The following is a 57,671-nucleotide window of genomic DNA, read 5'->3' as shown; positions in this document are numbered from 1 at the left end:
GGGTTCCTTGCACTGCCGGAAGAAGTTCTTGAAGAAGTTGTCCAGCACGTCGCCGTGTCGGTCGAATTGCAGGAAACTCTGCGCGTTTTCCGCTTTCGCGGGGGTGCGCTTGGGTGTGCCGTCCGCGTTCAGCCCGGCAACCACGCTGATCTCGCCCGTCTTCTCGTCACGGACCACCAGCACGTCCTTTTCGTCTTTTTTCTTTGCCATCTGAAAAATGTTTTAATGGGTTATTTATGAAAGAAATTATGGATACGAGCCTTGTAGAAGGCTATATCTTCCTTTTTGAAGTCCTTGATATGGTTGGAAAGGAATGTCAGCACGTCCTCCTCGCTGTAATAGGTTTTCTTGCCCAGTGTCTTGTAGGGCAATGCGCCGACACTGCGGTAGCGTTGCAGGGTGCGCTTGCTTATCTGAAGCAGCATGCACAAGTCCTGATTGTCGAAAAGGCGGATGCTTTCCGTGATAGTAGGCTGTTTCCCCTCAGCCTTCATCGCCAGCAGCAGTTCGTCCTGACGGTCGAGCCGTTCCATCAACTTCTGCATCCAGCCTTCGAAGTTGTTTCGTGTGAGCAGTTCCATGACCTATGTCCTCCTTCCTTTGGGGTTGCCGCCCGTGCGCAACGTGTGGTTGCGTTTCAGTTCCTGCGGTGTCGCCGCGTCCTCGTTGACGGTACTCTCATCAAGCAGGCGGTCGATTTCCGACTGCCGGTAGCGGCATTTGCCGCGAAGCACGACATAGCCGATGCGTTGCTCGCTGCGCATACGCTGGAGGGTGCGGGTACTCACGTTAAGCAGGTGCGCCGCCTCGCGTGTGGTGAGCAACCTGTCGGGCGATGCCGCTCTCTTGTCACCGGAGACGGCACGGACGTGTGCCGCAATCTCCGCTATCTGTTCCGTCAATGACCGGAAGACGGAACTTTCCATTGTTATCACTTTCATATTCAGTCCTTTCTTTTTGTATCTGCGGCAAAATTCGGCAATAAACAAAAGGGGCTTTAACAACTCACTACGTGACTCACGTAAGATTTTTACGGAAGATGGCTCCGTAACCCGGTCAAACGGCGCAACAGGCAGCCTTTCAGTGGAAAACGGCACGTGTCCGGGAGTGTATCGTTACCTTTGCGGGCAAACCGATAATTGCATGAATATGGAAATAGTATCAATTGAGAAAAAGACTTTCGAGATGATGGTGGCGACATTCGGCGCACTCTCGGAGAAGGTCGCCGCACTGAGGCGCAAAAGCGACACGGGGCGCATGGAAAGATGGCTCACGGGCGAGGAGGTCTGCGGGCAGTTGAGAATAAGCCCGCGCACGTTGCAGACGTTGCGCGACAAGCGGCTTATCGGCTACTCGCAGATAAACCGCAGGTTCTATTACAAGCCGGAAGAAGTTAGGAGGCTGATTCCGCTTATCGGTACGCTCTATCCCGGCGGCAGGTAATCTTATTATTCACCCACTGAATCCAAAGTTATGATGAACGAGAACAACGATGTTTTTACACTGGAGGACGAGCCGCTTGCCACCGTGGTGCAGAATATGCGCAAAGGCTCTAAATGGCTCTCTGCATTTTTGGAAAACTACCGTCCACCGCTGGACGGGGAACGTTACCTGACGGACAGGGAGGTGGCGGAGTTGCTCCGTGTGAGCCGCCGTACCTTGCAGGAATACCGTAACAACAGAGTGTTGCCCTTTATCCTTTTAGGCGGGAAGGTGCTTTACCCCGAATCGGGATTGCGTGAACTGCTGGAGGCGAATTACCGCAAACCGATGGAGTAATGTCCTGACATTCCGGAATAAAATGCGTACCTTTGTGGTTAAAACGAATACCATTATGCTTCGGAGTGAATTTGCAAAATTGTTAGAATCCACAATAATTCCTGAAGGAATTGAGCAAGAGGACATAAAATCCCGAATCTATCCTATAAGTGCAGCATTGATGTCAATGTTGCCACAAAAACTGTATAGATATAGGAGTTGTTCAACATTAAACCTTGATGCTTTTGACAAGGATCTGGTTTATGCTGTTACTGCTGATAAGTTTAATGACCCCTATGACACTCTTGTTTATTATAGTTTGGATAATATTCAAGAGCAAATGAGAGCTTGTTGTACAGAAGAATTTCTTGAACAATTCAAACAGATACTTGAAACTAAAGATTTCGAATTTCCTCCAAGTGTAATCCAATTTTTCGGAAGAAACAATTTGACAGGTTTAAAAAAACAGGTAATATCGTGTAACGGCATAAATCCATTGACATTAGCTCTTTTTAGTGTTGTAATGGAAAACATATTGAAAGAAATCCTATTAAAAATGGGGGATACATTAAAGGTCGTATCTACAATAGCATGTTTAAGTGAAAGCATAGATTCTGTTATAATGTGGAGTCACTATGCCCAAAATCATGAAGGGTTTGCATTGGAATATGATTTAAGGTTCTTATTAGAACAAGGAGAAATGAATTGTTGTATCTTGCCTGTTATATATGATAATAACCGCTTTGATGCAAATAGTTTTATTCAATGGTATATAGCAAAGAGCTTGGGGCTGGATGTTAAAAATATAGATTCACTATCGCATTTGAAAATGGCTATTCACAAATCCACACAGTGGGAATATGAAAATGAATGGCGTATTATTCATTCAGAGAAACAACCTGCCGCACATTCTCGTGCAACAAGCCTGAAAATTGTTCCTAAAGCAATCTATTATGGAGAGAGAATTTCAAACATCCACAAGAAAACTTTGCATTATATAGCACAAGAAAAAGGAATTGCGGAATATGATATGTACATTGATTGTGGCTCGTTAAAGTATGAGATGTTATATAAGCCATCTCAATTTTGATACCTCATATTCTTTAGCACATAATTTGTATATTCAAAATTGACTATTTTAAAGTTAAAACGGACAGCTTGATGGTTGTCCGTTTTTAATTGATTTTCATCGTCTTTTCAGCAGTAACCGCCTTTTCCGCTATGTACGAATAACATGTAGGCGGTATGCTTGTCTTTTGCAAGTGCCTTGTCCATCAGCCAGCGGCGGAAAAGATGGGCATGGTATGTGCTCAGCCGAAAGGTGACGGGGATGATTATCTCAAGCGAGTAAACATCCGCATACAGACCGTTTTCAAGTTGGATGTAGCGGCATGCCTCGTAGTCGTTCAGCACGTCCGTTTTGAGGATGGCTTTGATGGCGGCGTTCACTGCCGGGACACCCGTGTGGAACAGTCTGGCGATTTCTCCGGCGGTCATCCATACATCGTTACCGGTTACGCTGACCGCCTTGTCCTCAATGATGATTATGTCACGTTTCATGGCTTCTCTGTTTTAGATGGTACGACCTGCAAATTCTTCGATTTGGTTCAATCTCGCGGCAAGGTTCTCCATGTCTTGATTGAGCTTCTCTTTGGTTATTTTCGCGTATATCTGCGTTGTCTTTATGCTTTTGTGTCCCAGCATGGAACTGACCGTTTCGATGGGTACGCCGTTGGAGAGGAACACCGTCGTGGCGGCCGTGTGGCGGCTTTGATGCCATGTAATATGCTTGGTGATACCGCAACGCTTGGCGACGGCACGGATTCCGGCAAGGCACGTGTTATAGTGGGGTACGGGGAATATCCTGCCGTCCCCACACAGCCCACGGTATTTGTCGATGATGCGCTTCGCTATGTCGAGCATACGGATGTTGGACACCACACCCGTCTTCTGGCGGTTGATGTTTATCCACTCGTGTTCGTCAAAGTAGGTGCGGATATTCTCTTCCGTCAGGTTGCGCATATCGGCGAACGACAAGCCCGTGAAGGCGCAGAACAGGTATAAATCACGATACAGTTCTTGCTTCGCATTCTTCAGCTTACCTTCCATCAGCAGGCGGATTTCATCTTTCGTCAGAAAGCTGCGGGTCGTTTCCTCCTTCTTGATTTCATACTCGCGGAACGGGTCGCGCGTGAGCCACTCATTGTTGATGGCGATGAACACCATCGTCCGAAGCGGGCAGACATACAGCCACACGGTGTTGGTGCAGCAGTGTTTGTCCGTGCGCAGGAACATTTCAAAATCGGAAATGAAAGCGGGGGTAAGCTCTTTCAGGGCGATGTCCTTCACGTGGTAGCGGATGGTGAGGAACTCTTGCAGGTGCTTGTAAACGATCTTGTATTTGTCAAACGTGCCTTTGGCTTTCATGCCTGCCTCCACCTGCTTGGCATAGTCCTCGTTGTGTTGCCGGAACACCTGCAATAGCGTGTGGTAGCGGTGTTCCAGTCCAAGAAAGGCGTTTTTCACCTTTTCCGCAGTGACGAAGTTGTCACGCTCCATGATTTCCTGATAGTGCTTGTTGATGCGTACGCGCATCTTGTCGAGCATACGGTTCGTTTCGAGTGCAGCCGTGCTTCTGCCCGTGACACGTCCTCCTTTGGTGTCCCACAGCTTAGGATCGACGGTCAGTTTGCAGCTGAACTGTGTTTGGCTGCCGTCCACCGTGATACGTCCCATGACGGGTACTGTCCCGTCCTTTTTCACTACCTGACGTTTGAGGTAGTAGATAACTGAAAATGTACTCTTCATCGTCCTTAATTTTTTTAGGTTCAAAATTAGTCGGTGAAGAATCCTTCGTCGGTACGCAAAACACGGAGGAACGACGCAATCTTTTTCCGTAACTGGATTTGTCGCGTGAGTTGTTAGTAACTCACTATATCACAACGCCTTGTTTTGCCATTCGTGCCAATTTCGTCACCTATATGGTGTGGTTACGAACAAGTAACGTTGCGACGTCTTGACTTGGCTTCGGCAAGGATTGTGGTGGCGTTGGAGATAATCGGCTGCTTAAATGAAACCTCTGTAAATCAATTCTATTACTTCATTCTTCTGTATTCCACTTTTTTGTAGTATCTTTGTGCAACAAAAATACGAAAAATAATAGAAATGACAAACGTATACCGGGGGATTAGTGCCCCCGGGAGTAAGAGTAAGGCAGATCCGTCTTCAGGGTGCCACGGCGGAGATCGGGCACACTATCCATGGATAATACCAGTTCTCCTCCGGAAGTAAGTTCACAGTGAGTCAGGAAATTACGGGTAAACTCGCTGCCATTGAGCAAGGCTTTGCCGATATAGCAGTTTGCGGGACTGTTTCCCTCTGCCTTCACAATGAAATTTTTTCCATGGGGCAAGTGTAGCGTCAGTTTAGGGAAAAGCGGACTCCCCATCGCATATTCCGGCACACCGGGACAAACAGGATAGAATCCCATGGCCGAGAAGACATACCAGGCAGAAGTCTGTCCGTTATCCTCATCACCACAGTAGCCTTTGCTGCCGGAGTTATAGAGTTTCCCCATCACTTCGCGAACATGTTGCTGGGTCTTCCAGGGCCTGCCGATATAATCGTATAAATAAATGGCATGTTGCACCGGCTGGTTGCCATGTGCATATTGTCCCATATCGAGGGCTACCATCTCGGCTATCTCGTGGATAACAAAACCATAGGTGCCGTAATTGTAGGTGTTGGGAGCTGTAAACATGGAATCGAGGCGGGTTGCCATCGATGCGTGCCCTCCCATCAGTTGCGACAGCCCTTCGGGATCGTGAAGAACGCTCCAGGTCCAGTGCCAGGAACTTCCTTCTGTGAAGGGACCTCCCCATTCTGTTGCATCAAAGCGGTCCCTCCACCGCCCTTGGGCATCTTTCACCCACATAAAGCCATGTTCGGGATAATAAAGATTCCGGTAATTCAAGGACTTGCGATAATAACTGTCGGCAATCTCCTTCTTCCCGATGGAAGCGGCAAAGCGCGCTACACACCAGTCGGCATACGCATATTCAAGGGTTTTAGCGGTAGCCTCATGCACTTCGGGATAAGGAACATAACCTAAACGATCATAATATTCAAATCCGTCACGGCCCACCGAACTGATCTCCGGATGCACGGCCCCGGTCTGATGGATCATCGCTTCAAGAGCTTTCTCCGGATTAATGGTACGAATCCCTTTTGCCCAGGCGTCTGTCAACAAAGAGATGGAGTTATTGCCAATCATACATCCACGGTGGCCGGGACTTGCCCACTCGGGCATAAAACCACTTTCATCGTAAGCATTGAGAATGGACTGGGTAACCCTTTCGGAAACCTCCGGATATAATAAGGTGAACAAGGGATGGACTGCACGGAACGTATCCCAAAAGCCATTGTCTGTATACATGTAGCCATCGTGTATTTTTCCGTTATAAGGACTGTAATAAACCGGTTTCCCCTGAGCATCGAACTCATAGAACTCACGGGGGAAGAGCAATGTCCGGTAAAGACAGGAATAGAAGGTGCGTAGCTGCTCTTCACTGCCGCCTTCCGCTTCAATTCGTCCCAGATAGCTGTTCCACTGTTTTCGTGCTTCTTCCTTCACCTGGGCAAGGCTCTTTCCTCCCACTTCCCGGCTGAAGTTGATAAGTGCCTGTGAGGGACTTATAAAAGAAGATGCCGTACGGACGGTCAGCCTTTCCCCCGCCGGAACGTTAAACTTGAGGTAAGCACAGGTATAATCACCCTCTACCGTCTGTTGGTGATGCATCAGCGTATCCCCGTCGTATACTCCTTCTTCTGTAATGGGATGGCTGAACTCTATCCGGAAATAGTTGGCAAAATTATCGGGTACTCCGCCATTATGATTACGTGCCACACCGGTTACACACCGATTCTCCTTGTCAATCGCCAGAGCACTTCCACCATCATAAGCATCTACCACAATATATTGGGCGGACTTCTCCGGGAAAGAAACTTCAAATACCGCTCCGCGCGAAGTCGCGGAAAGTTCCGTCCGGGTACCATCCGCAAACGTGACACCATAACTATAAGGAGTCGCTTTCTCCTGAGTGTGCGAGAAAGGCACGGCCCGTTCGTTATGATTCAGCTTCAGTTCGCCGGACAACGGCATGATAGAGAAAGTTCCGTAATCGTTTATCCACGGACTGGGTTGGTGGGTCTGGCGGAATCCCCGTATCAGGCTGTCGGTGTACATATACATCCAGCCACTTCGATTCTCCCCGGTTTGCGGACTCCAGAAATTCATTCCCCAGGGAACTGCTACGGCAGGATAGGTGTTCCCATGCGAAAAGGCATAAGTAGACTCTGTCCCCATCAGGGGATTTACATAATCGACAGGGCTGAAAGGTACTTTTTGTTGTGTACACGAAGCCAGCAAAAGGGCTGCACTAACGATAAGGGTAATCGAAATATTCTTCCTCATAGCTCAGAAATTGAATTTTAAACAGGGTAAAGGCTTATTTACCCTTTGCATTTAATTTATGCTGCGAAGCTAATGAGGAAGGGTTAGAAGGAGGGTTAATTCCCGGTTAACCCTCCGGAGAAAAGTCATTAACCGGGATTATTTTCTTCTTACAACCTGCAAATTGGATTGCCGTGCATAACCGATCCGGAAGTTCAGGGGCTTGGGATCACCCAACTGATAAGCATCTCGCAACTCCGGCTGAGAATATTGCGAGAAAGCTGAAATGGGTTTATAAAAGGTACCGTACAAAGTAACCGTCCACATCTCCGGATCGAAACAGGACAACGGGATGGAAGAGTCGTCTTGTATTACGGCAGATGATTTCCTGAGAATCGTTTCACGTATACGGGAAAAAGAAGGCTCATGCATCAGGTACGAAGCCGACTTGACGAATGTTGCGGTAGCCTCCGTATCAAAACGGTCCATAAATGCCTGTAAAGGCTTATTGGCTTGCAACCCCTCGTTACTGATATCGGTACAGAAATAATAAAGAGTCTGTAACCGGGAAGTGCCCGGACGGAAAAAACAAACTTCCATTCCCGTACAATCTCCATTCCGGATGGTATCTCCTTTCCCGACTTCAATAAGATCCCCGGCTTCTGATAACCGGACCTCCTTAATACTGACTATCTTCCTGTTTCCCCTGGCCATCAATAACGAATAGATGGGAACTACCCCGTCAATGGTATCATTGGCCAACTCTTTGTCCATATCATTAAAAAAACTCAGGTTGAGTACATCCGACACAGCGTTTTGATACAAACGGTAGGTTTCGGCAGAAGGGTGTTTCACCTTCGGCGCACTACCGGCGGGTTCCAACCCGATCAGCACATAAGTATCCATTTCTGGAAAGAATGCATTGGCAAACAGAAAATCAGGCCCCCCAAATGGATAGAACAGTGTATGGCAACGGGCGTTGATATCTTCCAGTTCCGTCTGTGAGAAAGCTACCACGCGGGGAGCCGTCTGCTGAAAAACGTTCCATATCTGATCCATGTAACGGGCATGGTTCTTCCATTCTTTCGTCTGGGTCAGGGCATAAAGCTTCCCGCTTTCTTTATCAACCGGCAAGCCGGCAAGCACACAAGACGCGTCATTCAAGACTTTATCGGGAATCAACTTCACTGAGTCATTGGACGCAATAGCCGTTCTGGAAGTTTTTTTACCTGTATTGCCGGAAGGAGCCGTTCCTTGGCAACAAGTAAGCAAACACCCCAACATAAAAGAGAGCAATCCGATTCTTACACAATTAGTTAGTTTAGTTTTCATTTCATTCTTAATAATCCTTTTCGTTTGCCAGATTCCAGACATTAAGGAAAGAGGCTTTAGATATTTCAACCACTTTATCCCAATTCAGGCGGTCGGCATGATCGGAAGGTTGATGGTAATCGGGATGTCCATCCGTATGATACCAGATGATGGGAATACCGACTTTGGCAAACGATCCGTTGTCACTTCCTCCCACCGGTTTGTCCCAAGGACGATAATTGGGTTCCAACTGTAAACCGTACTTTTTAATGTCTTCCTTCAACCAGCGGCCGAAAGAAGGATTGGCCTCGGTATAGAAATAAACCACATGCTTAGGCTGTTGGGGATTATTGTTACGACCAATCATATCAAAATTCAGATATCCTTTTATCTGCTTGATGAACGGACACTCCTGCACAAAGTATTTCGATCCGAGGAGCCCCTTCTCCTCTCCGTCCCAAAAGGCAAAGATCACATTCCGTTCCGGCTGCTGACCACTTGCCACAAAAGCCTTGGCTATTTGCAGTACGGCCGATACTCCGGAAGCGTTATCATCGGCACCATTGTAAATCTGGTCGCCGTCCAGGGCAGGATCAATACCCAAATGGTCAAAATGCGCACCGACAATCACATACTCATCCGTCTTCTTTCCGGGAATCATACCCAATACATTATTCATTGACAGTTTCTGATGTACCACTTGTTTCAGTTTGGCTATCGAGTCCGGATGCACTTCCAGACGTCCCTTCTGCTGGCGTTCCTTGCGATAAGCATCGAACGGCTGATAGTAGCTTTCACCCAACGGGCGGACTCCCATCTCTTTCAGTAGGGAAACGATGTACCGGGCAGCCACACGCGAACCGTGGAATCCGGCTTCACGTCCCTGTAATTCATCATCGGCCAAAAAGCCGATATAAGCCTCGGCAGCCTGACGGTTAATACTTTTCAGCCCCTTTTCGACCGGGGTCTGGGCACACAAAGTAGTGGCGACACACCACATAAAGACAGTAATCAGGTGTTTTCTTTTCATGATCGGGATGTTTCTGTTTTAGTTCATTTAGCACATTGCAAGGACAAATATACGGAATAATACAAATTAATAAGTACCTTTGCGAAAATTTGATTCGTAATTATGTGGATACTTATAGTTGGTCTGGTGTTGCTCGCCATCGTGGCAATGATTGCTGGGTATATCCGCAACAAAAGGCTGCAAAAGAAAATAGATAACGGGGAACTGGACAGCTTCCCGGAAGTAAAGGAAGTCGACGTAGAGTGTTGCGGACAGCATGAAGTTTGTGAACGGGACAGTTTGCTGGCTGCCGTCAGTAAGCAAATAGAGTATTACGACGACGAAGAACTGGATACATTTATCGGCAGGGCCCCCGAAGAATATACACCGGAAGAGGCTGATAAATTCCGTGATGTCTTTTATACCATGCAAGACACCGATGTAGCCGGATGGGTACGCAGCCTGCAACTGAGAGGAATCAGCCTTCCCGATGAAATAAAAGATGAAGTCTTTCTGGTAGTAGGCGAACGGAGGATACATCCTTAACCCGCCCGTCTGCCTCACGTTCCTAACAGCTGAACCGTATGGATTTACTACAATATACCTTTTTTCAACACGCTCTCCTGGGAAGTCTTCTGGCAAGTATTGCCTGTGGCATTATCGGTACGTATATCGTCACTCGCCGCCTGGTATTTATCAGCGGAGGTATCACCCATGCCTCATTCGGCGGCATTGGACTGGGACTGTATACCGGCCTCTCTCCCATTCTTTCGGCAGCCGTCTTTTCCGTCATATCAGCTTTCGGAGTAGAGTGGCTCAGCAAACGAAAAGACATGCGTGAAGATTCGGCCATTGCCATGTTCTGGACACTGGGTATGGCATTGGGAATCATGTTCAGTTTTCTGTCCCCGGGTTTCGCTCCCGATCTTTCGGCCTACCTGTTTGGCAATATCCTCACCATTACACAGACCGACTTGCTGATGCTGGGTATTCTTGCCATCCTGCTAATCCTGTTCTTCACCTTGTTCATCCACCCGATTATATACATCGCTTTCGACCGTGAGTTTGCCCGTTCACAAGGAATCCCGGTAGTAGTATTGGAATATATCCTGATGATGTTCATCGCCCTTACCATCGTTTCCTGTCTGCGCATGGTGGGGATTGTACTGGCTATTTCGTTGCTGACCATCCCACAGATGACGGCCAATCTGTTTACCAACAAGTTTAAACGCATCATCTGGCTGTCGATTGCCATCGGTTACCTGAGTTGCCTGGGAGGTCTGCTGATCTCTTACCGCCTGAATGTGCCTTCGGGAGCATCCATCATTTTCTTCTCTATTCTTATCTACATTGCATGTAAAATAGGAAAGAGCCTTTTCAGAAAGAAACAATAAAAACAACATATAAGTATGGAAATCAAGATTCAATCACTGGAACAGATTCACGAAGCTGCCCGCGAGTTCATCTCTGCCATGGGCGATAACACAGTCTTTGCACTCTATGGAAAGATGGGGGCAGGTAAAACGACTTTCGTCAAGGCACTTTGCGAAGAGCTTGGGGTGTCGGATGTTATCACTTCCCCAACTTTTGCCATTGTTAACGAATACCGTTCGGACGAAGGCGGAGAGCTGATTTATCACTTCGACTTCTACCGGATCAAAAAGTTGAGCGAAGTATATGACATGGGGTATGAAGATTACTTCTACAGTGGTGCACTTTGTTTCATCGAATGGCCGGAACTGGTAGAAGAACTGTTGCCGGGAGACGCCGTAAAGGTTACCATCGAGGAACTTGAGGATGGAACAAGAAAAATAGTGATTAACGACTAATCATCCGAGCAATGGCCCCTCAATATTTTGTTCAGGGAATATTTGCCATCGCAGGGCTTACCGCCCTGCTGGCATCTATACTCAACTGGAACTGGTTTTTCACTGCCCAAAATGCACAACTGATTGTACGGAATGTAGGCAGAAAACGCGCCCGGCTGTTTTACGGACTGCTGGGAATCATCATGATAGGTATGGCTGTCTTCTTCTTCCTCAATACGCAACCTGTATCAGAGTAACTGACGGGATTTCATTTCCAGATATTTGTTGATCACATCAATTGACAATTTATCAGGAGTTGTAAGCAGCGAATAAATGCCATGCTGCTTCAAAGTAGACACAATCAGTCGTTTCTCAAACGCAAACTTCTCTGCGATAACATGTTGGTAATATCCTTCGGTTGTCTCCGGTTTCCCGGCAATATATTCTTTCAGGTCGGCATCCTCAAAGAATACGACCAACACTCTGTGTTGTCTGGCCAGTTGTTGCAGGTAAACCAGTTGCCGGTTCAGGCTGGTCATGTTACTGAAATTGGTATAGAGCATCAGAAAGCTGCGTTTATTCACATGCTTCCCTAAATGCACACAAAGGGCGGAAAAATCCGTTTCACCAAACGTTGTTTCCTGTTTATAGAGATTCTCAAGAAGAGTCTGCATTTGTCCGACTTGCTTGGAAGCAGGGACGAACGTATCAAAATGCTCGTTGAACGTCACCAACCCGGCTTTATCGTCTTTTCGCATGGCTACGTACGAAAGCACCAAAGAGGCGTTGATGGCATAGTCCAGCAGCGTCATACCACGAAAAGCCTGCTGCATCACACGCCCTTTATCAATCACGCTGTATATCTGCTGACTGCGCTCGTCCTGATAAACATTGACCATCAACTGATGGCGGCGTGCACTGGCCTTCCAGTTTATAGTACGGTAATCATCTCCTTTTACGTATTCTTTGATCTGTTCGAATTCCGTCTGATGTCCTGCCCGACGAATACGCTTGATGCCTAATTCGGTCAGATTATCACTTATCGCCAGCAATTCATATTGATGAAGCATCAGGTAAGAGGGGTATACTTTGACGGTTTCGGACTTACCACACGTAAACCTTCGGGATATTAATCCGATCCGGGTGATTGAGAAGACACGAATAGATCCGAAACCGTATTCTCCCCTATGGGTCGGACGTAGTTGATATGTCACTGTCTTCCCTTCGTTAGGCTGAAGAGACAGTTCAAAATGAACGTCTCTCTGTTGAAAAATGACGGGCACTTCATCGATCACTACCAGATTCACGGGATAGGGATAACGACTTTCGATACGTAAACTGACATCATTATCATCTCCGTTAGAGAAACGCCCGGCGCATTGACGGAAGGCCCGGATACCGTTGGTACGATACAACAGATACCCGTCGAAGGCCAGGGCGAGCAATAGCGCAACCAACCCTAACTGCCCGATGATGAACATAGAGCTGAACAGATATCCGCCACCTAACAACAGGATGACGACAAGGACGAATATGTAAAAACGTTTGGTCAGGAACATAATTATTTAGGTACTTCCACTTTATCAATCAAGCGCTGGGTTACCTTGACTGGCGAATATCCTTCCATTTCGGCTTCTGCCGTCAGAATCAGGCGATGCTGCAAAACGTAGGGAGCCACAAACTTAATGTCTTCCGGAGTCACAAAATCACGCCCCTGCAAAAGTGCATAAGCTTTGGCAGACTGCAACATAGCTACTGAAGCACGGGGAGAGGCTCCCAAATAAACAGCTTTACTGGTACGGGTCTGTTGGGCAATCAAAGCAATGTACTGAAGCAGAGTCTGATCCACGAATACCTTTCCCATCAGCCGGCGAAGAGAAAGCAGCTCCTCACTGGTAATCACCGGCTTTATCTCCTCTAATTTCACCAATGCAGCATTGGTATGGTGGCGTTCCAGAATGCTGACTTCTTCTTCAAGCGACGGATAATCCATGGTAATCTTCATCAGGAAACGGTCAAGCTGGGCCTCGGGTAACTTATAGGTTCCTTCCTGCTCCACAGGATTCTGTGTAGCCAGAATGGTATAAAGTTCTCCCATCCGGTAAGTCGTTCCGTCAATGCTGGCTTGACGTTCTTCCATTACTTCAAAAAGGGCAGACTGGGTTTTGGCAGGAGCACGATTGATTTCATCCACTAATATAACATTAGCAAAGACAGGTCCCCGATGAAAATCAAATTCATTGGTTTTCATATTGAAGACGGTCGTACCCAGAACATCACTCGGCATCAGGTCGGGAGTAAACTGTACACGGCTGAAATCAGCATCTATCAGGCGCGCAGTAAGACGGGCAAGTAAGGTCTTGGCTACTCCCGGCACTCCTTCTATCAAAACGTGACCGTTAGCAAGAATAGCCGTCAACACCAGGTCGACAGTACGTTCCTGCCCCACAATAACGGAAGCAATCTGACTTTTCAGTTCCTGTATCTTCTCTGAAAAAAGAGTCAAATCGGTACGCGGAGCTTCTTCTCCATGCATATCATTCATGTTTTCTTCCATATTCTTTTTATTTATCAAATTCATATTTCTTTTCTTTCCAATTATTCTTCCTCCGCCAAAGGATCAAGATCGAGGCTTTTCTATCTCATTCATTCCATCAATCAGGTCTTTCATCAATGTCTCTCCGGCCTCCTGTTCCCCACGTACCACAGGACGAAGTTTACGGAAAAGATTCCGGACTTTCACCTCTTCATTTCCCGTCTTCCGCGCAATTCGGCTGCACAAGACATCATCATTACTGTCATCTTCTACATCCACCTGTATGTTCCGCCGCAAGCTCTCGGCAAAATAAGTGAACTTTTTACGTACAAGATCTGCATGATTCTTTTTTTGATAATAAAGTATGCCAATCAACTCCGTAAACTCAAGGTTACGGTTGGCCGGCTCACGAATCACCGGAATGGCCCTTTGCCTCCTACGGGCAGTAAACACCATGAACAGCACCAATACTGACATTGTCAGATAGAGTGCCCACTTCAGAGGACGTTGGGAAAGAAAGTAGCGGAAAGGAGATTCTTCAATCTGCGCACCGGCACCATAAGCCTCGGTACGAATTACGGGCAACCCTTTCAGATGTGAAAGCAAACGGAAAAGATAGGCTGCATTATCGCCATCGAGCATCCCATAGTTAGTGAACAGTAAAGGCGTGGTGACCAAGACAATCTCTCCCCTCCCGAACGGACGGCTGATAGCCACAGGCGGAAAGCAATCCGGTAAACTGTCATTGAACATCTGCATGGAATCGATCCGGCTCGTAGACAACGGCAGAGACAACGAATCATACTTCGTGAAATAAATACCGCATAAATGCGGATAAAAACGGAAAGTACGCTTATCATATACCGCCGAATCACCAATCCAGAACACACTGTCACGTTCCAACAGATCGGCTGCATATTCTTTTAACCGCCTCGGATTGAAATAAGCATACGAATTATTGAATCCCAATGTATCAGCCAGTAACGGACTAAAAGAGGAACTGGCTATCAATATCTTGTTCCCCCTACGGGCCAGATCGAGTAAAGCACTGACATCCGCCTTCACCAAATCCAGATGCTGGGTAACGACAAGAATACTTTTCCGGGGGCTGCTGTCAGCAGCAAACTGATAGAATGTCCTGCGCGAAAGTGAATATCCATCCGGAAGCGAAGACTTTAAAACATCATCAAATACAGCCCCTCCCAATGGCTGGTGATCATGTTGCCCGAAAGTCGGGTTCCAGACAAATTTCTTCGGCAGGTGATACTCAACCACAAACATGATCAGCAAAAAGAGAACTATCCCAATGATAAACCAGCGGCTACCTCTCATTCGATACCTCCTTTCCGTATCTCTGTTTGCAAGGACAACAATTCCTCAAACAATGGCTCGGATGCAGCAAAATTGCCATAACGCACCCTCAGGAAACCATTTGTCAAACGCCTGAAAGAGCTGCGAAGTGCTTCCTGTTTTACCTCATAAATATATTCTGTAGGAGTTTTATAGGGCTGCCAATCTATCCGCCCCTCATCACTCAATAGTTTCAAGGTTTGCAAATAAAGCAAACGAATGGATTCCCGGTAATCTTTACGTTCCATGGCACGCTTTATCTCAGAGTCAAAATCAACCCCGTAAATAGTATCTTCATGGACACTGTAGTTCACAGGCCCCCTGCGTGAACGCATAAAAAGCTCGGGACGTTTTTTATAAACAAACCAAAGAATCAACAACAAGATCAGAATGGCAATGACAACCAAAATAATACCGGAATACTCCTCCGCAAAACGACTTCCGAAAATGGCGCGCAGTAACTTAGAAAGCTGCATACTGAGCCAGCCGAAGACATCGATCTCAGGTGTTATCAGTTCCCGGTTGTAGTCATAAGCCGGATTGGACTGCCAAAAGGCAACTCTTACGGTATCACAGACCAGAGTATCAGCTTGCAAAGTCATCCAAAGAGTTTAATCAAAGTTGCTCAAATTTATCTATCTCGCTTTCTACCGAAATACTGTCTACCACTTCACTGGCATGCCCATATTGATATACTATACCAATTAAAGAAAATATCATAGAAAGATAGGCTCCAAAAGTTTGGATAATGGCCAGCAGATAGACCATAAAACTATATCCGGCGGAAATAGTTAACTCATTCTGTGTATCGCTCAACATAAAGAAGTATTTCACAATAGTAGCAATGTACCACGGAGTCGTAGTAACGCCCTGCAATACACTGGAGATCAATCCCATGACCAAGGAAACGCCAAAAACACCTCCCCATGTGGCAAACCCCAGACGGAAAGTTTTCTGGAAAGCAGCAAAGATGCCGATCTCCTCAAATAAGTAAATTGGAGTAAACAAGGCCAAAGGCACTGCACAGGCAATCAGCAGCGGAATAGTAAGCAAAAGCGTGAATGGAGAAGCTGCAACCAGAATCCCTATAACAATACTCACTGCTATAATCAGAACTATATAAAACAGTACCATAACCAGCAGACGTTTTATATTCCTGAACAGAAAAGGCTTCAGATCGGCAAAAGTCACACCCGCCAAACGTTCTTCACGCTGATTATAAATCTGCATCAATCCGTAAACAATGGAAGTCAGTAAAATAGATCCTACCAAATAACAAAGAAACATCAATCCGTAATTGACCCAAAATTGTGCACCTATCGCTTCCAGAGGATTGGCTCCGGTCTCTTTGGCAGCTGCAAAGCCCATTGTTCCCCCCATGATTCCATTCATGCTGATAGCCTGAATCAGACATAATGGCAGAATTAAATAGGTACTGAACTTCAACATCGGCTTCCAGTTCTCTTTTATAAAGTCCATGGTGGCATTGAGTTTGTCACCAAAAGGACGCTTCACATATAAAGCAATTTTAGGTTTTTGTGATTCCATGATTTTTTCTATTTGGTAAATAAATATAGTAATAGATGATAAATGCCAGTGATAAAAGAATAATGCTCAACCGTAGAAAGTCAGGCAATTCAGTATGGCGTGTGATAAAACCCTCAATGAATCCGGCCATAACAAAGACAGGAACCGTACCCACTATAATCTTTAGTCCTTTCTTGGCTCCACGCATAAAAGACTCTTTGCGGGAGTAAGTCCCGGGAAACAGCCATCCGTTTCCCAATGCCAATCCCGCGGCACCGGCTACGATAATAGCCCAGATTTCCAAAGTCCCATGCAGCCAGACAGCAAGCATCGATTCTCCCAACAGGCCATGCTCAAAAAAGAAGGTCTGAAAGGCCCCGAGCATTACTCCGTTATTAAAAAGTAACCATCCTGTCCCAAAACTGGTAAGCAACCCCATAGCAAAGACATTGAAAGAAACCATGATATTATTCAAAGTAATGCCCAAAAACATAGGAACTTCATCCGAACCGTTGTATACAGCCATCGGTTCACCACGCGCTATGTTATCGAGCGTCATATCCACATAACCATTCCCCAGAATCAGACGGACGAAGTTATCATCATTCGCTGCTGAAACAATACCCACCAATACACTGGCCAAAAAGATCAGGGCCGAAATCAACAGCTCTTTACGAGCATGGTACATCGTTTGTGGAACCTCTTGTGTCCAGAAAGTAAAAATACGGGTCCATTTCTCCTTCTTATTGCGATAAAGCACATTATGGAGGGCCGAAGCCAGGTTATTCAGATAAATAGTAATGCGGGAAGACGGATAATGAGTTTGCGCAAATGCCAGATCGGCAGTAAGTTCCGTATAAGCATCGGCAAGACGGTCGGGAGTCAGTTTATCTGCCTGCTCCACCACCTTCTCTGTCTCTTTCCATTTTTCAATGTTCCGACGTATAAACGTTACCTCTTTCATTTAACTCGTTGAATTCCGGATAAGTTTTGTCCGAAACCGGAAGCAAAAGTAAGAGAATTATGATATATTTGCAACCGAAACTAAAAAATGTTTAACCAGAAATGGCAGAATCGACTATCATCACAGGACAATTCGTACGCATCAGTCAGGTACCCGCCAGCCTTGGCGAACGGATATTGGCTCGTATCATCGATTATTTTCTGCTGTTTATCTACATTCTTGCCACTTCTTATGTATTGGGGAAACTCAATATACACGCTTTTTCCGGAAGTACTTTTTTCTTGTTGTTCCTGTTTATCTATCTGCCCGTACTATGTTACTCGTTACTTTGCGAAGTTTTTAACCAAGGACAAAGTATCGGAAAAAAGGTCATGAATATCCGTGTGGTAAAAGCAGACGGTACGACACCCAGCCTGAGTGCATATCTGCTAAGGTGGTTGCTCTATGGGATAGACGTAACTATTACCGGAGGATTGGGGGTACTGGTCATACTATTAACCAAAAATAGCCAACGTTTGGGCGATCTTGCGGCAGGAACAATGGTAATTAAAGAGAAAAATTACCGCAAAATACAAGTAAGCCTTGATGAGTTCGATTATCTGACCAAAGGATATCACCCCAGTTTTCCATTAGCTGCCGATCTGTCCTTGGAGCAAATAAATGTGATCAGTAAGGCGTTAGAACTGCATCATAAGGACCGGGCAAGGCATATCTCACAATTGGCACCCAAAGTTCGTGCACTGCTTTCTGTAGACCAAACAGACGTAAATGATGAAAAGTTTCTTCAAACCGTTGTAAGAGACTACCAATACTATGCGTTAGAAGAAATTTAGTAGATCTTATTTCGTAAAAACAGAGTAAGCCGGACTTTTATTCATCCTATTTTCAGGCAGATATCCGGACTCCTATACACATCCGATACTTCCGAGGGCCGAAAAACAAAATGTATTTTTAGCAGGAGGAGAAGAATCAAGACGAAGTAAACTATCACACATACATGCAACAAAAAAGCGTGCAGAAGTGTTTCTGCACGCTCTTTATCTTTTGGTTTACGAAGACTGGCTTATTCCACCTGTCCCAGAGAATTTCCGTATTCCATTTCTCCCTGCACCACAAACAAGATTTCTTCCGGGTCGTATTCACCCACTTCATCTTTCTTGGCTTCTTGCACGATATATTCCACTACCTGCTCCAGATCGATGTCTACATAACCGTCAGCATCGGGCTGAGCATCAAGGATTCCGCTTTCAGAGTAATACTCATCGATCAGATCGAGGAAATAATATAACTCGTCTTCTGAGAATTTATCCTTCAACTCCTGAGGCAAATAGTTCCGGATGAACTCGATGGTCTTTTCATCATCGGCATCACTTAACAAAAAATCGTCTTCCAGTCCCATAAACAAATATTTTTAATGAAAGTATATTATAATAATTTCTCAACTTTCTCTACGAATGCAGGTTTAGCTACGGCACCGACTTGTTTATCCACTAATGCTCCGTCTTTGAAGAAAAGAACCGTAGGAATGTTACGAATACCGAATTCTGCAGGAAGATCAGAGTTTTCATCTACATCACACTTACCCATAATCACTCTTCCTTCATATTCTTTAGCTAACTCGTCGATGATAGGACCTACCATCTTACAAGGCCCGCACCAGGGAGCCCAAAAGTCAATAACAACCGGTGTTCCTTTTGCAAGGATTTCCTTAAAGTTGTTGTCAGTAATCTCTAAAGCCATTTCTTTAATTATTAATTGTTAGTTATTAAGTATCCATCACTGTTATGGGGCAAAGATAATCAATTTATATGAAACGCAAGTTCGGGACGTTCCTTTAAATAGGAAATTAATTCTCTACCTACCGAAAGTTTAACGGGACGAGAAATCAAGTCTACATACATCTTTCCATCCGTATCTGTTACCTTAAAATAAAGTTCTGTATTTCCCGGAGACTCTTTCGTCAAAGTGGCAAGTTCCGTAACCAAGTTCGAATTAAGTTCGGCAAGCGGAATCAGAATTGTGATCTTCTCTACCAGTTGTTCCTTGACGTCGGGCAGCAATTCCATCGAAGTAATCTTAATATCAAGTTCATCGGGACGCCACTGTTTAGGCTGGCAACGAGCTTTGATAAACAGAAAAGTCCCTTCACCTAAATAGCCTTGAAAAGTAACCCAATCGTTTCCGAAGAAAGGTATCTCGGCAGAACCGGAGTAATCTTCTATTTTGGCTATGCCATAAGGATTACCATTCTTACTTATACCTCGACGCACGCTGGTAACAATACCTCCCATCGTTATTTCTCTTCCTGCCAAAGCAGCTTTATCATCAAGTTCGATCATACGGGTATTGCATACATGTTCCAACACAATGGCATATTCATCAAGCGGATGAGCCGACAAGTAGATACCGACCAATTCTCTTTCTTTATTTAACCTCTCCAAATCATTCCAACGTTCTGCCGGAAGAATTTCGGGAGTAGCTATGTCAATCACATTGTCTCCTCCGAATAATGAATTAACGGCAGCAGCTTTATCCGCCTGATAACGGTTACCATAACGCATCAATGTTTCAAGAAAAGTTTCGCCTTTGGCATTCACCGCAAAATACTGTTCACGTTTCAGCTCAGGAAAACTATCGAATCCGCCCGCAAGAGCCAGACACTCCATGTTCTTCTTATTACAAGCATTCAGGTTGACACGCTGAACGAAGTCGAAAATACCTTTAAAAGGACCATTTTCCCTTCGTTCCTCCATGATGCTTTGCACAGCAGCTTCACCTACTCCCTTTACAGCCCCCAGCCCGAAGCGGATATTTCCATTCCGGTTTGCCGTAAACTTCAGGTTACTTTCGTTCACATCCGGACCAAGCGTCTGCACTCCCATTGCTTTGCACTCGTCCATCAGTTTGGTGATATCAGTAATATTCGACAAACTTCGGCTCATGACAGCTGCCATATATTCAGCCGGATAGTTAGCCTTCAGGTATGCTGTCTGGTATGCAACCCAGGAATAACAGGTAGCATGTGATTTATTGAACGCATACGAAGCAAACTTCTCCCAGTCCGCCCAGATTTTCTCAAGTACCTTCGGATCATGGCCGTTTTTCCTTCCACCTTCAACAAACTTAGGTTTCATGTGATCCAGCTTATCACGTAGTTTCTTACCCATCGCTTTACGGAGGGCATCCGACTCACCACGGGTAAAATCGGCTAAAAGGCGTGACAGAAGCATGACCTGTTCCTGATAAACCGTAATTCCATACGTATCCTTCAGGTATTTCTCCATGACAGGAATGTCATATTCAATAGGCTTACGTCCATGTTTACGGTCGATAAAGTCAGGAATATAGTCCATTGGACCCGGACGATAAAGGGCATTCATCGCGATCAGATCCTCAAAAGTAGACGGCTGCAACTCACGTAAGTATTTCTGCATACCGGCAGATTCAAACTGGAATGTACCGATAGTCCGTCCATCACTATAAAGTTTATAAGTTGCAGGATCCTCAATTGAAATAGAATCAATATCCAGTTCCATGCCTTTACTCAGACGGATGTTTTCGACGGCTTCTTTGATAATAGACAAAGTCTTCAGCCCCAGAAAGTCCATCTTAATCAGTCCGGTATCTTCAATCACCGAACCTTCATATTGGGTAACCAGCATCTTTTCGCCGGTCTCCTTATCATCAGCCGTACTGACCGGCACCCAGTCAGTAATATCATCACGGCAAATAATGGTACCACAGGCATGTACACCGGTTCCCCGCACGTTTCCCTCAAGCATTTTGGCATATTTCATCGTATCCCTTACCAATGGATCAGGTGACGCTTCGGCAGCCTGCAATTCGGGCACATATTCTATGGCATTCTTTAAGTTCAGTTTTTTATCAGGAATTTTATCAGGAACCAGTTTGGCCAAACGATCCGATTCGGCAAGCGGAAGCTTTTGTACACGCGCAACATCTTTGATAGCCAGCTTTGTTGCCATAGTACCATATGTAATGATATGTGCTACCTTCTCCTGCCCATACTTCTCCGTCACCCAACGAAGCACTTCGCCACGACCATCGTCATCGAAGTCAATATCAATATCCGGCAATGAAATACGGTCGGGATTCAGAAAACGCTCAAACAGCAAATCGTATTTAATAGGGTCTATTTTGGTGATCTGCAAACAATAGGCCACGGCTGACCCAGCAGCCGAACCACGTCCCGGTCCAATGGATACCCCCATATTACGTCCGGCAGCAATGAAGTCCTGCACAATGAGGAAGTAGCCCGGAAAACCCATCGTCTTCATAATATGTAACTCAAAGACCAAGCGTTCCTTTACTTCCGGTGACAACGGATCGCCATAGAACTTCTTGGCTCCGTCGAAAGTCAACTTCTTCAGGTAATCGGCCTCCAGCTTGATACGATACAGTTTATCATATCCTCCCAAACGTTTTATTTTATCTTTAGCTGCTTCTTCACTCAACACCACGTTGCCATTTTCGTCTTGGGTGAATTCATCAAAAAGATCCTTTTCCGTATATTTTTGCCGATACCCTTCTTCCGTTCCGAAATCCTCCGGAATAGCAAAAGTAGGCATAATCGGTGCATGATCGATCGAATAATATTCTACCTTATCCAGAATTTCTAAAGTATTACTTAATGCTTCAGGCACGTCGGCAAAGAGTTCGTTCATTTCTGCTTTCGTTTTCATCCATTCCTGCTTAGTGTAATACATCCGGTTGGGATCATCAAGGTCTTTTCCCGTACTCAGACAGATTAGCCGGTCATGGGCTTCAGCATGCTCTTCGTTGACAAAATGAACGTCATTTGTACAAATCAACTTGACATTATACTTTTTGGCGTATTCTATCAAATGCTTATTCACATTCACCTGCAATGGATATGCTTCATGATTAGCTTTCGGCACCGTTGCTTTATGACGCTGCATTTCCAGATAATAATCGTCCCCAAACAGATTCTTATACCATTGAATAGCTTCCTCTGCCTCCGCCAACAATCCCTGAGTTATCTTTTTGGGAACTTCACCACCCAAACATGCCGAACAGATAATCAAGCCCTCATGATATTTCTCCAATTCATTCCTGTCTGTACGGGGGCGCATATAATAGCCTTTGGTCCATGCACGTGAAACCAATTTGATCAGGTTATGATACCCCTTCTCGTTTTTGGCGAGCACAATCAGGTGGTACCCGCTTTGATCGGGTTTTCCTTCCTTTTTATCCATAGTCCGGCGGGCCACGTACATTTCGCAACCGATAATGGGCTTGAACAACCGCCCCTCCGCCTCCACTATTTTAGCTTTACAATCAGCAATCTCAGCCTCTTTATCCGCACAGTCCACTTCACCGGCCTCAATGGCTGCAATCCGTTTCTTCAGGTCCTTGATTTCTCCTTTCGGACCCCCGTTTTTCTTATTCACATAGTTCGTAAACTCTTTGATGGCGAACATGTTTCCATGGTCCGTAACGGCAATACCTTTCATTCCATCCTTTATGGCCTTATCGACAAGCGCACTGACACTGGCTTGGCCATCCAGAAGAGAATATTGCGTATGGACGTGTAAATGAACGAAATCCTGCATAGTTATAGGTTGATAATTTGAAGCCATAAAATTACAATGTCTGTAGCTACTAACAAAGATAAACTCCAAAAAGTTATCAACATAAGTCATTTCTATCTGCAAATGCTTGCTGGATTTTTAAAATAAGTATACTTTTGCGGATAATTATCATTAAATAGCGCAAATGGGTCGACTTAAAAAATTAAAAAAGATAAGAATTCACCGTGAAGGAACACATATTTTATGGGGTAGCTTTTTTCTGCTACTAATTATAAATGCAGCCCTTTACTGGGGAATTGATTGTAAAATACCATTCTACCTGATGGCTTTGGTCAGTGTTATAGTCTATCTGTTGATGGTTAACTTTTTCCGTTGCCCGATCCGCCTGTTCGGACAAGATACTGAAAGGATCGTAGTTGCACCGGCCGATGGGAAAATCGTAGTTATTGAAGAGGTAGACGAACATGAATACTTTCATGACCGCCGGATCATGGTATCCATTTTCATGAGCATTCTAAACGTACATGCCAATTGGTACCCGGTGGATGGAGTCGTCAAAAAAGTCTCTCACGAAAACGGCAAGTTCATGAAAGCATGGCTTCCGAAAGCCAGCACAGAGAACGAGCGTTCAATGGTTGTTATTGAAACTCCCGAGGGTGTAGAGGTCATGGCACGGCAAATAGCCGGTGCAATGGCACGCCGCATCGTAACATATGCCGAGCCGGGTGAGGAATGTTATATTGACGAACATCTGGGCTTTATTAAATTTGGTTCCCGTGTAGATGTATATCTGCCATTGGGCACTGAGATTTGTGTTAGTATGGGACAATTGACAACCGGTAACCAAACCGTTATCGCCAAATTAAAATAAAAAACGAACAATGGCAAATGCTATTATCCGCCATATACCCAACACAGTGACCTGCCTGAATCTCTTTTCAGGATGCATTGCTTGTGTTATGGCCTTTGAAGCCAAATACGAATTGGCTGTCACTTTTATCATCTTGAGTGCTGTCTTCGATTTTTTCGATGGTATGTTGGCACGTTTGCTTCATGCCTACTCTCCTATTGGTAAAGAATTGGACTCTTTGGCCGATGATGTCAGCTTCGGCGTAGCTCCGGCTATACTTGTTTTTTCATTCATGAAAGAACCCGGACTTATGTATCCCGACTTTCTGGCAGGCGTAAAAGAGTATATTCCTTATCTGGCTTTTCTTATTTCGATATTCTCAGCTCTCCGTTTGGCCAACTTTAATGTAGACGAACGCCAAACGAGTTCCTTTATCGGTCTTCCTGTCCCTGCCAACGCTTTATATTGGGGTGCACTTATTGTAGGAGGCAAAGAATTCTTACTTGCTCACTGCAATGTTATATACCTTATTATAATGGTAATGCTTTTTTCATGGTTGCTGGTAGCTGAGATCCCCATGTTCTCCCTGAAATTTAAAAATCTTTCTTGGAAAGACAATAAGATTAGTTTCATATTCCTGATAGTCTGCATTCCACTGTTGCTGTTCTTGGGTATCAGCGGATTCTCAGCGGTTATTGTATGGTATATCATTCTTTCACTTTTAACAAGAAAAAATAAATAAACAATCCTTCTGGCACGTTTGTTGTACTACAAATTTTAAACAATGCATAAAACAAATAGCCTATGTTTCACATTTTAGGATTTTTATTCATTATCGTTATCGCCGTTATCATTATCGGACTGGCCCTTGTAGGAAGTGTGTTAAGAGCCATCTTCGGACTGGGGAAACGCTCATCTGCCTCCGGTTCCGGAAGCCAGAATTCGACACACAGTAATTCGGGGCAAAGATACTATCGTCCGACACAAGCTAACGATAAAGAGGAAATCATTACTGAAACCGGAGCTAACAAGCACAAAAAACTTTTTGATGACAATGAAGGAGAATATGTGGATTATGAAGAGATAAAAGATTGATAATATAAAAATTCACCTTCTTTTAGACGCAAAAAAATTTTTCATCAGATTGGCACATTCATCGGCGAGTATCCCTTTGACAACTACAGTTTTGGGATGAAGGGACTTTGGAGCATATCTCTGGTACCCCCTTTTTTCGTCTTCAGCACCAAAAACCAATTTACCAGTTTGTGCCCAGGCAATAGCACCGGCACACATCACACAAGGTTCTACAGTAACATACAACGTACATTCATTCAGATATTTCCCTCCAAGGACATTGGCTGCCGCAGTAATAGCCTGCATTTCGGCATGGGCTGTCACGTCATTCAATGTTTCAGTCAGATTGTGTGCACGGGCAATGATCCGTTCTTTGCAAACGACAACTGCTCCCACTGGGACTTCTCCACGTTCGCCGGCCTTAGCAGCCTCAACCAGAGCTTGTTTCATAAAATAAGAATCGTCCAACATAATCTTAACGCCGCATATCGTGTTCACCAAAAAGAGTCGGATAATCCTCCTCCATATTTTTATGTATAAACATGAGAATCGTTTCACGAAGCCAACGCGATTTATTCGTTATCTTATACTTATCCAGATAACGATCTACAATCTGCTGCTCATCTTCGCTTAGCAATATACTCATCCTGCGTTCCCGTTTAGGTTCGTCAAGAGTTGCCTTATTACACTTTTTATCTCTCTTTCTCATATTCTTTGCAAATTTACTTTTACTTCTGTAATTTCAAAGAAGAAAAAGAGTAAATTTGCAGAAAATAGTATGCTAAAATTATATGGCAGAACATAATCTGTTAGGAAAGGCCGGAGAAGATGCTGCTGTTCAATATCTGGAGCAGCACGAATATACCATTCGTCATCGGAATTGGCGTAAGGGACATCTGGAACTGGACATTGTGGCAGCCCAAAACGGTGAACTGATAATTGTGGAAGTAAAGACACGTACCGACACGGACTTTGCATTACCTCAGGATGCTGTTACTCCACAGAAAATCAGGCGAACCGTAATCGCAGCCGATACATATATTAAGCTTTTCCAAATAGACGCATCTGTAAGATTTGATATTATTACTGTCGTAGGTAAAGTAGGAAATTTCAGAATTGAACATATAAAAGAGGCGTTTTACCCGCCATTATTTTAAATAGTATGAATATAGAATCAGCCAGAGAATACTGTCTTCAGAAAAAAGCAGTCACCGAATGCCTCCCATTCGATGAATACTCACTTGTACTGAAAGTGATGGATAAAATGTTCGCACTAATCGATTTGGAAGGAGCCAATATGATTGCTTTGAAATGTAATCCTGATTATGCCATCGAACTACGTGAACATTATTCAGCCATCGAAGGTGCTTATCATTTCAACAAAAAATATTGGAATCAGATTTTCTTTGACCGGGATGCCGACGATAAATTGATAAAACAGCTGATTGACCATTCTTACGAAGAAGTATTGAAGAAATTCACTAAAAAACTACGTGCCGAATATGATGCCCTTCCCTGAGTCTTTTCCTGTACCTTTGATTTATATCGAAGAGACAGACTCCACCAATCATTATTTAAACGATCTGTGCAATAAGCAAGATGTCAGTGAACTAACCACGGTAGTAGCTAACTACCAAACCTTGGGCAGAGGACAGCGAGGAAACAGTTGGGAATCGGAGAAAGGTAAGAATCTGATATTCAGCTTCGTACTTTATCCCACTTCTTTAGAAATCCGCAGACAATTTCTTCTATCTCAAATCATCTCTTTATCCATTAAGGAAGAACTCGACACATACGTTAAAGATATCTCTATTAAATGGCCGAACGATATCTACTGGAAAGAAAGAAAAATCTGCGGAATATTGATTGAAAATGATTTGATGGGAGTACATATCAGCCAAAGCATTGCAGGGATTGGCGTCAATATTAACCAGGAAGAGTTTTTCAGCTCCGCCCCCAATCCTGTATCACTTAAACAAATCACCGGCCAAACTTACGAACTCTCCGGAATATTGGCAGGAGTTATGCAACGAATTATAGAATATTACAGCCTGCTTCAAAAAGGGGAGCACACTTACATAGCCCACCGGTATCAGAAGGCGCTTTTCCGAAAAGAAGGTATGCATAAGTATTCCGATGCGAACGGAGAGTTTATAGCCAGAACCATAGAAGTTGAAGCCGACGGTCATCTTGTTTTGCAAGACGATACAGGCAAAATACGCCGATACGTATTTAAAGAGGTACAGCACATTTTATAATACTTCTTCTTTTTTAGTTTAAAACATTACCTTTGCAATATTGTTTTAAATATAAAAACGTTTAATTTATGAAAATCAGATGCCTACTGTTAATATCCATATTAACACTACTGTTTGTCAGTTGTGAAGACTCCAATACCGAAAATAATTCAAAACTTGAGTTGTCGGAGTCATCTTTTCAAGATATTGACAGCGATGGAGTTACTCTAACCGTAAATATCACCAGCAGCGATTCGTGGGTAGCAGCAAGTTCTTCAACCTGGTGCAAGCTCGTACCCAATAAGGGAGCAAGTAATCAGCCACTCGGCATTGTTGTAGAGACTAACCTTGAAACGACTGAAAGAAGTGCAACGATTGCGGTAACTTCCAGTGGAATAAAAAAGGTCATAACCGTCACACAATTGGCAGCCGGACATTCAACCGATCCCGAATCGTACCACTATGAACTTCCCATAATCTTCCACGTGCTATATAAGAATAGTTCAGACCCCAAACAGTACATTAGCCCAGACCGTTTAACTGACATATTAAAAACGGTCAACAAACTATATAAAGATAAGACCCAAAGTGTAGATATGAACCTAACCTTTACACTGGCATCTACAGATCCCAATGGGAAAACATTAACTTCTCCGGGAATAGAATATATACAATGGAAAGACGACTACCCCATTGACTGTGATAAATTCATGGAAGATGACACAACAAAAGGTGGAGTGGGATATGTAAATTATCTATGGGACCCCAACCGATACATTAACGTGATGATTTATAACTTTGCAAATGACCCGCAGTCAAATACTACCACCTTAGGAATCTCTCATTTGGCATTCACAACTACAGGCAGCAACTCTCTGGAGGGGCTTAATGAAACAAAATATTCTTACTTGGAATTAAAGAATCTGAGTTTTCCGTATTGTGTCTCCATTAATAGTCTCTTCATTGACCAGCAATCTACTTCCACAGCCTACAACACTACTGACATTACAGTGACACTGGCGCATGAGTTGGGTCATTATTTAGGACTACACCACGTTTTTTCAGAAGATCCGGAAAGTAGTTGTAAAGATACAGACTATTGCAAGGATACACCCAGTTATGATAAGGATGCTTATGATATGACATATCAGTGGGCAATGGCAGGTAACATACCTGAGAAAGAGCTTTTTGCTTATCTTGTCAAACGCGAAAGTTGTGACGGTGCCCAGTTCATCTCCCATAACATTATGGATTACTCCGTCAGTTACTCCGACCAATTCACACAAGACCAATGCAACCGCATTCGTCATGTATTGACATATAGTCCGCTGATACCCGGACCTAAAAAAGAGCAAGCAAATACCCGAGCAGCTATCGAAGAAGTTCTTAAACTACCTATACGCACAATCAAATAATAGAAAAAGAGGTGAACAGATAGTTATCTGTTCACCTCTTTTTCTATCAACTGTATCTTATCAAGCGTCTTCCTTGCTTCTGTCGAAGGAAACCGGCTCACAACTTTCAGCAGATACTCTCTTGCTTTTCCGTATCCGTTACTCATCACCCGGCTTAAACCATCACGATAACGGGCATACTGCATACGTGTCGGAGCAGCTATCTTCTTATATTCATTCTCTATCCGTTGCTTCTCACGTTCCGCTTTCAAATATAAGTAGTTACCTATAAAAATATTGGCAGCAAGGTTATCAGCATCCAGCATCAACACTTTCTGATAAGTCTTCAAAGCCTCTGCTTCCTTACCCCGGCAAACTTCCATTTCGGCACAAGAGACAAGACAGTTTACATCGTTCGGTGATTTTTGCAGCAATTCTTTATAAAACAGATACGCCTTATCATAGCTGCGTGACTTCTTATAGAATGAAGCCAGCTCATTAGCAAACTTCGAGGCTACATCTGTATTCTTATCCACCCCGGTCCAGTAAAACATCTCGGCCTTTTCCACATTCGTATTCACGGCCTGACGGAACAGACTAATAGCTTGTTCCCACTGTTTATTATCAATGGCGGCTGATACTCTCTGCAGCATTTCTCCTGCCGATTGTGCTGAAAGCGAAAACGGAAGCGAAAACAACATGGAAAGAAATAAAGTCAGAGCTTTCATCTTATTCATACTTATTTAGTTAGGTTCCTACAAAGATAGAAATTATTCCGACTCACCGGTCGCTAAAAACCAATTAAATAACGTTATTGTTCTCTTCATTTTCAGATTCACCTTTTTTCGTGTAACTTTGCCCGTCCATGGATAAAATCTTTCATCTCAGCAGTGGTAACAGACGGATTCTGCAAATAGCCGTCCCTTCCATCATCTCCAATATAACCGTTCCGTTATTGGGGCTGATCGATGTTACCATTGTAGGTCATCTGGGGTCAGCAGCCTACATTGGTGCCATTGCCGTGGGAGGTATGCTGTTTAATATCATTTATTGGATATTCGGTTTTCTGCGGATGGGTACCAGTGGAATGACTTCTCAGGCATACGGCAAGCGCGATCTTGACGAAGTGACCCGACTCCTATTACGGTCGGTCGGTGTAGGACTGTTCATTGCTCTCTGCCTGATGCTTCTGCAATATCCCATACTAAAAGCGGCATTTACTTTTATCCAAACCTCCGATGAAGTGAAACGTCTTGCTACACTTTATTTCTATATCTGCATTTGGGGTGCTCCCGCCATGTTAGGGCTTTATGGCTTTGCCGGATGGTTTATCGGTATGCAAAACTCCCGTTTCCCGATGTACATCGCCATCACTCAAAATATAGTCAACATCGCAGCCAGCCTATGCTTTGTCTATCTGTTGGGTATGAAAGTAGAAGGCGTTGCGCTGGGTACTCTGATTGCCCAATATGCAGGCTTTTTCATGGCATTCCTGTTATGGCACCGATATTATGGGCAACTGCGAAAACGCATCCAGTGGAAAGGCCTGCTGCAAAGACAGGCCATGTATCGTTTCTTCCAGGTAAATCGTGATATCTTTCTACGTACTTTATGCCTGGTGGCGGTAACGATGTATTTTACCTCTGCCGGAGCAGCACAGGGAGAAGTTGTCCTGGCCGTAAACACACTACTTATGCAACTTTTTACTCTGTTCTCATATATCATGGATGGTTTTGCTTACGCAGGCGAAGCATTGGCAGGACGCTATATAGGCGCCGATAACCGAACGGAACTTCACCGCACTGTCCGCAGATTATTTGCCTGGGGTACCGGTCTTTCAATCGCTTTCACCCTACTTTATGGCATAGGAGGACAATCATTTCTCGGCTTACTCACCAACGAAGCGTCTGTTATCAATGAAGCAGAAACCTATTTCTATTGGGTATTGGCTATTCCTCTTGCCGGATTCTCGGCATTCCTTTGGGACGGCATCTTCATTGGTGCGACTGCAACACGCCAAATGCTCTATTCCATGTTTATAGCTTCGGCCAGTTTCTTCATTATCTATTACACATTTCATAACTCAATGGGTAACCATGCTCTATGGATGGCATTTATCGTCTATCTCTCTTCACGGGGATTCATACAAGCACTGCTTGCCAGAAAGATAATGCAACAAAAATAACTCTCAAAAGAATCTCGCTTTAAAACTATTCGTTTATCTTTGCAAAAAAAGAAATCATTAACAACCAACTCGTATGGCAAAATACAAAAGAATCCTGTTGAAGCTCAGCGGTGAGAGCCTGATGGGAGAAAAGCAATATGGCATCGATGAAAAACGATTGGCCGAATATGCCGCACAAATCAAAGAGATTCACGAACAAGGCGTACAAATAGGTATCGTCATCGGTGGTGGCAACATCTTCCGCGGACTGAGCGGAGCCAATAAAGGTTTCGATCGGGTGAAAGGCGACCAAATGGGAATGCTGGCCACTGTTATCAACAGCCTTGCACTCAGCTCGGCATTGGTTGCTGCCGGGGTGAAAGCACGCGTACTGACCGCAGTACGTATGGAACCCATCGGTGAGTTTTACAGCAAATGGAAAGCCATCGAATGTATGGAAAACGGCGAAATCGTGATCATGTCGGCAGGAACAGGAAATCCATTCTTCACTACCGATACCGGCTCTTCCCTCCGCGGCATTGAGATAGAAGCAGACGTAATGCTGAAAGGCACCCGTGTAGACGGTATCTACACTGCTGACCCGGAAAAAGACCCGACTGCTACAAAATTCGACACCATCACTTACGACGAAGTGTTGAAACGCGGATTGAAAGTGATGGATCTCACAGCTACATGTATGTGCAAGGAAAACAATCTGCCCATCGTGGTATTCGATATGGATACGGTAGGCAACCTGAAAAAAGTAATCACAGGAGAAGAGATTGGCACATTGGTACACAATTAGTCAATTCTCTAATCTGAAGAAATACGAATGGGTTAATAAGTGGACAGGATACGTTCAGTTATTAACCCATTCTTCACTTATTCTTATAGGGATAGTTGCAGATAACCAAAAAATAATCTACTTTTGTTTTCAAAATTAATCAAAGTGCCAATTTTATAAAGACTTAATAAGATGGTAGACGTAAAAACGATTATCGAAGAATCACAAGAGAAGATGGATATGGCAGTGATGTATCTGGAAGAAGCACTGGCACACATCCGCGCCGGAAAAGCAAGCACACGCTTGCTGGATGGTATCCGTGTAGACTCTTACGGAAGCATGGTGCCCATCAGCAACGTAGCTGCCGTAACCACTCCCGATGCACGCAGCATCACAATTAAACCTTGGGATAAAAGCATGTTCCGGGTTATTGAAAAAGCCATTATCGACTCCGATCTCGGTATCATGCCGGAGAATAACGGTGAAATTATCCGCATCGGCATCCCCCCCCTTACCGAGGAACGCCGTAAACAACTTGCCAAACAGTGTAAAGCTGAAGGCGAGACAGCTAAAGTAAGTATCCGCAACGCGCGCCGCGACGGTATAGATGCACTGAAAAAAGCTGTAAAAGACGGTTTGGCTGAAGATGAACAAAAGAATGCAGAAGCTAAACTGCAGAAGGTTCATGATAAGTACATCGCCAAGATTGAAGAAATGCTGGCTGAAAAGGACAAAGAAATTATGACCGTATAATTCTAAATTACAAGTTACGAGCTACGAGTGCAGTGCACAAGCACAGCCTCTCCAATCATTTCTTAATAGCTCGTAACTTGTAATTTGCAGTTTATAAAACATGAAGGGATTAGTAATAAAGAATACAGGTAGCTGGTATCAGGTGAAAACCGATGACGGGCAGTTGGTTGAATGCAAGATCAAAGGTAATTTTCGGCTGAAAGGCATACGGAGTACAAATCCCGTTGCCGTAGGTGACTGTGTACAAATCATACTCAACCAGGAAGGAACGGCCTTTATCAATGAGATAGAAGACCGGAAAAATTACATCATCCGCCGTTCATCGAACCTCTCCAAACAATCGCATATTCTTGCAGCCAACCTCGACCAATGTATGCTGGTGGTGACTATTAACTATCCCGAAACTTCAACCACCTTCATCGACCGTTTTTTGGCGTCGGCAGAAGCCTACCGTGTACCGGTGAAGATTCTTTTCAACAAAGTGGATGCTTATGATGAAGACGAACTGCATTATCTGGACAGCCTCATCACCCTCTATACCCAAATAGGTTACCCTTGTTTTAAAATATCCGCACTGACCGGTGAAGGAGTCGATGCCATACGCGAGGAACTGAAAGGCCGGGTAACCCTCTTCTCCGGACATTCGGGAGTGGGCAAATCAACCCTCATCAATGCTCTTGTCCCAGGGCTGGAAGTCAAGACCGCAGAGATATCAGCTTATCACAACAAAGGAATGCACACCACCACTTTCTCCGAAATGTTCCCCGTCCCCGGCAACGGATATATCATCGACACACCCGGTATCAAAGGTTTCGGCACTTTTGATATGGAAGAGGAAGAGATAGGCCATTACTTCCCCGAAATATTCAAGATTTCGGCAGACTGCAAATATGGAAACTGCACACACCGTCAAGAACCCGGTTGTGCTGTTCGGAAAGCGGTAGAAGAGCACTACATCAGCGAATCACGCTATACTTCCTATCTGAGTATGCTTGAGGATAAGGAGGAAGGAAAATACCGTGCGGCATACTGAATCTCTGCTATTTTTCAGAGAATATTCTTTATTCTATTTTAATGCTTCACTTGGCAAAGCAACTGCTTCTCCCACAAAAAATACGTTTCGATCTTCCATCTTCCACCTTTTTCCACTTACTCCATTAATAATCAATGCAATGACATGGTGGAAGATCGCATTTTCAGCCTGTTTATCTTCCACCCGCATCTTCCATCTTCCACCCGTTAACTTGAGCGCCATCCAATCGTTAAGACACTGATAAGCAACACTAAGGAACGTATTTATTAACTGAATACATTGTTTAGAGCATTGTGCTTTCCTTTACTGTTTAGTCGAAAATGATCCGTTCTTCATCCCATCCCCGCTACCCGGGCTCATGAGCCCGTATACTCGGGCTTATAAGCCCGCATACCAAGGCCCATGAGCCCGCATACCAGGGCCGGAATAAACAAACAGAGATTCATTATAATAATTTTGGATACAAGCCTTTAAGACCAAAAACAAATACCGTTGGTTAGTTCGTAATCCGCGAAGAAGAAAAGAACCGTCGCACTTTATCAGGAGGATGATTCGATGACTGTTACAATAAGTCCTCACCCTTTTACTGAAAGGATATTGGGGCTTTCATATACTGAAAACATAATCAATAAGACACCTTAACACAAAAAATAAATCTATATTTTAATTTCCCGATTAAACCTTTTCCCACCCTCTTAGTCTAACCTTAGAACGGACATATACTAATACTAAGACATGGATAAAAAGGTTAAATGGGGCATCATCACATTGATTGGTGCCGGACTGATAGGCTGGGGTATCTACTCTCAGCTTCCTAAAGCAAATGAAGAGTTGGCAGCAGCCGACAAAGTGATGGCTGGCAAGCAGATCAACAAAAGAGTTCTGAATGTAAATGCCAAGATCATAAAGCCACAATTGCTGACAGATCAGATTCAAATTAGCGGCAGCTTGATGCCTGATGAAGAAGTGGATCTTTCTTTCGAGACTTCAGGAAAGATCGTTGAAATCAACTTTGACGAAGGCAGTGCCGTAAAAAAAGGACAGCTATTGGCGAAAGTAAACGACCGTCAGTTGCAGGCTCAGTTGCAACGCCTCGTAGCTCAGTTAAAGCTTGCCGAAGATCGTGTATTCCGTCAGAACGCTCTGCTTGAACGGGACGCTGTCAGTAAAGAAGCCTACGAACAAGTAAAAACGGAACTGGCTACCCTCAATGCGGACATCGACCTGGTGAAAGCTAACATTGCCATGACCGAACTTCGCGCTCCTTTTGACGGAGTAATCGGGCTCCGGCAAGTCAGTGTCGGTTCATATGCCTCACCAACCACTATCGTAGCCAAACTGACGAAAATTATTCCTTTGAAAATAGAATTTTCCGTACCAGAACGTTATGCAAGCCAGGTAAAGAAAGGCACCAACCTCAACTTCGAACTGGAAGGTAAATTAAGTTCTTTCCCGGCAAAAGTATACGCAACCGAGTCAAGAATCGACCAGTCTACCCGTACGCTGACCGTTCGTGCCCTATATGCCAACAGTAACGGCGCACTGCTCCCGGGACGCTACGCCAGCATTCAGCTGAAAAAAGAAGAAATCCCGAATGCCATTGCCATCCCATCCGAAGCGATTGTACCGGAAATGGGTAAGGATAAAGTATTCCTCTATAAATCGGGCAAGGCTGAACCGGTAGAAATAACCGCAGGCATTCGTACCGAAGCTGAAGTGCAGGTGATAAAAGGTCTGCAGATGGGTGATACCATCATCACTTCGGGAACCCTTCAACTCCGTACAGGATTACCTGTCACACTGGATAATATCAATTAACTCCCGACCGCCTTATGAATATATCCGAATTAAGCATACGACGGCCGGTACTCTCAACGGTATTGACCATCATCATTTTACTCTTTGGACTGATCGGGTACAACTACCTGGGTGTCCGGGAGTATCCGTCTGTAGATAATCCTATAATCTCAGTATCCTGCTCCTATCCGGGTGCTAATGCCGATGTAATCGAGAATCAGATTACCGAACCCCTGGAACAGAACATCAATGGTATTCCGGGTATCCGTTCGTTGTCCAGCGTCAGCCAGCAGGGACAAAGCCGTATCACGGTAGAGTTCGAGCTGTCCGTCGATCTGGAAACAGCAGCCAATGACGTACGCGACAAAGTATCCCGTGCCCAGCGCTACCTGCCGCGCGACTGTGACCCTCCTACTGTTTCGAAGGCAGATGCCGATGCTACTCCTATCCTGATGGTAGCTCTGCAAAGTGACAAACGCTCCTTGCTGGAACTCAGTGAAATTGCCGACCTGACCGTAAAAGAGCAATTACAAACCATCTCCGACGTAAGTAGCGTTTCCATTTGGGGAGAAAAGCGCTACTCCATGCGCTTATGGCTCGATCCTATCAAGATGTCGGGTTATGGGATCACCCCTATCGACGTAAAGAATGCAGTAGACAAAGAAAATGTCGAACTTCCTTCGGGCAGTATCGAAGGAAATACGACAGAGCTCACCATCCGTACCTTGGGGTTGATGCACACCGCAGAAGAATTCAATAACCTGATCATCAAAGAAGAGAACGACCGTATTATCCGTTTCAGTGACATAGGCCGCGCCGAACTGGGGCCGGCCGATATCAAAAGCTATATGAAGATGAACGGAGTACCGATGGTAGGTATCGTCGTAATCCCACAACCTGGTGCCAATCATATCAAGATAGCCGACGCAGTGTACGAACGCATGGAGAAGATGCAGAAAGACCTTCCCGAAGACGTGAAGTATTCTTACGGATTCGATAACACCAAGTTTATCCGTGCATCCATCTATGAGGTAAAAGAGACGGTTTATGTAGCCTTCATCCTGGTTATCATCATTATTTTCCTTTTCCTGCGCGACTGGCGGGTGACGCTGGTTCCCTGTATCGTAATCCCGGTATCACTGATCGGTGCCTTCTTCGTCATGTATCTGGCGGACTTCTCCATCAATGTACTCTCCATGCTGGCGGTCGTGTTGGCGGTAGGTCTGGTGGTAGACGACGCTATTGTGATGACCGAAAACATCTATGTACGCATAGAGAAAGGTATGCCTCCGAAAGAAGCCGGCATCGAAGGAGCAAAAGAGATTTTCTTTGCCGTCATCTCCACCACCATTACGCTGGTGGCCGTGTTCTTCCCCATCGTTTTTATGGAGGGTATGACAGGACGCCTGTTCCGTGAATTCAGTATTGTAGTTTCCGGATCGGTGATTATCTCTTCATTCGCAGCCCTGACCTTTACTCCGATGCTTGCCACCAAACTGTTGGTAAAACGGGAAAAACAAAACTGGTTCTATATGAAAACAGAACCCTTCTTCGAAGGAATGAACCGTCTGTACAGTCGTTCACTGGCTGCTTTCCTCAACAAGCGCTGGATTTCCTTACCTTTTGTAGCCATCACAATCGGTATCATCGCTTTCTTATGGAACCACATTCCTGCAGAAATGGCTCCGCTGGAAGACCGCTCACAAATAAGTATCAACACCCGTGGTGCTGAAGGTGTGACATACGAGTACATTCGTGACTATACGGAAGACATAAACGATCTGGTAGACTCGATCGTACCGGATGCAGAGTCGGTAACAGCCCGTGTATCGAGTGGTAGCGGTAATGTACGCATCACGCTGAAAGATATGAAGGATCGTGACTATACACAGATGGACATTGCCGAAAAGCTATCGGCGGCAGTACAGAAAAAGACGATGGCGCGCTCGTTCGTCCAGCAGTCGTCTTCTTTTGGCGGACGGCGTGGCGGCATGCCCGTACAATATGTGTTGCAGGCTACCAATATCGAGAAACTACAGGAAGTACTGCCTAAGTTCATGGCCAAGGTATACGAAAATCCAGTATTCCAGATGGCGGACGTAGACCTGAAATTCAGCAAACCGGAGGCACGTATCAATATCAACCGCGATAAAGCCAGTATAATGGGGGTAAGTACCCGCAACATTGCCCAAACCCTGCAATACGGATTGAGCGGACAGCGTATGGGATACTTCTATATGAACGGTAAGCAATATGAAATCTTAGGAGAAATCAACCGTCAACAACGCAATACGCCTGCCAACCTGAAAGCAATCTACATCCGCAGTGACAAAGGAGACATGGTACAGCTTGACAATCTGATCGAGTTGACCGACGGCATCGCACCTCCCAAGCTGTATCGTTACAACCGTTTCGTGTCGGCTACTGTTTCCGCCGGACTGGCGGAGGGCAAGACCATCGGACAGGGACTGGACGAGATGGACAAGATAGCCAAAGAGACTTTGGACGACACGTTCCGTACGGCACTGACCGGTGATTCGAAGGAGTACCGTGAAAGTTCTTCAAGCCTGATGTTTGCCTTTATCCTGGCCATTGTGCTGATTTACCTGATCCTGGCGGCACAGTTCGAAAGTTTCAAGGATCCGCTGATCATCATGCTGACTGTACCTCTGGCCATCGCCGGTGCACTGGTATTCATGTACTTCGGCGGTATCACGATGAACATCTTCAGTCAGATCGGCATTATTATGCTGATCGGCCTGGTAGCCAAGAACGGTATCCTGATCGTGGAGTTTGCCAATCAGAAACAGGAAACAGGTGAAGACAAACTGACAGCTATCAAGGATGCGGCATTGCAACGTCTGCGTCCCATCCTGATGACAAGTGCTTCTACCATCTTAGGATTGATCCCGCTGGCGTTCGCCTCAGGTGAAGGTTGTAACCAGCGCATTGCAATGGGTACGGCTGTTGTGGGAGGTATGTTGGTATCTACCTTGCTGACTATGTACATCGTACCCGCTATTTACAGTTATATTTCGACGAACCGAAGTAATAAATTAAAGAGAGAATGAAACAGATTGCCCTATTTATCATAGCATTGTGCTGCACCCCTTTGGGTCTGCAAGCACAACAGCCACAAATTTATACTCTAAAATCCTGCCTGGAGTACGGCCTCCAGAATAATTATTCCCTGCAAATAGTCCGTAACGAAGAGCAAGTAAGCAAAAATAACGCTACGCCGGGTAATGCCGGCTACCTGCCTACCCTCGACCTAACGGCCGGTTATACAGGAACTGTGGACAATACCAACACCAAGGTCCGGGCTACCGGGGAGTCGGTAAAAGAAAACGGTGTCTTCGACCAGACCGTTAACGTGGGGCTGAACCTGAACTGGACTATCTTCGACGGCTTCAACATCACTGCCAATTATCAAAAGCTGAAAGAGTTGGAACGACAGGGAGAAACCAATACCCGTATTGCCATCGAAGACCTGATAGCTAACCTTGCAGCCGAATACTACAATTACGTTCAACAGAAAATCCGCCTTCAGAACTTCCGCTACGCCGTATCCTTGTCAAAAGAACGCCTGCGAATCGTGGAAGAACGTTATCACATCGGTAACTTCTCCCGCCTGGACTATCAACAGGCCAAAGTAGACTTCAATGCTGACAGTGCCAAGTATATGAAGCAACAGGAATTGCTGCATACGTCGCGCATCCAGCTGAACGAACTGATGGCCAATGAAGATGTGGACCAGCCGATTGTGATAGAAGACAGTATCATTAAAGTTAACGCAGGACTCCGGTTCGAAGAATTATGGAACGCCACTCTACTGACCAACGCTTCATTGCTGAAAGCCGAACAGAACAATACACTCGCCATGCTGGACTATAAAAAGGTAAACTCGCGTAACTACCCATACCTCAAAATGAATACCGGATATGGCTATACCTTTAATAAATACGACATTGCCTCCAATAGCCAAAGAGGCAATCTGGGCGCCAACTTCGGGGTAACAATCGGATTCAATATCTTCGACGGAAACCGCCGTCGCGAAAAGAACAACGCACGTATCGCCATCAAAAACGCCCGTCTGCAACGGGAGCAGCTGGAACAAGGACTGAAAGCGGACCTTAGCAATCTGTGGCAAGCCTACCAGAATAATCTGCAAATGCTGAAACTGGAACGGCAAAACCTGGTGGCTGCCAAAGAGAACCACGAGATAGCCATGGAACGATATATGTTAGGAAACCTCTCGGGTATCGAAATGCGTGAAGCACAGAAGAGTCTGCTGGATGCGGAAGAGCGAATTCTGTCTGCGGAATATGACACTAAGTTATGCGAAATCTCCCTGCTACAGATCAGTGGGAAAATAACAAAATATCTGGACTAAACGTACACTTTGCCCTTCTCCTTACAACATTCGGGGGTGTGTCAAAACTTACCACAGAGGGAAAGACTTTTGACACACCCCCACCTTTTAAACCGACGGAACTGTTTGTTTTAATACAAAAGAAGCCTTGTATCGCCCGTTCAGATTGCTTATCTTTGCAGCCAATCCAATCACAAGAGTACGGCGGGCAAACCAAGCGATATTTCCCACGACTCTTTGTGTACCACGTACAACTAAGTAAAAAAAGAAACAGAAAGATGGGATTATTCATAAAGAAACCCTTTGAAGCCCTGTTGGCAGAGGCCAATGCGTCAGGAAGTAAATCATTGAAACGAGTATTAGGCCCCTGGAGTCTGGTAGCACTGGGTGTCGGTGTCATTATCGGAGCAGGACTCTTCTCAATCACCGGAACCGTAGCAGCAGGCTATACAGGACCGGCCATTACACTTTCATTTGCCATTGCCGCACTGGGATGCTGTTTTGCAGGACTCTGCTATGCGGAATTTGCTTCCATGATTCCGGTTGCCGGAAGTGCCTATACCTACTCATATGCCACCATGGGCGAACTGATTGCCTGGATCATCGGTTGGGACCTTGTCCTTGAATATACAGTAGCGGCTACCACTGTCAGTATCAGTTGGAGCAGATACCTCGTGGTCTTCCTTGAAGGGCTCAACATACATCTTCCGCAAGCACTAACCGCCTGCCCGTGGGATGGAGGAATCGTCAATATCCCTGCATTCCTGATCGTGGTACTGATGAGTATCTTCCTGATTCGCGGTACGGAAGGCAGCTCCATCTTTAACGGTATCGTAGTATTCCTCAAAGTATCGGTGATCGCTATTTTTGTCGTATTGGGCTGGAAATATATCAATGCGGATAACTATACTCCATACATTCCCGCCAATACAGGCACACTTGGAGAGTATGGGATTTCGGGTGTCTTACGTGGGGCAGCCATTGTCTTTTTTGCTTTTTTAGGATTCGATGCCGTCAGTACGGCCGCCCAGGAAACAAAGAACCCGAAACGAAATATGCCGATCGGTATCCTGGTATCACTCCTTGTTTGTACTGTGCTCTATATGTTGTTTGCCCACGTAATGACGGGAGTTGCCCACTACACCGAGTTTAGCGGACAGCAGGGCATTGCACCGGTAGCTATTGCCATCGAACACATGGGGCATACCGATGCGGCAGGCATCATCCATCCGGACTATCCCTGGTTGAACCGTGCTATCGTTCTTGCCATCCTGTTCGGCTACTGTTCTGTAATTATGGTCACTTTACTGGGACAAAGCCGCGTCTTCCTGAGTATGAGCCATGACGGACTGCTCCCTCCATTCTTCTCGCACATCAATGAAAAGTTTCGCACACCGGCACGCAGCAATCTCCTGTTTATGCTGATAGTAGGTTTATTGGCTGCATTCGTCCCGGCACGCCTTGCAGGAGAGATGACCAGCATCGGCACACTGATGGCTTTCACACTGGTATGTGCCGCCGTATTGGTAGTACGAAAGACCATGCCGGATATCCCCCGTTCTTTTAAAACTCCGTTTGTGCCACTCGTCCCGATTTTAGGAATACTCACCTGCCTGTGCATGATGCTTTTCCTTCCCGCCGATACTTGGATACGTCTGGTATTGTGGATGCTCATCGGGTTGGATATTTACGTTGGCTATGGTATGAAGCACAGCAAACTGGAACAAGGCGTGAAAAACCGCCGGGGACAATCGGCACTGAACATGATCGGTATCGCACTGTCTGTGCTTTGTGTCATCACCGGGCTATGGCACCAGCAGACGGTGGGTTGGGACGAAAGTAAAGTATTGCTGATAATCTCGTTTGTTTTCGCATTTACGCATTGCGCATATTATATGATGCGTATCTGGAAAGGGACAGCGAAGCAAAAATAGTCTAAAAACGAGTTCACCACAGATTACACAGATTATTTATTACGTAGATAATCTGTGTAATCTGTGGTGAACTTTGCGATATACTATTCCACCGCTTGCATCACCCGCTTCGCTGTTTCAATGCAATCTCCTTCAGCCTCCGCCGAATAGGGATTAGTGGCTTTGGCCCAAGGTTCTTCCACTGCATAGAAATCAATTTTCTCCGGGGTTTTACCTTCCAGTTTCTGAGAGAGAGAATCGAAATAAAGCTTCCAACGCATATAATAGAAATCCTTCAGTAATCCGTTCCACTCTTTGTGAGCATAGTCTCGGAGGCCACCGTAATCGGCTGCATTCCGATTGCCCCAGGTCGTAATCTGCACACGGGCATTCCACTCATACAAAGCCTTCTCTGCGGATGTACCACCCAACGCCCGCGCCTCTTCAATCCACTTTCCTACGCGAAACTCCGGGCGGGTACCCAACAACTGATCCTGCAACAGAATCAGGTTCAGGAACTTCTGAGAAGCCATTCCGAAGAGTTCTTTATCACCACTCCGGTAAGCAGCGGTAACCGCCTTCTGCATCAGCCTGCCCTTCTCTGCGAGTGCCTGCCGAACGATATCCACCAGATCGTACTCAAAATTATTGTTTCCTTTATAACGATCGGCCACAGATACCATCAGGCGTGCAGCCTCAATCACATCTTGCGGACGGTAGTAATCTTTCATTTCCGACCAGCTGGACACCTGGTACACATCTTCCGCCGGACGTGCACAGAATACGGATTCGTGTGTACCTTGCTGCGTCAGGTTCTTCGGTGAGTTATAAATGGAGTTCGCCAGTTTGGTCCAGGCAGCCTGTACCACTGGATCATCTGCACCGTAACGTGCTTTCACATACTCCTTCAACCATTCCTCTTTCGTAAACCGCTCTGCACGCCAAGGCAGTTCCATCACCAGTTCGTACATCACAGGATTATTCTCTATCCCCTCAGGGGTCATCCCCACACCTTTAAGTGTAGAACCTGCGTGCGGATCGGCTTTAGCGAGATAAAAATTATCGATCACATTATCCATCTTTCCGTGCAGTCCGACATTACCACCGTAGTTCAGCAACATACAGTATACCCAGTCGTGCTGTCCATATCCGTTTTTGCGATACCATTCGGAAGTGGAATCTCCCCACTGCGGACGGCATTCACTGGTCAGGTCGAGTATCAGCAAGTCACCGGCCCCCAGATTCTCAATCATCTTCGGACGTGGATTTGCCTGCCATGCCTGCGCCACCCAAACCGCTTTCGGATTGGCCTTCTTCATAGCTTTCATCACAGCCTTACCTGCCGCATCGAGATCCACGCCTGCCGTATTGCCTCCTTCATGGAAGGGGTCCATGGAGTAAAAGTCAGCTTTCCCGTATAGTTTCTCAAGCTCTTTATAGTAGAGAGAAGAGATTTCCTCAAAACGCGGGTCGCTTGGTTGCAGGAATGCCGGACGGCGATAGCCACACCATGTTCCCGGATCGGATACGTTCAATCCGAGTTTCTCTTTCGCATTATGGGGCACCATACCGCAATAACCCGGAAGGACCGGTTCGATGCCGTATTCACGCATACGCTTCAGGATTTTCTTCTGTAAAGCAATCTGCTGTGTATACCAGCTATCCGGATTAGGTCCGCCCCAGCCTTCAAGGTTATTCATCAGCCACCAGGCAAAAAAGCCCGGACCGGATATGAACTCATTTATTTCGGTTTTGGTATATCCCAACTTATCAAGCACGTTATACCACACAGCCTCCGCCCCGGTCACAGCCAAAGGGATATTGATGCCGTGCAAAGCCATCCAGTCTATTTCTTTCTCCCATCGGTCCCAATCCCAGAAAGCCATGGAATAAGAAAAAGTACAATAGTTCAAATCATAACGGTAAGGCAGGGTCGTTTCTCTCCGTTCTTTTTTTGTCACCGGAGGAAGCACAGCCGGCAGTTTTGCCTGCATTCCGTTCCAGGAAAGGTGGATACCGGCATAATACTTCAGATACCAATTCAACCCGGTAGCGATGCTCACGTAATTGTTTCCACGGATAACGACTTTATCACCCTTCTGATCGAGTTCAAAAAAGTCGGTACCGGACTTCACTTGCTCGATAATAAACTTCTTCGAAGCTCCTTTGTCTATGCGCTCCAACAAGCCGGTCACCGGAGAAGCCATTGTCAAAGAAGTAACACAAAGTAAGATTGTTAATAGTATTGATTTACGATTCATAAATAATATGCTTTAATTACTGTTTTATCCCATAATCCATTTCGCCTTCTTGCCCAGCACACGATAGACAGCCCACACAATCAGCCACGAAACACCAAATGCCATGACAGACGCCACCGGTATCTGAATGCCCAGAGGCACTCCCAACGTACGTACCAACAGTACGGAAGGGCCGGTAAAGAAGTAGTGTATCATATAGATACCGAAACCACACAAAGTGAGATTGGCAAGCGCTTTCTTGATTCCCTCCGAACGGAAATTTACTTTTTTGCAAAGCATAAACACCGGGATGGTCATCATCACTACATTCAGCGAACAGTAAGTGAAGAAGAGCTCAAGCATCTCGTCACTGTATTCCGGCAAAGCCGTGATGTAACGGAAGCCAAAGAAGGTAACGGCATATCCTATCACAAACATTGGCAGACCGATTGCCAGAATCTTACCCAACGTCCAGTCAAGGTTACGCAGATAGTGTCCTAATAACAGATAGCCATTGAAACCGGCAAAGTAATAAAACATGCCGAACGCATTCCATGAACAGGTTCCCCAAAGATATTGCGCTACAAACTGATTGTAGTACGGCAATAACAGAGTGACAGCCCATGCACCGAGAAACCACAGCTTCGCCTTATCCGATGCTTTCTCCACCCAGGCAGAGAAGACGGGAAGATAAAGATATAAACCGATCAACAGGTAAATATACCACATGTGTACATCTACAATGGAGAAATTAAAAGGAATCTGAGCAATGTAATCCAAAGAGATGGACAGCGACTGGCGCATCACTTCCTCCCCCGAGTAAGGGAAAAAGTCGAGAATAATTTCGGGCTTGATGCCCAACAGACCGGTAATCCAGGGGAAAAGGTTGTAGATGACCGACCAGATGAGGAATGGCCATAAAACACGGGGGATACGTTTCTTATAAAAGACAGAGACTTCGCCGCGCACCGGCAGAAGCAGGGCTCCGGTAATCATCACGAACAGCGGTACGCAAGGACGAAGCAATGCTCCGTAGATGGCACCCCAAAGTTTGATTTCGTCAATATTAGGGGCAGTGCCCGGATAAAAGTTGAAAGGGTCCGTGCAGTGGCAACAGATAACGGTAAACATGGCAACGAAACGGACAACGTCCAGCCAGACAATGTGTTGAGGATTTTTCTGTAGTTCCATCGGGGAATTGTTTTACTGATAATGATTAAGGTGTTTATAATAAGAAAGGCATCTGTATAACACAGCATACAGACGCCTCTCACTCGAGTTAACATGATAAATAACCAATATTAATGACCACTCACCATATTCTTATTTGTTGCTGCAAGAGCCGCAACGAGGTTTAATTTGCTTGAAGAAGTCGTTGCCCTTGTCATCTACAAGAATAAATGCGGGGAAGTCTTCTACTTCGATCTTCCAGATAGCCTCCATACCCAATTCCGGATATTCCACACATTCGATGCTCTTGATATTGTTCTGGGCGAGGATAGCAGCCGGGCCACCGATTGAACCGAGGTAGAAGCCGCCATGTTTCTGGCAAGCATCAGTCACCTGCTGGCTACGGTTACCTTTTGCCAACATCACCATACTGCCTCCATGTTCCTGGAACAGGTTCACATAAGAGTCCATACGTCCGGCAGTAGTCGGTCCCATAGAACCGCAAGCCATACCGGCAGGAGTTTTGGCCGGACCGGCGTAGTAAATCGGATGATCTTTGATGTACTGAGGCAGATCTTCACCACGATCCAGACGTTCTTTCAGTTTGGCATGAGCGATGTCGCGACCTACGATAATCGTACCGTTCAGTGACAGGCGTGTAGCCACCGGATATTTAGTCAGCTCCTTCAGGATATCTGCCATCGGCTGGTTCAGGTTGATCTTTACAACATCACCTTCGCCTGCGTTACGCAGTTCTGCCGGAATCAGGCTACCCGGATTAGAATCGAGTTTCTCGATCCAGATACCGTCTTTATTGATCTTACATTTGATGTTACGGTCGGCAGAACAAGACACTCCCAGACCCACCGGACAAGACGCACCGTGACGGGGCAGACGGATGATGCGTACATCGTGTGCCAGATACTTACCGCCGAACTGCGCACCCAAACCGATCTTTTGAGCTTCTGCAAGTACTTCTTTTTCCAGTTCTACATCGCGGAATGCACGACCATATTCGTTACCGGTAGTAGGCAACTCGTCATAATAGTGAGTAGAAGCCAGCTTCACGGTCAACAGGTTCTTCTCTGCCGAAGTACCTCCGATTACGAATGCAATATGATAAGGAGGACAAGCCGCCGTACCCAGTGTCTTCATCTTTTCAACCAAGAACGGAACCAGAGTACCCGGATTCAAGATCGCTTTTGTCTCCTGATACAGATATGTTTTGTTGGCAGAACCACCACCTTTGGTCACACACAGGAATTTGTACTCCATGCCTTCTGTAGCCTCGATATCGATCTGGGCAGGCAAGTTACACTTCGTGTTCACTTCGTCATACATATTGAGCGGAGCGTTCTGTGAGTAACGCAGGTTTTCTTCCGTATAGGTTTTATAAACACCCAGTGAAAGAGCTTCTTCATCGCAATAGCCGGTCCAGACCTGCTGTCCTTTTTCACCATGAATGATGGCCGTACCGGTATCCTGACAGAAAGGAAGCACGCCTTTGGCAGCCACTTCAGCGTTGCGCAGGAAAGTCAATGCCACGTACTTGTCGTTATCACTTGCTTCCGGATCGCTCAGAATCTTTGCCACCTGCTCGTTGTGTGAGCGGCGAAGCATGAAAGATACGTCACGGAAAGCGGTATTGGCCATAGCTGTCAGACCTTCTTTCTGTACCTTCAGCACAGGTGTTCCTTCGAACTCGCTTACTGACACATAGTCTTTGGTAAGCAGATAATACTCGGTTTTATCTTCCCCATGTTCGAACATAGGTTGATACTTAAACGGAGGTGTTGCCATATCTCTTTATTTTATTACGTAATGTTAGTTAGTGAGGCAAAGGTAAGAATAGTTTTCCAAAGTATGAATAAAGTGGTGAATTTTGTCAAGAGCGGATTTACTTATTATTAACGTTCGGAGAGCGTTTCTACGAAGAAGAAGAGACCGCTCCGGAAGAAAGGCTCATTTCTGTGGAATGCAACCGTCTGTCCGGGCAAATGCAACCGTCTGTTTGGGCCGAAGCAAGGCTCTTCACATCACGGAGCAACGGTCTCGAGGGCATGGAGAGCCGGGGAAAGAGCAGAAAAGCCCCCGGCTCCGGGACACCGGGAGATAAGGGTACAAAAAAAGAGGAAGCTTTGCGGGCTTCCTCTTCTACTGCATTCTAATTTGAATATAAGTAATGAATCTGTTGACAAAGATACAACATCGGACAGGCAAAGTCAAGCATTCCGGGAATTATTTTAATCGTTTTCACGATACAGGGAATAGGCAGCCTGCAATATCTTGTTCTTCAAAAGCGGTGAATAATCCGGATGGCCGTCCAGGAAACGCACCACTTCTTCATAAGCCGGGCGGCTGAGATGATTGCCCAACAAGGCCGAGGCCCAGTTTTTCGGAAAGAAAATATCTCCTGTGCGTTGTACTTCCTCCAGCACCTCGAGTCCCGGACGGATGTATTTCACCGATTGCTCCTCGCGCAACGGATGGTTCAGATAACGTATCACGGCAGCCGTCCAAGGCTCTATCCGCCGGTTTTCCGCTACAAGCAGGCTGTTGAACAAAGTATCGAGCCGTGCGGTATCGGATACGACCGCCCGTGAAATAAAATCGAACTGGCGCAGACGGTCCGGATCATCAATCCGTGCCCGTTGTGTACGTAATATCTGTTCACTTTCGGCAGGCAGGCGGATGGCAAGTTCGTAAGCCAAAGTCGTGTAATCCTGTTGGTTCAACCGTTTGTCCGATTGCTCCTGCCACAAGGCATACAGTTCCTTCACCATAGGTTGGGAAGTCGCATTCTGCATAAAATAACGCAGCAACTGCACCCGGCACGAAGGCAACGGATGATTCCGGCTGATGGCATAGACCCGCGCCTCAACCTCTGCTATCTGTGCCGGAGCTACCCGCCGCATGGCACCCGCCAAATAACCACTCACTGTAGACGCCACCAGAGCGTTCTTTTCTGCAGGAAGCCCTGCCAACAGGCTGTTTGTCCAGTCGTCCGCCGAAATATGTTTAGCCAGGTAATTCTCATAAAGTGTCATCAAGAGTGATTGGCGTGCCGTATCGTCTTTTACCTCCCACCAATGTGCCAACAGCCACTTCAAAGCAGATTCGTCGGGAACGAACAAGCCATAACCTCTGCCATCGGTATTGGGCAACACCAACGAAGGTACAAAAGGAAGCTGTATCCGAACCAAAGTATCCGTCATATTCACCCGCAACACCGAATCGCGCTCTCCGCAAAGAGTGACGGCAAAACGCTGCGGCCAAAGCAAACCACGGTTATAAGGATCACTCTGACGGACCTCCAATTCTTGTCCATCGATCCGGAAGTTCAGCGTAGGCATTCCTTTCCGGTTCACCCACACATCACTGAAAGTTGCCAAATCTTCGGGCGCCTTGCCGTCTAAAATGCGAATCAGATCGTCCCAAGTGGCATTAGCGTACGAATAGGTTTTCAGATACTCCTGTATACCACTCCGGAAGTTGGCTTCACCCATCCTGTCAACCAGTTTCTCCATCATCACGGGAGCCTTGTTATAGATGATCTGCCCATAGATCAGCCCGGCATTACGCAGATTATCAAGTGGCTGCCGGATGGCATTTGTCCCCAAAGTACGGTCCTCGGTAAGAGAAGCGGCATTAAAAGTCTTGAGCTTATTCAGGGTATGATTGATCTCCGGAAATAAGGGTTCGACAATCCGGGCAGCAAAATAATTGGCAAAAACTTCCTTGGTCCATACATCGTCAAACCAATCCATCGTTACAAGATCGCCAAACCACATGTGAGAGGTCTCGTGCGCAATCAATTCCGCCCGGTTCAACTCCTCGTCCGGAGTGGGATGTTCGCTCAGGAAAATCCCGTTATCATTATATAAGGTAGCTCCTGTATGTTCCATTCCGCCAAACTGAAAACCGGGAAGAACGATGAAATCATATTTGGCAAACGGATATGCGATCCCTGTATACTCTTCAAGCCAGTGAAGTGATGCCATGACTTGTCTGAAAACAATATCCAACTGTGCTATTTTCTTAGGGTCGGTCTCACGATAATAGGCAGCGATAGTACGCCCGTCCTGAGTATACTCCTGTCGCTCCAATTTTCCGGCCACAAACGAAAAGAGATAAGTACTGAGTGGTTCGGTCGGTGCAAAACAAACGGTTTTACGGTCACCGGCTACTGTTTCACTCCGGACGTATGTGTTGGAAACAGCTTTCCAGTCGGCCGGAACCTCAAGCTTTAAAGTAAACTCGGCTTTTAGGTTGGGCTGCTCAAAGCAAGGAAAGACGGTACGGGCACGGTCGGGAACGAGCAACGTATAGAGGTATTCATCGTTCCTGTTCAGCGACTGATTGCCGGCAATGAAACGAATCTGTATGTCATTCGCCCCTTTCGCTGTCAGCGAAGCAGGCAGAATAATGTGTTCGTTCTCAAAGCGCACATCACTTACCGGTTTTCCATTGGCAATGACTTCTTTAATTTTTCCACGCTCCTCACGAAAATCAATCAGGACTTCCTGAGCGGCAGCAAGGTCGAAGCGCAAGGTGATATCACCGTCAATAGGTGTCTCCTTCTGCCGTGGAATGCTGAAACTGAGTTCATACTTCAAATTCTTAATCTCGGCTTTACGATGATCGGCAAGCTCTTTAGAAACGCCGGCATCATAAAAACGAGGGTTCTTCTCTGCTGTCCGGCAACATCCGGTCAGCAGGAAGAACCCGATCATTCCAAATAAAATGTGTATTTTCATAGCAAATATATTGTAGCTCGTAATTCCGTCACGCCAGTTGCCCGATACGGTTAATCAGCTCCTCACCCAGAGCAGTCTTATCATCAATGTGTTGCAGCACGGCAGTGACAAACGGATTACTCTCAAAATCGCCACGTACCTGACCGAAATCCAGCTTCATTTCATCGCGTGAGCCGTCGGCACCAAAGCCCGTCATAGACGAAAGTGAGAATTCCTTGCGTGCGTCATCATACACCATGCGGTCCAGTCCGACCACTGCTTCACGCCAAGCACGGACGATAGCGATAACATCTTTTGCTGTAATGGTTTCGGGGTTCAGACCATAAAATTCCTGTATCTTATGGTAAGCCCACGTCCATTCGTAAGTATAATAGTTATCGTGCATCTCGGCAAAACGGGCATTCATACTCTTCAAACGATCGATCTCACCACTTTCGATACCGGTAATCAGTTTTTCCACTTCACTTTTCGGAGCAATCAAACCGGCAATATCCACCCACTCGCCTACTCCGATTTCGGTATCCGGTTTCAGACGCCGGCGTATCTCTTCATTATCTCTGAAGTTAATCCCCTCAAGACGCTTAATGATGGAATTACCAAGAAACTTATGGATAGCTATTTCGTAATAGCGTATGCCGCTATTCAGCGAAGAGTTCTTGATTTTTGCACTTTGGTAAGAATAGATCTCCGATGTCTCGCCGGACACCCGCTTCAGCTCTTTCAGTATAGAGCGCCCCTTGAACATCTTCTGGATAGTATATGGACTCAGAAGGTTGTAGTTTATATAGTCCAGGCGGTTCGGGTCCGTACGTTTGTCACGCTTCGGCCACTTCTGGGCATCGCGGATAGTCCCGACACTGCGCAGATTGACTCCCGGCACCAGATAAGTCGTATTCTGCTGCTCGATCAGGTAAGAGAAAGGCAGGTTCGAGGTATCGGCATGATTCACATGACGCCCCATCACCAATGAAAAAGCCCCTACACGCGCCGGCCATAAAATGTATGAATCGGAAGTAGTCTTAGCTCCTCTTTCCAACGTCCCCTGATGAATCGGTCCCAGTTTATACATATGATTACTCTGGTTCGACCCCGAACCGGCATTCATAAACGAAAACATACCGGCTATCAGCAAGGTAGACTTATGATGGGTTACGGTATACGGACCGGCAAAGATGGCACATGCTTCACCGTTCTCTCCCTGGCAATTACTGAAAAACAGGGAATCGGAAGCAGAGTAGTTGTGTCCCAACTGACAGGCTTGCCCAACGAAGCAACGGGTCAGCATAGCTCCATCGTCCACATGAGAACCGGAGGAAATAATAAAGTCATCGCAAATGACACCATGCCCGATATGTACCGGAGCGGCTTCATTGCTGTTAATACTTCCGTTGTAAAGACGGCAGGTTCCGCAAATCCGGCAATGATCGCCAATACGCACATTCTTGATAGAACCGGTATTGAGAATCATCACATGGCTGCCGATGGTCCCCATCGCAGAAGCATGCTTGTTGGAGTAATAGTCAGTGATCGCCTTCATCCGGCTGATCAGTTCCGGACGGTGCCGGTAAAGAGCCAGAATATAAGCTTGATGAGCAGATAGTTTATCATTGATCAACACTTCGCGACCTCCCGTTTCGTTCAGCACAGCGGCCTCTACTCCATTACCGAACTGAGTCAGACCATCCACCAGAATAATATCTACATTCTCAATGAAAGTGTCGTTTCCTATCTCGTAGTTGGCAATGTAATTCTGGATATTCTCAATGCAACAGTTGTCGCCCACAATTACATTGTGCAAGGTGACATGCCTCAGCCCGGAATGTTTCCTGATTCCTCCCGGCAAGATAAAGTCCGAGTGGAAAACGCCCAGTTTCACCTCTCCCGAGAAACGGGTGTGATGCACAAATTCGGTTGTGAACTCTTCAGCGACCGCAACATGGTTCCAGTCATCAGCCAGACACGACTGGCTCTTCAACTGAAGAATTTCATCTTCAGTCAGTCTACGGTAAGTCTTTCCCATAATCCTCTTATTACAAACTACAAGTTACTCTTCGTCGTCGTAGGTCTGATAGAGAAAGTCGTTATAGGGATACTTCTGCACGTGCAATTCTTTCACTCGCTGATAAACCACACTCTTCAGTTCGTCTATATTGATTTTCTCACGGGCGGAGATGAACAGACAGTTATCTTCCATCTTAGCCATCCATGTTTTCATCAGTTCTTCGAGTGTCAAGTTCTCCTTTGTTTTGGGGGTAAGGTCGTCCGGCGCCTTTTCTACATAGGTATAGGCGTCTATCTTATTAAATATTAAAATCATTGGTTTTCCACCTCCACCGATGTCGGCCAGTGTTTTATTCACCACCTCTATCTGCTCTTCAAATCCTGGATGCGAAATGTCCACAACATGAACCAGCAGATCGGCCTCACGTACTTCGTCGAGGGTAGACTTAAAGGAATCCACCAGGTCAGTAGGTAACTTACGGATGAACCCGACCGTATCGGAAAGCAAGAAAGGCAAATTATCGATAATCACCTTGCGTACCGTCGTATCGAGTGTGGCAAACAGCTTGTTTTCAGCAAAGACTTCACTCTTCGCCAACAGATTCATCATGGTCGATTTGCCCACATTGGTGTAACCTACCAAAGCTACACGGATCATGCGTCCGCGGTTCTTACGTTGGGTAGACTTCTGCTTATCTATTTCGGCGAGACGCTCCTTAAGCAGTGACATACGGTTAAGGATGATACGGCGGTCCATCTCCAACTGAGTTTCACCCGGGCCACGAAGACCTACCGAACCTCCTTTACCACTTCCGGAACCACCACCCTGACGTTCAAGGTGAGTCCAGAGACGTTGCAGACGGGGCAACATGTATTTATATTGCGCCAATTCTACCTGAGTCTTGGCATTAGCCGTCTGGGCACGCATGGCAAATATATCAAGAATCAGTGAAGTACGGTCCAGTATCTTCACTTGCAGTTCAGCTTCGATGTTACGTATCTGCTTGGCCGAGAGTTCGTCATCAAAGATGACCATTCCCACTTCCCGGTCCTCTTCAGCCTCTGTTCTTATATATTCTTTAATTTCTTCCAGTTTTCCTTTTCCCACATAAGTCACCGAGTTAGCCGTCGGCAACTTCTGCGTAAACCTTTTCACCACTTCCGCCCCGGCTGTCTCAGCCAGGAATGCCAGCTCGTCCAGATATTCATTGGTCTTGCGTTCATCCTGTGTCTGAGTGATGAGACCTACCAGAACAGCAGTTTCGACTTTGGCTTCGGATATTACAAATTCTTTCATTCTACTTTATACCTTATTATAATATGGCGGCAAATATAGCTATTTTCGTAACATACTAAAAGAAAAAATCGCCCAAGTGTTTCTACCTGAGCGATTCTTTATTATTTATTGACTATTTATTTATTAATATCTTTATTCAGCAGCAACTCAACCTGAGGTATCGGCCAAGTATATTTTTCATCGGACGGACCCACATTAATTGTTTCATTCGCACCCACCTTAATGAAACGTTCCCCACGTCTCATAATATCAATACCACGGATACCCTCGCCTATAAACTCAAGGCGTTTCTCGTTGTAAATAGCTTCTTTCAGTGCATCACCCGTCAAGTTATCGATCTTCAACGGATCCGTAGCTGCATCTACCGAACGTCCTCTGACTTGTTTCAACAGGCTTTTGGCAGTAGCTTCACCTCCGGCCTTGTTGGCATAACATTCGGCAAGGTCGAGCAAAGTTTCGGCATAGCGGAAAATGGGCACCCACTGCAATTTAGTTTTTGCATCCGTAAACTTCAACAACAAGTCTTTCTCCCCTTTAAAGGCGATAATACGCTTGTCGGTAGCCAACGAATAATCAGGCTTTGACATAATTCCGCTTTTCGTATCAATCAACATGATCTTACCATCATAATAATATTCTGCCAACGACTGCTGTGTATTCGGGATGTTGGTATCTGCCATCGGCAAAGAGAAAATGCTCTCCTGACTGAAATACGGGGCCTTATAAATCAATGTTACGTCTTCCGGCAAACTATATCCGGTCACTAACTCTCCGGCTGCAATGGCTTTGTCCCATTCGTTCATTGCCATATAAACTCTCATCTTAAGCATGTTGGCAGCGGCCTGAGTAGCATGTGTAACTCCTGCATAGGTATTCACTTCGGTATTTAATGCCGAAATGTTTTCCAGATCAGACAGAATGTGGTCATAAATCTGCTTTACTGTAGAGCGAGGCATATTGTTATTTTCGGTTCCGGCCTCGGCAGTAAGACGCAACGGAACAGATTTTGCATCGGGATTTACAGAATATGGAGTCGGATACAAATTATTCAGATAATAGTATGCCAAAGCTCTGACAAACTTAGCTTCCTGCACATAGCGGTCATAATTTTCACCGGCAACTTCTTTGGCACCTTCAAGAGACTGGAGGAAAGTATTTACTTTATTGATGGCCAGATAAGCGTATGTCCAGGTGTCAGCATTCTCGGCATCCGTAATGCCCACATTCATATTATAGGTATTGAACAAAGTCACCAAGTTGTTGGAGATATTGATAACATCATCTCCCCTATTGTCAAACACCATATAGGACTTACCTCCCATCAAAGACTTAGTCCCTGTGTTCTTGATTGCAGCATACAAGCCGTTCAGAGTAGCCTCTATTCGGGTAGGGCTTGTGAAAATATCGTTCTCGTTTACATATAATGGAGGCTCCTGATCGAGGAAGCTGCTGCTGCAACTACCTAAAAAGAGAGAAGCGCATAATGTCGAAAATATAATTATCTTTTTCATTGTAGTTTCTTTTATCTGTTAATATAAAACCATATTAGAATGTCAGGTTCACACCGATTGTATACGTGCGTGCCTGAGGCAAAGTATTCTTATCCGTACCACCGGCTAAAGTAGCACTTTCTACATTGGTAAGTGTTTCGGGATCCATGCCGCTGTATCCTGTAATCACAAACAGATTCTGAGCCTGAACATAGAGACGGAGCGCAGAGATTCCTACCGCTTTCGACCAGTTCTTTGTATTGAACGTATAACCCAGTGACACATTCTTCAGACGCAAATAATCTCCTCTTTCCACTAAGTCGCTGATAGGCAATGCCGAACCATTAGAATAATTATCACCGTATATCGGCATAGGATACTCTGCATGGGTACGTTCCGGAGTCCAATACTTATTATAAACGTCTTTAGAGTTATTCCAGTAACGCATATCACTCACACTGGCTTTGGTTCCGTTATAAATCTTATTACCTCCCGAGAATTGGAAGAACAAAGAAAGATCGAAACCTTTATATTTAAAGTTATTGGTCCACCCACCGTACCAGGTAGGAAGTGTATTTCCACAATCAACAGGTTCAAATTCACCGGCATATTCTGTTCCGTCTTCATAGAACCACCCCCCTTTTTCAAACATCAGTAAGGTTCTGTCACCTTCCGGAGTGATAAACACTCTACGACCCGATTTGGGATCTACTCCGGCAGTCGGGTACAGATACAGACGTCCGATAGACTTTCCGGGTACTGTGATATTCGTAATTTCTAAACCGCCATTATCTCCTTTAAGAATATTCTCCACGCCATCAGCCAGTGAAATAACCTTATTCTTGTTAGTAGTGATGTTAAAGCTCGTTTCCCAAGTAAAATCACTGTTTTTTATCACATCGGCAGAAACGGTCAATTCAATACCGCTGTTCCTCATCTTTCCGGCATTAGTGGTAATTATATTGCCCGGGATACCTTTAGAAGGTGATTGGGGCACATCCAGAATCAAGTCGGAAGACTTCGTATAATAGTAGTCAAAGTCTACATTGATCCTATTCAGCAATCGGGCATTGAAGCCAATGCTATATTTCTCCGAAGACTCCCATTTCAAGTTCGGGTCAGCGATCTGAGCCAAACCATATGTACCATTTATACCATAATTATAACTTGAATAAAATGACTTTGAAGCATAATCGTAAATATCGGTGTTACCGACCACACCATAGCTTCCCTTTATTTTCAAGTCATCAACCACGTTGCGTAAAGGCTGGAAGAAAGCTTCTTCAGAGACACGCCATGCAGCAGAAACTCCTCCGAAGTTACCCCAACGATTCTTCTCACTCAAAGCAGAATAACCATCGCGACGGTAGTTAAGAGACACGATGTATTTAGAAGCGTAATCATAGTTGATACGTCCGAAATAAGAGACCATGGTATTGTTGGACAAGCTACCACCGGCAGTTGCCGAACCAAAAGGTCCCTGAAATACAATGAATTTATCATCCTGTAAATCTTTACGCTGTGCAGTCCAACGAGAGTTATTTCTCTCGGATGCCTCCGTACCGGCTAACAAATTAAAATTATTCTGTCCCAAAGAAAAGCTATAAGTTGCCGTATTTGTCCAGGTCCATCTGTTATTTTTGGTGTTATAAGCATTTGCCAGACCTTTACTGTTCACACCATCTCCATGCAATGGAGACCAGAAACGCTGTTCCTCGATACGGGCATAATCCACACCATATTGGGTTTTCAATGACAATCCCTTAACCGGAGTTGCCTCTGCATAAAATACACCAATGAAACGGGTTACATCAGAACTCAAACCATTGCCTAAAGATAAAATAGCCGCCGGATTAGAAAAAGTACTAAACACAGTATTTCCTCCATAACCCAGACCTTGAGCTAAATAATAAGGAGTACCATCTTCATTGTACATCGGTAAATTAGGGGCATTGATCAATGCCAGACGCGGGAACCCTCCAACGGCAAAGTTAGAACCTCTACGGGCAGCATCTACATAAGAAGTTGTCCCGGTTGTTACGTTGGTGTTCATTCCTACTTTTAACCAGTCAGTAGCCTGTACATTAATGTTAGCCTTCACCCCTAAACGGTCATACTTGTCGCCTTTTACAATCCCCTCCTGAGTTGTATAGTTACCAGACAAATAATACCGCACTTTATCCGATCCGCCACTTACGGCAACAGAATGACTTTGTGACAATCCGTTTTGGAATGCAGCATCTTTCCAATCTGTATCTACATAGTTGCCATTGGCATCTTTCATCATATTGAATGCTTTGTTACCATAAGGAGAAACATAACCGGCAGTCAGTGACAATTCATCCGTCCCATAACGGTTCTTTACAGCCAAATTCTTAAAGTCCACGTATTCCTGGGCATTCATCATTTCATAAAAATCTGTCGCATTTGAGAAACCCACAAAACCATCATAGCTCACTTTGACTTTACCACTTTGACCTTGTTTAGTAGTAATCAAAATAACCCCATTCGCAGCACGCGAACCATACAATGCAGCCGCAGCCGCATCTTTCAAAACATCCATAGACACAATATCAGCAGGATTAATATCGGCCAATGCATTGGCATTAGCCAAATAAGAAAGGTTACCCGATTCAATGGGCACACCATCGACTACATATAAAGGAGAAGTTCCGGAAGTGATTGAGTTCACACCACGCACTCTCACAATCGGAGCCTGTCCTACACCGGCCGACGGAGTAGTGATACTGACACCCGATGCACGCCCTTGAAGCATCTGATCAAAACTTACACTCGGTACATCTTTCAAAGCATCTGCCTTTACAGAAGACACAGATGCAGTCACAGTACGTGCACTTTGTGTTCCATAAGCTACTACTACCACTTCATCAAGTGCCTTAGAATCAGTCTTTAATATCACTTTAATATTAGGTGCAATTGCTACCTCAGCAGTCTGCATACCGATATACGAAATCTGCAAAGTCTTTGCAGAACTGTAGTGTTTGCTAAAACGCTTATAATGTGCGTATTATACAACGATATTGAACTTAGTAAAAA

The 57,671-nt window shown here is 45.4% G+C and carries 51 protein-coding genes and 1 pseudogene (1 of these 52 running past the window's edge); 23 read left to right on the top strand and 29 right to left on the bottom strand.

Annotated features, from left to right (window positions below):
• The 3 genes in view from ISX59_RS15955 to ISX59_RS15945 are tightly spaced (at most 20 nt apart) and all read right to left on the bottom strand, a layout consistent with a single transcriptional unit that may run on beyond the window.
• On the bottom strand, positions 1-210 hold the start of the coding sequence (locus ISX59_RS15955) for a DUF3945 domain-containing protein (RefSeq protein WP_004371700.1). The gene continues 1,350 nt to the left of window position 1, outside the view; only the first 210 of its 1,560 coding nucleotides appear in the window; the start codon lies at positions 208-210; its stop codon lies off the left edge, out of view.
• Positions 211-230: 20 nt separating this feature from the next.
• The gene (locus ISX59_RS15950) at positions 231-581 is read right to left on the bottom strand and encodes a helix-turn-helix domain-containing protein (protein ID WP_004291454.1); all 351 of its coding nucleotides are present in this window, start codon (positions 579-581) and stop codon (positions 231-233) included.
• A 3-nt stretch (positions 582-584) separates the two neighbouring features.
• Complete coding sequence (locus ISX59_RS15945; protein WP_025072716.1) at positions 585-941, bottom strand: helix-turn-helix domain-containing protein; 357 nt, start codon at positions 939-941, stop codon at positions 585-587.
• Positions 942-1,143: 202 nt separating this feature from the next.
• Between ISX59_RS15945 and ISX59_RS15935 the strand changes: the two genes are divergently transcribed.
• The 3 genes from ISX59_RS15935 to ISX59_RS15925 are packed head-to-tail and all read left to right on the top strand — an operon-like array spanning position 1,144 to position 2,848.
• Entirely contained in the window at positions 1,144-1,443 is a 300-nt protein-coding gene (locus ISX59_RS15935) for a helix-turn-helix domain-containing protein (RefSeq protein WP_095231473.1), read from the top strand.
• A 30-nt stretch (positions 1,444-1,473) separates the two neighbouring features.
• Positions 1,474-1,779, top strand: coding sequence for a helix-turn-helix domain-containing protein (locus ISX59_RS15930; RefSeq protein WP_032538125.1), 306 nt, complete (start codon positions 1,474-1,476; stop codon positions 1,777-1,779).
• 55 nt (positions 1,780-1,834) lie between these two features.
• Complete coding sequence (locus ISX59_RS15925; protein ID WP_005809274.1) at positions 1,835-2,848, top strand: DUF2971 domain-containing protein; 1,014 nt, start codon at positions 1,835-1,837, stop codon at positions 2,846-2,848.
• A gap of 107 nt (positions 2,849-2,955) precedes the next feature.
• Here the strand turns inward: ISX59_RS15925 and ISX59_RS15920 are convergent, their stop codons facing one another.
• From ISX59_RS15920 to ISX59_RS15900, 5 genes are all read right to left on the bottom strand, one after another.
• Complete coding sequence (locus tag ISX59_RS15920; RefSeq protein WP_005809276.1) at positions 2,956-3,318, bottom strand: hypothetical protein; 363 nt, start codon at positions 3,316-3,318, stop codon at positions 2,956-2,958.
• Between the two features lie 12 nt (positions 3,319-3,330).
• Positions 3,331-4,566, bottom strand: a complete 1,236-nt coding sequence (locus ISX59_RS15915) for a site-specific integrase (protein ID WP_032542969.1) — start codon at positions 4,564-4,566, stop codon at positions 3,331-3,333.
• A 379-nt stretch (positions 4,567-4,945) separates the two neighbouring features.
• Complete coding sequence (locus ISX59_RS15910; RefSeq protein ID WP_220576062.1) at positions 4,946-7,231, bottom strand: GH92 family glycosyl hydrolase; 2,286 nt, start codon at positions 7,229-7,231, stop codon at positions 4,946-4,948.
• A 138-nt stretch (positions 7,232-7,369) separates the two neighbouring features.
• Positions 7,370-8,542: a hypothetical protein gene (locus tag ISX59_RS15905; protein WP_032536928.1), complete on the bottom strand. Its 1,173-nt coding sequence runs from the start codon at positions 8,540-8,542 to the stop codon at positions 7,370-7,372.
• A gap of 7 nt (positions 8,543-8,549) precedes the next feature.
• Entirely contained in the window at positions 8,550-9,551 is a 1,002-nt protein-coding gene (locus ISX59_RS15900) for a M28 family metallopeptidase (RefSeq protein ID WP_005775424.1), read from the bottom strand.
• A gap of 102 nt (positions 9,552-9,653) precedes the next feature.
• On the opposite strand from ISX59_RS15900, the gene ISX59_RS15895 reads away from it, so the two are divergent.
• From ISX59_RS15895 to ISX59_RS15880, 4 genes are read left to right on the top strand one after another with little or no spacing between them, the layout of a single operon-like run.
• Positions 9,654-10,076, top strand: coding sequence for a hypothetical protein (locus tag ISX59_RS15895; RefSeq protein WP_005775423.1), 423 nt, complete (start codon positions 9,654-9,656; stop codon positions 10,074-10,076).
• Positions 10,077-10,114: 38 nt separating this feature from the next.
• Entirely contained in the window at positions 10,115-10,924 is an 810-nt protein-coding gene (locus ISX59_RS15890) for a metal ABC transporter permease (RefSeq protein ID WP_032542178.1), read from the top strand.
• Positions 10,925-10,939: 15 nt separating this feature from the next.
• A complete protein-coding gene (tsaE, locus tag ISX59_RS15885) occupies positions 10,940-11,359 on the top strand; it encodes a tRNA (adenosine(37)-N6)-threonylcarbamoyltransferase complex ATPase subunit type 1 TsaE (protein WP_005775421.1) in 420 nt (139 codons plus the stop codon).
• A gap of 11 nt (positions 11,360-11,370) precedes the next feature.
• Complete coding sequence (locus ISX59_RS15880; protein ID WP_005775420.1) at positions 11,371-11,595, top strand: immunity 17 family protein; 225 nt, start codon at positions 11,371-11,373, stop codon at positions 11,593-11,595.
• Here the strand turns inward: ISX59_RS15880 and ISX59_RS15875 are convergent.
• From ISX59_RS15875 to ISX59_RS15850, 6 genes are all read right to left on the bottom strand, one after another.
• Complete coding sequence (locus ISX59_RS15875) at positions 11,587-12,897, bottom strand: DUF58 domain-containing protein (protein WP_175636912.1); 1,311 nt, start codon at positions 12,895-12,897, stop codon at positions 11,587-11,589. The two genes, ISX59_RS15880 and ISX59_RS15875, sit on opposite strands and share 9 nt — an antisense overlap.
• A gap of 2 nt (positions 12,898-12,899) precedes the next feature.
• Entirely contained in the window at positions 12,900-13,895 is a 996-nt protein-coding gene (locus tag ISX59_RS15870) for a MoxR family ATPase (protein ID WP_032529920.1), read from the bottom strand.
• Positions 13,896-13,958: 63 nt separating this feature from the next.
• Complete coding sequence (locus ISX59_RS15865; protein ID WP_220576061.1) at positions 13,959-15,206, bottom strand: DUF4350 domain-containing protein; 1,248 nt, start codon at positions 15,204-15,206, stop codon at positions 13,959-13,961.
• Positions 15,203-15,826, bottom strand: a complete 624-nt coding sequence (locus ISX59_RS15860; RefSeq protein ID WP_005810531.1) for a DUF4129 domain-containing protein — start codon at positions 15,824-15,826, stop codon at positions 15,203-15,205. The genes ISX59_RS15865 and ISX59_RS15860 overlap by 4 nt, the downstream gene beginning before the upstream one ends.
• A 13-nt stretch (positions 15,827-15,839) precedes the next feature.
• Complete coding sequence (locus ISX59_RS15855; protein WP_032539599.1) at positions 15,840-16,772, bottom strand: hypothetical protein; 933 nt, start codon at positions 16,770-16,772, stop codon at positions 15,840-15,842.
• Positions 16,753-17,715 carry a stage II sporulation protein M gene (locus tag ISX59_RS15850; protein ID WP_005810533.1) on the bottom strand — a complete coding sequence of 321 codons (963 nt, stop codon included), beginning with the start codon at positions 17,713-17,715 and terminating at the stop codon, positions 16,753-16,755. The genes ISX59_RS15855 and ISX59_RS15850 overlap by 20 nt, the downstream gene beginning before the upstream one ends.
• Before the next feature lie 101 nt (positions 17,716-17,816).
• On the opposite strand from ISX59_RS15850, the gene ISX59_RS15845 reads away from it, so the two are divergent.
• The gene (locus tag ISX59_RS15845; RefSeq protein WP_005775397.1) at positions 17,817-18,548 is read left to right on the top strand and encodes an RDD family protein; all 732 of its coding nucleotides are present in this window, start codon (positions 17,817-17,819) and stop codon (positions 18,546-18,548) included.
• A gap of 230 nt (positions 18,549-18,778) precedes the next feature.
• Here the strand turns inward: ISX59_RS15845 and ISX59_RS15840 are convergent, their stop codons facing one another.
• The 3 genes from ISX59_RS15840 to dnaE are packed head-to-tail and all read right to left on the bottom strand — an operon-like array spanning position 18,779 to position 23,309.
• The gene (locus ISX59_RS15840; RefSeq protein ID WP_005810535.1) at positions 18,779-19,114 is read right to left on the bottom strand and encodes a hypothetical protein; all 336 of its coding nucleotides are present in this window, start codon (positions 19,112-19,114) and stop codon (positions 18,779-18,781) included.
• Between the two features lie 26 nt (positions 19,115-19,140).
• A complete protein-coding gene (gene trxA, locus ISX59_RS15835; RefSeq protein WP_005775395.1) occupies positions 19,141-19,455 on the bottom strand; it encodes a thioredoxin in 315 nt (104 codons plus the stop codon).
• Positions 19,456-19,514: 59 nt separating this feature from the next.
• Positions 19,515-23,309, bottom strand: a complete 3,795-nt coding sequence (gene dnaE, locus ISX59_RS15830; RefSeq protein WP_032530229.1) for a DNA polymerase III subunit alpha — start codon at positions 23,307-23,309, stop codon at positions 19,515-19,517.
• 163 nt (positions 23,310-23,472) lie between these two features.
• Between dnaE and ISX59_RS15825 the strand changes: the two genes are divergently transcribed.
• The 3 genes from ISX59_RS15825 to ISX59_RS15815 all read left to right on the top strand — a co-directional run bounded on the left by ISX59_RS15825 (position 23,473) and on the right by ISX59_RS15815 (position 25,233).
• The gene (locus ISX59_RS15825; protein ID WP_005823436.1) at positions 23,473-24,159 is read left to right on the top strand and encodes a phosphatidylserine decarboxylase family protein; all 687 of its coding nucleotides are present in this window, start codon (positions 23,473-23,475) and stop codon (positions 24,157-24,159) included.
• Between the two features lie 10 nt (positions 24,160-24,169).
• Entirely contained in the window at positions 24,170-24,880 is a 711-nt protein-coding gene (gene pssA / locus ISX59_RS15820) for a CDP-diacylglycerol--serine O-phosphatidyltransferase (RefSeq protein WP_005823437.1), read from the top strand.
• A gap of 62 nt (positions 24,881-24,942) precedes the next feature.
• On the top strand, positions 24,943-25,233 hold the full coding sequence (locus tag ISX59_RS15815; RefSeq protein WP_005823438.1) for a DUF4834 family protein: 291 nt from the start codon (positions 24,943-24,945) through the stop codon (positions 25,231-25,233).
• A gap of 12 nt (positions 25,234-25,245) precedes the next feature.
• Here ISX59_RS15815 and ISX59_RS15810 read toward each other — a convergent pair whose 3' ends face one another.
• Both ISX59_RS15810 and ISX59_RS15805 read right to left on the bottom strand, forming a co-directional pair.
• Positions 25,246-25,683 (bottom strand): nucleoside deaminase, encoded by a 438-nt coding sequence (locus tag ISX59_RS15810; RefSeq protein WP_005775390.1) that lies wholly within the window; start codon positions 25,681-25,683, stop codon positions 25,246-25,248.
• 4 nt (positions 25,684-25,687) lie between these two features.
• Entirely contained in the window at positions 25,688-25,921 is a 234-nt protein-coding gene (locus tag ISX59_RS15805; protein WP_005775389.1) for a hypothetical protein, read from the bottom strand.
• 82 nt (positions 25,922-26,003) lie between these two features.
• Between ISX59_RS15805 and ISX59_RS15800 the strand changes: the two genes are divergently transcribed.
• The 4 genes from ISX59_RS15800 to ISX59_RS15785 all read left to right on the top strand — a co-directional run bounded on the left by ISX59_RS15800 (position 26,004) and on the right by ISX59_RS15785 (position 28,864).
• Complete coding sequence (locus ISX59_RS15800; RefSeq protein WP_005775388.1) at positions 26,004-26,369, top strand: YraN family protein; 366 nt, start codon at positions 26,004-26,006, stop codon at positions 26,367-26,369.
• Positions 26,370-26,374: 5 nt separating this feature from the next.
• On the top strand, positions 26,375-26,731 hold the full coding sequence (locus ISX59_RS15795; protein ID WP_005775387.1) for an MmcQ/YjbR family DNA-binding protein: 357 nt from the start codon (positions 26,375-26,377) through the stop codon (positions 26,729-26,731).
• Positions 26,715-27,470 carry a biotin--[acetyl-CoA-carboxylase] ligase gene (locus tag ISX59_RS15790; protein ID WP_186993044.1) on the top strand — a complete coding sequence of 252 codons (756 nt, stop codon included), beginning with the start codon at positions 26,715-26,717 and terminating at the stop codon, positions 27,468-27,470. The genes ISX59_RS15795 and ISX59_RS15790 overlap by 17 nt, the downstream gene beginning before the upstream one ends.
• 68 nt (positions 27,471-27,538) lie before the next feature.
• On the top strand, positions 27,539-28,864 hold the full coding sequence (locus ISX59_RS15785; protein WP_220576060.1) for a zinc-dependent metalloproteinase lipoprotein: 1,326 nt from the start codon (positions 27,539-27,541) through the stop codon (positions 28,862-28,864).
• 23 nt (positions 28,865-28,887) lie between these two features.
• Here the strand turns inward: ISX59_RS15785 and ISX59_RS15780 are convergent, their stop codons facing one another.
• On the bottom strand, positions 28,888-29,571 hold the full coding sequence (locus ISX59_RS15780; protein WP_032530245.1) for a lipopolysaccharide assembly protein LapB: 684 nt from the start codon (positions 29,569-29,571) through the stop codon (positions 28,888-28,890).
• A 137-nt stretch (positions 29,572-29,708) separates the two neighbouring features.
• Between ISX59_RS15780 and ISX59_RS15775 the strand changes: the two genes are divergently transcribed.
• The 4 genes from ISX59_RS15775 (at position 29,709) to rsgA (ending at position 33,577) form a co-directional block, all read left to right on the top strand.
• On the top strand, positions 29,709-31,028 hold the full coding sequence (locus ISX59_RS15775; RefSeq protein ID WP_005775382.1) for an MATE family efflux transporter: 1,320 nt from the start codon (positions 29,709-29,711) through the stop codon (positions 31,026-31,028).
• A 73-nt stretch (positions 31,029-31,101) separates the two neighbouring features.
• Complete coding sequence (gene pyrH, locus ISX59_RS15770; protein WP_005775381.1) at positions 31,102-31,812, top strand: UMP kinase; 711 nt, start codon at positions 31,102-31,104, stop codon at positions 31,810-31,812.
• A gap of 171 nt (positions 31,813-31,983) precedes the next feature.
• On the top strand, positions 31,984-32,544 hold the full coding sequence (gene frr / locus ISX59_RS15765) for a ribosome recycling factor (RefSeq protein WP_005775374.1): 561 nt from the start codon (positions 31,984-31,986) through the stop codon (positions 32,542-32,544).
• A 100-nt stretch (positions 32,545-32,644) separates the two neighbouring features.
• On the top strand, positions 32,645-33,577 hold the full coding sequence (gene rsgA, locus ISX59_RS15760; RefSeq protein WP_220576059.1) for a ribosome small subunit-dependent GTPase A: 933 nt from the start codon (positions 32,645-32,647) through the stop codon (positions 33,575-33,577).
• Between the two features lie 33 nt (positions 33,578-33,610).
• On the opposite strand, the gene ISX59_RS15755 is transcribed toward rsgA, so the two are convergent.
• Complete coding sequence (locus ISX59_RS15755; RefSeq protein WP_032530235.1) at positions 33,611-33,799, bottom strand: hypothetical protein; 189 nt, start codon at positions 33,797-33,799, stop codon at positions 33,611-33,613.
• A 513-nt stretch (positions 33,800-34,312) separates the two neighbouring features.
• Here ISX59_RS15755 and ISX59_RS15750 point away from each other — a divergent pair.
• The 4 genes from ISX59_RS15750 to ISX59_RS15735 all read left to right on the top strand — a co-directional run bounded on the left by ISX59_RS15750 (position 34,313) and on the right by ISX59_RS15735 (position 41,680).
• A complete protein-coding gene (locus tag ISX59_RS15750) occupies positions 34,313-35,395 on the top strand; it encodes an efflux RND transporter periplasmic adaptor subunit (RefSeq protein ID WP_005775369.1) in 1,083 nt (360 codons plus the stop codon).
• A 14-nt stretch (positions 35,396-35,409) separates the two neighbouring features.
• Positions 35,410-38,445, top strand: a complete 3,036-nt coding sequence (locus ISX59_RS15745) for an efflux RND transporter permease subunit (RefSeq protein ID WP_005775368.1) — start codon at positions 35,410-35,412, stop codon at positions 38,443-38,445.
• On the top strand, positions 38,442-39,767 hold the full coding sequence (locus ISX59_RS15740; protein ID WP_022011044.1) for a TolC family protein: 1,326 nt from the start codon (positions 38,442-38,444) through the stop codon (positions 39,765-39,767). The genes ISX59_RS15745 and ISX59_RS15740 overlap by 4 nt, the downstream gene beginning before the upstream one ends.
• Before the next feature lie 257 nt (positions 39,768-40,024).
• Entirely contained in the window at positions 40,025-41,680 is a 1,656-nt protein-coding gene (locus ISX59_RS15735) for an amino acid permease (RefSeq protein ID WP_005775365.1), read from the top strand.
• Positions 41,681-41,763: 83 nt separating this feature from the next.
• Here ISX59_RS15735 and ISX59_RS15730 read toward each other — a convergent pair whose 3' ends face one another.
• The 8 genes and pseudogenes from ISX59_RS15730 to ISX59_RS15695 form a co-directional block, all read right to left on the bottom strand.
• Positions 41,764-43,920: an alpha-N-acetylglucosaminidase gene (locus ISX59_RS15730; RefSeq protein ID WP_032530236.1), complete on the bottom strand. Its 2,157-nt coding sequence runs from the start codon at positions 43,918-43,920 to the stop codon at positions 41,764-41,766.
• Between the two features lie 24 nt (positions 43,921-43,944).
• Positions 43,945-45,090, bottom strand: a complete 1,146-nt coding sequence (locus tag ISX59_RS15725) for an acyltransferase (protein WP_220576058.1) — start codon at positions 45,088-45,090, stop codon at positions 43,945-43,947.
• Between the two features lie 132 nt (positions 45,091-45,222).
• Positions 45,223-46,869: a fumarate hydratase gene (locus ISX59_RS15720; RefSeq protein WP_005775362.1), complete on the bottom strand. Its 1,647-nt coding sequence runs from the start codon at positions 46,867-46,869 to the stop codon at positions 45,223-45,225.
• A gap of 443 nt (positions 46,870-47,312) precedes the next feature.
• Positions 47,313-49,826, bottom strand: a complete 2,514-nt coding sequence (locus ISX59_RS15715) for a M1 family aminopeptidase (protein WP_220576057.1) — start codon at positions 49,824-49,826, stop codon at positions 47,313-47,315.
• Positions 49,827-49,854: 28 nt separating this feature from the next.
• Positions 49,855-51,846 (bottom strand): DUF4954 family protein, encoded by a 1,992-nt coding sequence (locus ISX59_RS15710; protein WP_005810566.1) that lies wholly within the window; start codon positions 51,844-51,846, stop codon positions 49,855-49,857.
• A gap of 24 nt (positions 51,847-51,870) precedes the next feature.
• Positions 51,871-53,124, bottom strand: a complete 1,254-nt coding sequence (gene hflX / locus ISX59_RS15705; RefSeq protein ID WP_005775357.1) for a GTPase HflX — start codon at positions 53,122-53,124, stop codon at positions 51,871-51,873.
• Positions 53,125-53,240: 116 nt separating this feature from the next.
• On the bottom strand, positions 53,241-54,635 hold the full coding sequence (locus ISX59_RS15700) for a RagB/SusD family nutrient uptake outer membrane protein (protein ID WP_022011049.1): 1,395 nt from the start codon (positions 54,633-54,635) through the stop codon (positions 53,241-53,243).
• A 34-nt stretch (positions 54,636-54,669) separates the two neighbouring features.
• Positions 54,670-57,603, bottom strand: a pseudogene (locus ISX59_RS15695) (SusC/RagA family TonB-linked outer membrane protein); the annotation flags it as partial.
• Between the last annotated feature and the right edge of the window lie 68 nt (positions 57,604-57,671).

This window comes from Bacteroides sp. FSHCM14E1 (genome assembly GCF_019633785.1).
GTDB lineage: Bacteria > Bacteroidota > Bacteroidia > Bacteroidales > Bacteroidaceae > Bacteroides > Bacteroides hominis.
The sequence above is the reverse complement of the archived record's forward strand: the minus strand, read 5'-3'. Positions and strand labels throughout refer to the sequence as shown.

Coding starts and splice junctions, on each gene's coding strand:
- ISX59_RS15950 (WP_004291454.1), bottom strand. CDS start 581: ATGGAACTGCTCACACGAAACAACTTCGAAGGCTGGATGCAGAAGTTG.
- ISX59_RS15945 (WP_025072716.1), bottom strand. CDS start 941: ATGAAAGTGATAACAATGGAAAGTTCCGTCTTCCGGTCATTGACGGAA.
- ISX59_RS15935 (WP_095231473.1), top strand. CDS start 1,144: ATGAATATGGAAATAGTATCAATTGAGAAAAAGACTTTCGAGATGATG.
- ISX59_RS15930 (WP_032538125.1), top strand. CDS start 1,474: ATGATGAACGAGAACAACGATGTTTTTACACTGGAGGACGAGCCGCTT.
- ISX59_RS15925 (WP_005809274.1), top strand. CDS start 1,835: ATGCTTCGGAGTGAATTTGCAAAATTGTTAGAATCCACAATAATTCCT.
- ISX59_RS15920 (WP_005809276.1), bottom strand. CDS start 3,318: ATGAAACGTGACATAATCATCATTGAGGACAAGGCGGTCAGCGTAACC.
- ISX59_RS15915 (WP_032542969.1), bottom strand. CDS start 4,566: ATGAAGAGTACATTTTCAGTTATCTACTACCTCAAACGTCAGGTAGTG.
- ISX59_RS15910 (WP_220576062.1), bottom strand. CDS start 7,231: ATGAGGAAGAATATTTCGATTACCCTTATCGTTAGTGCAGCCCTTTTG.
- ISX59_RS15905 (WP_032536928.1), bottom strand. CDS start 8,542: ATGAAAACTAAACTAACTAATTGTGTAAGAATCGGATTGCTCTCTTTT.
- ISX59_RS15900 (WP_005775424.1), bottom strand. CDS start 9,551: ATGAAAAGAAAACACCTGATTACTGTCTTTATGTGGTGTGTCGCCACT.
- ISX59_RS15895 (WP_005775423.1), top strand. CDS start 9,654: ATGTGGATACTTATAGTTGGTCTGGTGTTGCTCGCCATCGTGGCAATG.
- ISX59_RS15890 (WP_032542178.1), top strand. CDS start 10,115: ATGGATTTACTACAATATACCTTTTTTCAACACGCTCTCCTGGGAAGT.
- tsaE (WP_005775421.1), top strand. CDS start 10,940: ATGGAAATCAAGATTCAATCACTGGAACAGATTCACGAAGCTGCCCGC.
- ISX59_RS15880 (WP_005775420.1), top strand. CDS start 11,371: ATGGCCCCTCAATATTTTGTTCAGGGAATATTTGCCATCGCAGGGCTT.
- ISX59_RS15875 (WP_175636912.1), bottom strand. CDS start 12,897: ATGTTCCTGACCAAACGTTTTTACATATTCGTCCTTGTCGTCATCCTG.
- ISX59_RS15870 (WP_032529920.1), bottom strand. CDS start 13,895: ATGGAAGAAAACATGAATGATATGCATGGAGAAGAAGCTCCGCGTACC.
- ISX59_RS15865 (WP_220576061.1), bottom strand. CDS start 15,206: ATGAGAGGTAGCCGCTGGTTTATCATTGGGATAGTTCTCTTTTTGCTG.
- ISX59_RS15860 (WP_005810531.1), bottom strand. CDS start 15,826: ATGACTTTGCAAGCTGATACTCTGGTCTGTGATACCGTAAGAGTTGCC.
- ISX59_RS15855 (WP_032539599.1), bottom strand. CDS start 16,772: ATGGAATCACAAAAACCTAAAATTGCTTTATATGTGAAGCGTCCTTTT.
- ISX59_RS15850 (WP_005810533.1), bottom strand. CDS start 17,715: ATGAAAGAGGTAACGTTTATACGTCGGAACATTGAAAAATGGAAAGAG.
- ISX59_RS15845 (WP_005775397.1), top strand. CDS start 17,817: ATGGCAGAATCGACTATCATCACAGGACAATTCGTACGCATCAGTCAG.
- ISX59_RS15840 (WP_005810535.1), bottom strand. CDS start 19,114: ATGGGACTGGAAGACGATTTTTTGTTAAGTGATGCCGATGATGAAAAG.
- trxA (WP_005775395.1), bottom strand. CDS start 19,455: ATGGCTTTAGAGATTACTGACAACAACTTTAAGGAAATCCTTGCAAAA.
- dnaE (WP_032530229.1), bottom strand. CDS start 23,309: ATGCAGGATTTCGTTCATTTACACGTCCATACGCAATATTCTCTTCTG.
- ISX59_RS15825 (WP_005823436.1), top strand. CDS start 23,473: ATGGGTCGACTTAAAAAATTAAAAAAGATAAGAATTCACCGTGAAGGA.
- pssA (WP_005823437.1), top strand. CDS start 24,170: ATGGCAAATGCTATTATCCGCCATATACCCAACACAGTGACCTGCCTG.
- ISX59_RS15815 (WP_005823438.1), top strand. CDS start 24,943: ATGTTTCACATTTTAGGATTTTTATTCATTATCGTTATCGCCGTTATC.
- ISX59_RS15810 (WP_005775390.1), bottom strand. CDS start 25,683: ATGTTGGACGATTCTTATTTTATGAAACAAGCTCTGGTTGAGGCTGCT.
- ISX59_RS15805 (WP_005775389.1), bottom strand. CDS start 25,921: ATGAGAAAGAGAGATAAAAAGTGTAATAAGGCAACTCTTGACGAACCT.
- ISX59_RS15800 (WP_005775388.1), top strand. CDS start 26,004: ATGGCAGAACATAATCTGTTAGGAAAGGCCGGAGAAGATGCTGCTGTT.
- ISX59_RS15795 (WP_005775387.1), top strand. CDS start 26,375: ATGAATATAGAATCAGCCAGAGAATACTGTCTTCAGAAAAAAGCAGTC.
- ISX59_RS15790 (WP_186993044.1), top strand. CDS start 26,715: ATGATGCCCTTCCCTGAGTCTTTTCCTGTACCTTTGATTTATATCGAA.
- ISX59_RS15785 (WP_220576060.1), top strand. CDS start 27,539: ATGAAAATCAGATGCCTACTGTTAATATCCATATTAACACTACTGTTT.
- ISX59_RS15780 (WP_032530245.1), bottom strand. CDS start 29,571: ATGAAAGCTCTGACTTTATTTCTTTCCATGTTGTTTTCGCTTCCGTTT.
- ISX59_RS15775 (WP_005775382.1), top strand. CDS start 29,709: ATGGATAAAATCTTTCATCTCAGCAGTGGTAACAGACGGATTCTGCAA.
- pyrH (WP_005775381.1), top strand. CDS start 31,102: ATGGCAAAATACAAAAGAATCCTGTTGAAGCTCAGCGGTGAGAGCCTG.
- frr (WP_005775374.1), top strand. CDS start 31,984: ATGGTAGACGTAAAAACGATTATCGAAGAATCACAAGAGAAGATGGAT.
- rsgA (WP_220576059.1), top strand. CDS start 32,645: ATGAAGGGATTAGTAATAAAGAATACAGGTAGCTGGTATCAGGTGAAA.
- ISX59_RS15755 (WP_032530235.1), bottom strand. CDS start 33,799: ATGGCGCTCAAGTTAACGGGTGGAAGATGGAAGATGCGGGTGGAAGAT.
- ISX59_RS15750 (WP_005775369.1), top strand. CDS start 34,313: ATGGATAAAAAGGTTAAATGGGGCATCATCACATTGATTGGTGCCGGA.
- ISX59_RS15745 (WP_005775368.1), top strand. CDS start 35,410: ATGAATATATCCGAATTAAGCATACGACGGCCGGTACTCTCAACGGTA.
- ISX59_RS15740 (WP_022011044.1), top strand. CDS start 38,442: ATGAAACAGATTGCCCTATTTATCATAGCATTGTGCTGCACCCCTTTG.
- ISX59_RS15735 (WP_005775365.1), top strand. CDS start 40,025: ATGGGATTATTCATAAAGAAACCCTTTGAAGCCCTGTTGGCAGAGGCC.
- ISX59_RS15730 (WP_032530236.1), bottom strand. CDS start 43,920: ATGAATCGTAAATCAATACTATTAACAATCTTACTTTGTGTTACTTCT.
- ISX59_RS15725 (WP_220576058.1), bottom strand. CDS start 45,090: ATGGAACTACAGAAAAATCCTCAACACATTGTCTGGCTGGACGTTGTC.
- ISX59_RS15720 (WP_005775362.1), bottom strand. CDS start 46,869: ATGGCAACACCTCCGTTTAAGTATCAACCTATGTTCGAACATGGGGAA.
- ISX59_RS15715 (WP_220576057.1), bottom strand. CDS start 49,826: ATGAAAATACACATTTTATTTGGAATGATCGGGTTCTTCCTGCTGACC.
- ISX59_RS15710 (WP_005810566.1), bottom strand. CDS start 51,846: ATGGGAAAGACTTACCGTAGACTGACTGAAGATGAAATTCTTCAGTTG.
- hflX (WP_005775357.1), bottom strand. CDS start 53,124: ATGAAAGAATTTGTAATATCCGAAGCCAAAGTCGAAACTGCTGTTCTG.
- ISX59_RS15700 (WP_022011049.1), bottom strand. CDS start 54,635: ATGAAAAAGATAATTATATTTTCGACATTATGCGCTTCTCTCTTTTTA.